The sequence below is a fragment of the Vibrio sp. D420a genome (assembly GCF_030248625.1).
Classification (GTDB): Bacteria; Pseudomonadota; Gammaproteobacteria; order Enterobacterales; family Vibrionaceae; genus Vibrio; species Vibrio fortis_A.
The window spans coordinates 1-57671 of sequence record NZ_JAHGAN010000008.1 but is presented as its reverse complement, the minus strand read 5'-3'; the positions used below and the strand labels follow the sequence as shown (position 1 = coordinate 57671).

Sequence of the window (57671 nt, the reverse complement as noted above, 5' to 3'; positions counted from 1 at the left end):
TTTGCACTTAAAACAGGTGCGTTAGGGATAATGACCGCATTAACGTACCCAGCATATGCAAAGGCCATTAAGATAAGAAAAGACTTCAACACATTCATGCCATTACCTCTTGCTTCAGTGCTGCTACATCACCGATGTAAGGGCGCTTGCACGACTTCCCATCATTAACATACTGAAACGCTTCGTTCCCTTTTCCACAGACAACGATTAAGTCTCCAGACTCGCTCATCTGCTTGGCGAGGGCTATCGCTTCTGCTCTGTCATTGACTTCAAAAACTGGCTTATCTTTGGCTTTTGAACGCAGCACTCTAAACAACTCACTTTGTAAAACGCCCATTGGATCATCAGATGTAAAAATTACGAGATCCGCATGTTCGGTACATATTGAACCGATGAGGCTTGCTTGTTGTATGCGGTCCCCTGTAACGCCTGCGACAACAATCAGTCTTTGGCTCGCTTTTTGTCTTGCTGCAGTCAATAGCGCTCTCAATCCGTCACTGTTATGAGCATAATCAACCAGCCCAATCGCCCCATTAGATAACGACAAAAATTGAGCACGTCCGTCGGGCATAACAACGTCTTGGATAGCATCAATAATTTGCTTCAGACTCCAACCTAATGAATAAAGTACACACGTGATTGCTAGTGCATTCTCAATGTTGTATTCAAAAGGCATGGGAGAGCGGACTTCTTGGCTCTCTTTTCCAATCTTCAGTCCAAAGTACATCCCACGCGCCGATGGTTCCCACTTTGTCGCGATAACATCGGCACTCGAATCATGCATTGAAAATGTCACAACCTTAGCTCGACCTGAGGCTCTTTCCATCGCAGCGGCAGCATGAGGGTCATCAAGGTTCACCACTAATGTGCCATTGGGAGCAATGCGATCGACTATTTGTAGTTTAGCCTGCACGTAATTGTCTTTAGTGCGGTGAAAATCCATGTGGTCTTCCCCGATATTGGTGATCACTCCCATCTCAAGAGAGATAAACCCAGCTCTATCTTGCGAGAGAGCATGGCTACTCATCTCCATCACATTGAATTCTGTCCCAACACTTTGCATCTGATGAAACATGTTAAGTAGCGCAACACCATCAGGCGTGGTGTTGATAGTTGGGACCGTTTTATCATTGAGTTTTGCACCTAACGTCCCTATGTATGCACTTCGATTGGTGCGATTGAGAATTTGGTTGAGGCAATGCGACACAGTCGTTTTACCATTAGTGCCGGTCACTCCAATATGGCGCATTTTACGGTGTGGGTGTTTATAGAAGGTTTTGATAAGCGCTAGAGACTGATAGTAACTTTCCGTCACCAACGTCGGTATCGGTAGCGTCATTGGCTTATTCGATACAACGGCAATAGCCCCATTTTCAATCGCTTGCTGCACGAAATCATGACCATCATGAGTTAGGCCATAGCGACAAACAAACACATCATTTGGCTCTACGTCATCACTTCTTGTCTTGAATGACTTCACTTCCAATGAAGCTAATATCTCTAATTGTTGAGAGATTAAACTGGTCGGCATCTCAAACTCCTTAATCCAAAGCAGCCTGAAGTATAGAAATGCGCAGTTAATTAATGAAATCGAATGATTCTATATTCCATATCGAATAGACTGATACACAAAGAAATTGAGGGGTATCCAATGGCACAGATTAATTGGCAACGAGTCGACTTGAATTTAATACTCACCTTTGATGCACTTTTTCGCCATCGTAGCGTTTCAAAGGCAGCGGAGGCTCTCCACCTAGGCCAGCCTGCCACCAGCTATAACTTGAAAAGACTACGTGAACTGCTCGGGGACCCATTATTTGAACGAGATGGTCATACGATGCGACCAACGGCAAGAGCACACGAGATCGAGCCTAAAGTAAGGCAGATCATGACCATCTTTAAAGAAGATATTTTGAACGTTGACGGTTTCCAACCACATCACTTCAGTGGAACCTTCAAGGTGGGATTCAGTGATTATGCTGAGCAGATCTTTGCACCTCAGCTTTTCGACAAGTTACAAAGCTTAGCACCCAATGCGAAAGTGATCTTTAAACCCGTTGATACTGGGAATTGTGTTACGGAACTCGAAGCTAGAAATGTCGATGTGTGCATTGGTGTATTTTCCGATCTACCCAGTAAGTTAAAAAGTACATTTCTATATAGAGAAAAGCACCTCTGTACTTTTGATAATCAAGTCCTACGTAGTGATTTGCCCATTTCATTAGAAACCTACTTAGAGACACCACAAATGATCGTTACGGCGAACCAAGCGCTTACTACTCGTGTAGACCAAACACTCGAAGAGCTAGGGGTTCAACGAAATGTCGTATTAGGTACAACAAGATTTTTAACCATACGAAGAATGCTGACAGGTAGAAAAACGTTAGCCGTAATGGCAGAAATGGTGGGTAGAACTGACCTAATCGATGACTCGTTAACGCTTTGCGAACCGCCTATCGATATACCTGATTTCGACGTCGAATTAGTATCACTAAGCGCTGATAGCTCGCACCCAAGAATTACATGGTTATCAGATTTGGTTAAAGAAGTCGTTACGGAAAAGGTGTCTAGGTTACGTAATTTAAGTCATAAGAGTGGAGTGCCTCTTTAATAAGAGGCACTATCATTACTAACTTAATGGTTCACTGATTAAAGTAGTTCGTAAGCGATTGAGTTTGTGAGAAATACCATTCGCTAATCGGACATCTCGAATAATACTATTATGGTCACCGTCTAAAATCGTTACATTGGTTTTTCCATACGCATCCCACTCGTATTCAGACGCCCCATGTTGATAATCGCGATCTATGAGCGTATCGCTCGCCCACCAAACATCTATGGGCGTAGACACCATTTCAAGTTGATGGTTTTGCATCAAAGAATGGCACTTCATAAATAGCTTCATTTGCAAATAATAAAGTTCTTTATTTTCAACACTCATATTGCGACCCAACTCAGTATCATGAATCACATCAGAGAAAGCATTAAAAGCTATATCATCGCGACTTGTATCAACTGCTGACTGCAGGCGCAATTCTAATTCATCTAGAAAAACAGCATGTCTGCCAAGAAGGAAGCGTCTTGCTTCATTATCTAAACATGCTAAGTAACGGTTAACATTAGGTAATGTTGGAAGTGTTAGCACTGCCCTTTGAGGGTTTGCTCTCGCGTCCACCAGCCCAAGCCACTCTACTCTTTCACCTTTCGCTTCTAGTAAACGTGTCACTGAAACCGCCAGCCAAGCACCAAATGACCAGCCCAGCAAACGTACCGCTCCCGTTTTTTGCACAGAGCGAATGACATCAACATAAAGACTAGCATAGCCATTCACAGAGTCTGGTGCATTCTCCAAATCAACAAGTTGCGGTGATTGAATACCATATACGGTCTGTTCTTTTGGGAATAAGCTAACTAGTTCTTCATAAACTTTTACATGCCCACCCGCAGGGTGAAATACAAATAATGGAGGCTGCATTGAGGAACCTTGATTCAAGCATACAAGAAGCTCTGAATGAGGTATTTGGCTCGCTAATGCTACTTGTGTATCACTGAAGACAGAAGCATTATTGCTTTCACTTTGCTCTTCGATCAATCGAGCTAGGTCACGCAGAACAGGGAATCGAAACAATTGTGTAAGGGATAGTTCAATACCTAGTTTCTTCTTCATACCAGACACAAAACGACCAGCTAACAATGAATTGCCTCCGATAGCGAAGAAATCATCATCGGCAAATACAACCGCACTATCTAGTAAGGCTTGCCACTCTTCTGCTAACCAAATTTCTGTTTCCGTTGCTGGCAATAAACCAGATGGAATGGAATCTTCTGGTTCAGGCAATGCTTTACGATCAATTTTGTTGTTTGCATTTAGTGGCATCGATTGCAAAACAACAACACGTTTCGGCACCATGTAGAAAGGCAGAGATTTACGTAATCTCTCTAAAACCTGTTCTGTATTTATGTCCTCTCCTGATGCGAGCGTTACATAACCAATTAAACATGCTTTCGCTGAGTCCGGGTAGCATAGCTTTACCGCAGACTCTTTTACTGCCGTAATTTTCGCTAGCGCAGCTTCAATGTCGCCAGCTTCGATACGATAGCCACGCAGCTTCAACTGAAAATCTTTCCTACCTACAAACTCAATCTGCCCCTTCATACCAATCCGGACAATATCACCCGTTGCATACATTCTCGCACCTTTTTGAGTACTAAACGGATCAGGGGTGAACGTTTGTGCCGTCAGGCTTGCTTGTCCAGCATAACCACGAGCTAGCCCTTGGCCACCGATGTATAACTCCCCTTCGGCTCCAACAGCGACAGGGTTTAACCAATCGTCTAATACATAGAAATTGGTGTTAGCGATAGGTAGGCCCAGCGAAGGAGACTGTGCTTGCTGTTGATCAACATTAAGCATCGATGACCAAACTGTCGTTTCAGTCGGTCCATAAACGTTCATCACTTTCGCTCCCTGTTCTACCATGTAGGACGCTAGAGGGGCTGGTAATGCCTCACCTCCAGTCAGGACAGTCAGTGCTGACCAATTAACTGACTCCTGCTCCGCAAGCATCTGCCAGGTGACTGGCGTTGCTTGCATAAATGAGATGTCTCTTTCATCTATTAACCGAGCTAATTGACTAGCATCACGGGCATCATCGTAACTCGCCACAAACACTTGCCCGCCGCTAAGCAAAGGTAGAAACATTTCTAGACCCGCGATATCGAAACCAATGGTTGTTACAGCAAGCAGTCGGTCAGATGCTTGGATTTGGGTTAACTCCAACATGCTTTGCAGGAAATTAGCAAACGCAGCGCGAGAAATCTGAACTCCTTTAGGTACGCCAGTAGAACCAGAAGTAAAAATAATATAAGCCAATTGTTCGGGGTGATTCGCTGGTCTTGTGTTCATCCAACTTGGATCATAGGTACATTGATTTAATAGCTGCTGCGGCGACTTGACACAGCCATAATGGTCAAAGTCAGTCACTGATTCATCAGCTAACATTAATGCAGGACTCGCTTGCTCTAAAATCAACGCCAAACGTTCTTTGGGTTGATTTGGATCCAGTGGAATATAAGCCGCGCCAGACCAATAAACCGCTAGCAAAGATACCAACATATCAACGCCCCGACGCTGACAAACCGCTACTTTAGACTCACAACCAATACCTGACTCACTTAAGCTTTGAGCTAGATATGTCGCGCGCTCCACAAGCTGTTGATATGTCAAAGCGCCTTCAGTATCACTAACGGCAATACGTTGTGGAGATGTGTTCGCTACTGATAAAATTTCAGTTTCTAACGTCCAGCTTTCCGACCAATTTCGCAGGCTCTGATCCACAAACTGTGATGGAAGCAAAGTAGGCTGATTCATCACATTTCCTAGCAGCTGATCACAGTTAAACACCATACTTTCAAGAACAGTCTTAAAGGTCTCTACCATTTTGATTACATGAGAATACGACAGTCTTTCGCCATCACAACCAACTCGTAAAACAAGCTCACTTCTTGGCATCACCGTAATAGATAACGGATAGCTATTACGCTCATAACCGTCTAACGGTGTAACTGTAAGATGTTCAGCAATATTGCTTCGCTCTGACATCGCCTCGTTTTCGAACACAAGCAAAGAATCAAACAACGATTGATCGCGGTTGATTTCACTTTGAGCGATAATCTCACTTAAAGGGGTGTACTCATATTCTCTTAACCTTACTCCTTGTTGATGGATATTTTGTAAAAGGGTTCCAGTATCGAGCATGGGATTTAACTCAACTCGAACCGGCAATGTATTAATGAAGATTCCCACCATTTGATGAGCTTCCGCCAGTTCAGCAGGTCGACCCGACGTCGTCATACCAAAAACAACGTCATGCTGACCGCTATGGTGCGCTAGAGTTTGTGCCCATGCAGCTTGGATAACCGCATTCAAGGTGACGCCTTTACGCTTAGCGAGTTCTTTTACGTTCTGTGTCAACTCATGAGACAAAGTATGATCTTCAAGGGTAAATTCTTCTCCACTTTGCCCGGGTACCAGTTTTAATGGTGAGTCAAAACCTTTTAACTCTTCATTCCAAAAGCGCTTACTGTGTTCTAAATCTTGCTGACCCAACCAATCTAAATATCGAGTGAATGGCGGCCTTTTCGAAGGCAAGCTCGCTACTTTTCCAATGAGATTAAGATAGCGATGAACCATATCTTTGATGATGATAGACGAACACCAAGCATCAACAATCAAGTGATGTCGGCTCCACACTAACCAATGGCGATTTTCATTTACTTTTATTAAATGCAGCCTCATTAAAGGCGGCTTGGCTAAATCAAACCCTTTCTCCCTATCTGTTTCACAAAGTTGCTTCAACTGAGCTTGTTGCCACTCCATCTCTTTTCCACACCAATCGTGTCGGGACATGGGTAAAGATGAATGAGCCGAAAACCATTGAGTTGGCGCTTTGTCACCATGATCTTCGAAAGCCGCATTCAAAATAGCTTCCGCATCAACAGTCTGCTGCCAAGCACGGACAAACGAATCAACATCAAGCTCTCCCTCAAGCTCGACGGTCGTTTGATTGAAATAGAGCGGTTCTTTTGCAGACGCACTATGTAAGAACATTCCTTGCTGTATTGGAGTCAACGGGTAATGTTTTATTTTCGTAACATTGTTCGAACGCTCTAAAGTAGCTTCGTTTTGTGACTCCGCTTTGCTTGCAACTATCGATTTCACGTTTGTTTCAAATTGTTCAAACATGTTTTTCAATTTTGGTCCGATACCAGATGGATATTGCCAAGAGACATAAAGTTGCCCTTCACGAATCTGCGCCGTCACTTCGATGAGTTGGCGTCGCAAGCTTTCAGGATGTCTTGATTTTCCAACACCGTCTGCGACCAACTGCCATTCACCATTAGTGCTCATAACTTGCCCTAGATAATTGAACACTAGTTGTGGGTGTTCAAACGCTAATTCTTGTTTGAGGTAACGTAAAACACCGTATCCAACACCATTATTAGGCACTTTTGAAAGCGTCAATGCGGCCTCTTCAAGTGATTTCTGCTCCGCAGATAAAGTGACAGGGTAGCGTGAAGTAAACCATCCTACTGTTTCAGATAAGTCAACATGCGAATCCAATAACTCACGGCCATGGCCTTCTAGTTCAATCATTACTTTAGACTTATTGAACTGATTGCAAAGCGCTTGTGACAGTGCGGATAACATAGCAACTTCACAGCCAGTCTTTCCGTGTATTGAACCAAGGCGAATAAGCGATTGAGTGACTACCTCGTCGAAGACTTGTACTGTTTTATCAGCCGTCGCAATCGTTCCATTCTTTGCCCCCGGGAGCAGTTGCCCGTCCAGTGAACGCGCTGCCATTGGTAACCAAAACTCACGAGCCCGCTTCAATACATCGGCAGAGCAATTCATCAACGCATTATGCCAATCTGACACTGATGCCGATCCTTGACCAAGTTCAATGTCCTGGCCAAGACACCTTGCTTGATACGCATGAGCCAAATCGTTTCCAATGATTCGCCATGAAACACCATCAACGACTAGGTGATGAGCCACCAGCAACAAACGAGCTCCCCCTTGTTTCAGGTTAAAAGTCACCACCTTGAACACTGGGCCGGTAACTAAATCTAGGCTTTCTTGGCAATGTTGTGTTAACGCTTCAACACTTTGTAATGTTTGGTTGTCAAAGGTGGTATAAACGCCAGCAACTTGACCACTATGACTTTGTCTTACTTCAGCGCCTTGCTTGTGTGCAAAACGGCTGGCCAGTGCAGCATGCTTCTCAATCAAAGCTTCAACCGCTGCCGACATCGCTTCATGATTAACAGCTTGTGGAAGAGCAAGCATGATTGCCTGGTTCCAATGATGAATTACGGGTTGCTCGACTTCATAAAACCAGTGCTGGATCGGCAATAAGTTGGATTGTTGAGAAGGCTCAGTCGTTTCTATCAAAGGCGTATTAATAACGGAAGACGGCAGTACCTTGGCATCAGAATTATTCGGTTCAGAGACCACCTTATGTTCATTATCAACCAACATATCTACGAGTTCGTTCAGGCGCGGCGAACTAAAGATTTGTTTAGGTGTTAACTTCAAGTCGAATTTACTCAATCGAGCAATCAATTGAAGCGCCATAATCGAGTCACCTCCCAATTCAAAGAAGTGAGCATCAGGAACAATCGACTCTAAATTAAATAACTCTTGCCATATTTGAGTTAACTGACCAAGTACTTTATTACGCTTGGAGGCATTCAATGACTCTCGCGCTTCCAAATCAAAATCAGTATGTTCTTCGGTTGAAAACTCGGTATTAGATTCAATTATTGGCTCGACTGAAGATCTCGAAACGGTCGATAAGGGCTGATTTTCACCCTTGTCAGTTGCTGACTCTTCAAGGCGCTTAGCAAGCATACGAATACTTGGAGCCTCGAAAACCATTTTAGGCGTCAGTGTCAGACCTTGCTGTTTTGCTTTTGCAATCATCTGCAACGTAATGATCGAATCACCACCTAAGGCAAAGAAGTTATCATCCACATTTACTTTCTGTTTTAGAAGCTCCTCCCATAACGTTTGAAGAGTTGCTTCTGTTATAGAGGTGGACTGAACATTCACCGCTTCAACTACCTGCGTAGCTAGTGCATTTTCCGTTTTTTTGCGCGTTGCTGTAAGCTCACTTAATTGCAGCACCGATGGCGCAGAGAAGATCTGCTTAGGCGTGAATGTAAACCCTTTACCAGCAGCTTTAGCGATAAATTGCAGGCAAATGATTGAATCGGCACCCAAGCTGAACAAGTTATCATTGGGCTGTGGCCGCTGACCCAGCAAACCTTCCCATAGTTCAGTTAATACGTGGAGGCTATCATCGTTTTCAACGTCAACCGCACTCGCTCCTCTTGAAGCGCTGCTTGAAGACTTGGATTGCTCTAACCACTGTGCGATTAGAGTACGATCAACCTTACCATTAGAATTCAGTGGTAAGGATTCAACGATCATCCAGAGCGATGGCACCATGTACTCCGGCAAAACTTCTGAGGCGCGTTGCTTAACCGCCGCCAACGAAGCTTCCTTTTCAATCACAACACAGGCCGCGAGACGCAGTCCTGAAGGCCCCGAAACTGCGGTTACGGCGCCATCAATAACAGATTCAAAACTACATAGTGTCTGTTTAACTTCATTAAGTTCTACACGATAACCACGTACTTTTATTTGGTCATCTATCCGCCCTAAGTAAATGAACTCACCATTGTCAGTTTTAGAAACTTTATCACCTGTTTTATAAGCACGAAGCAATTGCTCCTGCCCTTCGCTATCGATAACTGACACTGACGTAAAGCTCTTTGCTGTCTGTTCTGGCTTATTCAAATAACCTTTCGCGACACCTTGTCCTGCAATTAACAATTCACCTGGTATGCCTTGAGCAACAGGTAAGCCTTGTTCGTCGACGATTAGCGCAATACCGTTGCTAAGTTCAGAGCCCAACGTAATTGATGCTGCCCCATCGTCGACGACTTTAGCCATGCACCCAATTGTTGCTTCTGTTGGACCATAGTGGTTTGCAACATTGATTGTCGGTAATAATGCACGAACGTCTTGCACCAAATCAGTTGTTAATGACTCACCACCGGAAATCAACCATTGACGCGGAAGAAGACGCTCTGGTTTCTCTACAGCGAGTAACGCTTTTAAGTGTGACGGCACAATCTTCAGAACATCAATTGGGAAGCGCTCTAGATATTGTGCTAGTGCGGAAGGGTCAAAACTCAGTACATTCGGTATCAAAGCCAGCGTTCGACCCGTAACTAATGCGCCAAGTACGCAAGTCAAACCAAGATCCGCAGAAACTGTGGCTAATGTCGCCATCGTAGCGTTGGGTTCTATATCAATACGCTCAAACAATGCGTCGACATAACTGATAGCATTGCCATGAGTCACTTCGACACCTTTAGGTTGCCCTGTCGATCCCGATGTATAGATAACATAGGCCGTGTCTTTCGACTGTATTATTGCGGGAGGTAACAACGCGCCTGATTTCGCTGGTAGCGAGAGAAGAGTTCGAATATTTAACCAAATATAACGTTCACCCAACTCATCATTTTCCCAATACTCGGGGGTATCAAGTCCCAAAACACAGCATACGTTGGCATCCGCAAGCATGTAACTTACCCTCTCAGCAGGCAATTGCGGATCAATGCACAGCCACGCAGCCCCTTTCCACCAAGCTGCAAGCATCGCCACTATTTGTTCTTGCTCTCTTGGTAAGACAAGCGCAATGACACGTTTAGAGGCAGTAATATCTGGAAGATAACTTGCCAAATGTTCGGCTTGAGTTAGAAGATGTTGGTAAGTGATAGAAAGTTGTTCTCCCTTTTCATCAACCAATAAGCCAGTTGCAGAACCTGAGTTCGACATCACCCTTTCCAGTAGAGTACCAACTGGCTTAGCCATGCTCGTCTGGAGTTTAGGGAGCCCTCCTACAACCCAATCTTTAACGCGGGTTTGAAGCGTATTTGCGTCGTTGATTAATTTATCGACCGCTAATAACAACTCGTCGATCATTTTCGTAGCTATATTATGATCAACACGTTCTAAATCTAGCAGCAGGTCAAATCTCAGGTCTTTTTGAGGTACAACTCGTAAAGTGAGAGGGAAGTTATTACGCACGTGATGATCGTCTAGCGTCAACGTCAAACCATGTTGAGGTTGTTCATCGGACGCAGGTAGGTTCTCAAACACCAATAGTGTTTCAAACAAGACTTGGTCTTGCGGAACTGAAGACGCTCGTTGAATACGAGCGATTGGTGTTTGTTCAAATTCTCGCATAACTAAGTTTTTATCTTGCAACTCAGTCAGCCACTCTAAAACCGACAGATCAGAGTTCAAATCCAATCTTAGTGGCAAGGTGTTAATGAAAACGCCCAATATACGATCTGATCCTGGTAAGTCACTTGGTCGTCCTGCTGTCGTCACACCATAAACTACATCTCTCGAACCCATGTAACGAGAAAGAATACTTCCCCAGAGGCCTTGAACAAGCGTATTTAGCGTCAATGAGTTTTGCTGACAGAGTCGTTCAATTTCAGCTGTACGCGCCTTACCCAGATACTGGTGAGTAATCAGATAAGCGTCTTCTTTTGTTACGTGTTTAGGTTTTGAACCTGCGATGTAAGCAGCAGGAAGTGAGTTCGTTGATGTAAAACCCGTTAGTTGCTCACGCCAAAACTTATTTGCACCTACTTCATCTTTTAACTCTAACCATTCAATGAAGTTTCGGAATGGCACTGCAGGTTGTTTCGATATCTGCTCCCCCGATAGACGAGCAAAATACCCTTGCATCACTTCGCCTACCAGCGTATTCAGGCACCACCCGTCCATGATCAAATGATGTATGGTCCAAACCAATTGGTGATGGTTTTCACTATGTTTGATAAGAACAACACGCATCATTGGTGCTTCAGAGAACTTAATCTGGGAAATTTCACGCTGACGTAAACTTTGCAGCATCAAATCTTTATCTGCCTGAGAGATGTCCTGCCAGTCTAGTTCCTCAAATGGTAATTTAGCGGACTGAAACACAACTTGATGGGGCTCGTCAACGTCATCAGTAATCACCGCAGTTCTGAGGGCTGGATGACGTTCAACGACGTCTATCCATGATTCTTGCAATAGCTCAGAGTTAAGCGCTCCCTCACACTTAGCAATGCTTTGGCTGATGTAAGCAGCATCATGATCCAAACAATGGAAAAGCATGCCTTGTTGCACTGGGGTAAGTGGATAGACATCCTCTACCACACAATCTACATATTTTCGAACGAGGTTAACCGCTTGATCATCGCTCAAATTCGCCAGAGGGAAATCAGCTGCAACCGCACCCTTGAGGCTTGGGCTATCATCACATAGTGCATCCAACATATCGCCTAGTTGAGATACATACTCAGCCCCAAACTGGGCTATGGTTTCTGGATCAAATGAGCTGCGCGAGTACTGAAGGTTAATTTTCAGCTGATTCTTACTGATAAACGCATTTACTTCGAGTAGCCATGATAATGGGTTCTGAGTGTCACGAAACCCTGTAAGCTTTTCCGGAGCCTGTTGCATGAAACCACTGCTTTGTGCATTATCAAGCTGCCCTAAGTAGTTGAAGACGAGTTGCGGCGCCAACGCATCGCTCAAGAATGATTTAACAGCACTAAAAGGAGTATGGGATTCTGGTAATGCACTCAACTGGCGGCGTACAGTAAGCACTCTTTCTTGCCATGAACCTAATTCACTGCTGATCACCGCTGGGTAAAGTCGAGTAAACCAGCCCACTGTTTCACTGACATCACAATCAACGAGATCACGCCCGTGTCCTTCTAGACTAATGAGGTGATGCTGAGATTGAGTCCAATTTGACAGCGCCTTAGCGAGCGCTGTCAAACAAAGTTCGTCAATGCGAGCGCGCAGTGTACTTCCTGCATGTGTGATCAATCGATCGGTCTGGTCTGTCGATAGGCAAACTTGTGTGCTGCCTTGGAGACCTGCGGGGTATGGCACCTCAACTGGATCTGTTGGTAATGTGGTAGAAAGAGCCTCTCTTGATTCCGGCCTGTTTTGCCACTCATGCCACTTAATAATCCCTTCAGAGCTCGGTTTGTATTCAGCCACTTGCTCAGACCAGCGTTTGAATGGCTTAGTTTGGTATCGAGTTGGTGCCAATGATGCTTTGTTACATAACTTGATATAGTCACTTTCCAACTGAGAAAGCAATATACGCCAAGAAACACCATCAACTACAAGGTGATGCGCAACTAGCAGTAAACGGCTTTCTGACCCACCAAAGTGAATTAATGCACATCGAAACACCTCTCCTTGAGCGAGCTTAAGCTGAATCTGCTCAAATTCACTAATCTCTGAGACAGCGTGCTGTTTCTCTTCATCGGTTAGAGAGTGACGTTCATACACTGTAAACGCGATGTCTCTTTTCGCATCAGTCTCCGAAACACTTTGCACCCATTGCTTGGCATTCTCTTGGTAATTGAAGCGCGCGACTAACATTGGGTGAGCGTGTAGCAAGCGCTGTAAAGCTCGACGCAAACAGGAGACATCAACCTCTGTATAACTTGCCAGCAAGAGTGCTTGATTGAAATGATCAGGGTTCACCAACGCTTGATTTAAGTACCACTGTTGAATAGGTGCCAACGGTACTTCACCAAACACATCCCCTACATCGTAATCTTGCTGCTTATCTTGTGTTGCAACAGACGCAAGCAACTCTACGGTTTGATTACGGAATATATCTTTCGGCTCAAGTTTTAGCCCCATATCTCGAGCGCGTGCTACGACCTGTAGGCTGACAATTGAATCGCCGCCAATAGCAAAGAAATTATCGTTAATTCCGATTTGCTCAACACCGAGTAGGCTTTGCCAAATCTCAGCAAGAATCTGTTCTTTCTCTCCTCTTGGTGCCACGAAGTCGTTTCGATTCAATGCTGCTAAATTTGGCGTTGGTAGAGCTTTTCGGTCTACTTTTCCGTTCACACTCAATGGCATTGCATCCAATGAAATGAAAGCGGTAGGAATCATATATTCAGGTAAACTCTCTAGTAGATATGTTTGCCACTGTGTAAGTTCCGGTAGACTATGTTCATCTTTAGCTACGATATAAGCGACTAAGAAATCCGATAATTTCTCATCCTTACAAGCTGCGACCACAACTTCTTTCACAACAGAGTGCGCCGCTATTCTTGCCTCTATTTCACCAAGTTCGATACGTAACCCTCGGATCTTAACTTGGAAATCAGCACGCCCTACATACTCTATGCTCCCATCTTTAAGGTAACGGGCGACATCACCTGTTTTGTAAAGCCGGCTGTATTGAGCATCACCCACCGCGCCGTCTTGAGCGAATGGATTAGGGATAAACGTTTTAGCGGTGAGGTCTGGACGATTGAGATAACCACGCGCTAAGCCAATCCCACCAAGATAAAGTTCGCCACTGGCACCGATTGGAACAGGATTGAGCTCTTCATCTAGAATCCAAGTTTGAATATTCGCAATCGGGGAGCCAATTGGCACGAGATCTTTAATATGTTGTTTGCGGCAATCCCAATACGTCACATCAATAGAAGCCTCGGTCGGTCCATAAAGGTTATGGAGCTCTGCGCCCAGCACTGATAAGCATTGCTGTTGTAACTGATAAGGTAACGCCTCACCACTACAGAAAATTTGCCTTAAAGAGCGACAACAGGATGCGCGAGGGTTATCTAGGAAAACTTGCAGCATGGCCGGGACAAAGTGCAACGTCGTAACTTGGTATTTCTCTATTAGCTCAATAAGTCGTTGACTGTCTTTATGCTCTCCCGCCTCCGCCAATACGAGTGTAGCTCCTGTCATCAATGGCCAGAAAAACTCCCAAACAGAGACATCAAAACTGTACGGTGTTTTCTGAAGAACCACATCTTTACTGCCAAGACAATATTCATCCTGCATCCAGAAAATTCGGTTCATAACACCGCTGTGAGGAACAGCTACACCTTTAGGTTGACCAGTTGAACCTGAAGTATAAAGCACATAAGCCAATTGATGTGGGTGATACTCGGGAGTGTTAAATTCAATGCTTTGACCGTCAACCAAACTGAATGCGTCATCTAACGTCCATAGATCTTGTGTTAGCTCAGCTTTTTCAAAACGACTCGAAAACTCGGGAAGCACCAAGATTACCTTAGGTTTGGCATGTTCCACGATGTAATCTAAACGTTGTTGCGGGTGATCAGGATCAAGAGGTAGATACGCACAACCAGCTTTCACAGCAGCGAGAATGCTCACCACCATTTGAGGGCATCGAGTCATACAAATCGCCACTTTGTCTTCCGTTTGACACCCTTGAGCGACTAACCAGTTCGCAAGCTGATTAACCTTTTGGCCTAGCTCTTGGTAGCTCCATGACGCATTTTGATATTTGAGCGCAATATGATTTGGCGTTAACTTTTGCTGATGGGATAACGCCTCTGCCAATGTACTAGGCAAGTCATACTCTTTCGCAGTGTCATTCCAATCTTGTAGCTGAATTTGCTCTTTGTTTAATAATGAGGAGTGTAATGCTAAGGGCTGGTCACCCGCTGAAATTAGATACTCCAGCGCAGCAAGATAATGCTGTGCTAAGTCTGCGACAGTTTCTCTATCAAACAAGTCGACTCTGTACTGGAAAGACAGGCTGATACCGCTACCATCATTGTTCGCAAACAAAGATATATCAAACTTGGCGCTATACTCTGGCACAGGTAATGGTTGAAGTCTCATGTCAGCCAACTGGATCGGTTCGCTAGGCTCATTTACTAGATAATTAAACATGGTCTGAGCCAAAGGTTCATGCTCACCTTCTCTAGACGCGACCAATTCATCGACTAACTTCTCAAATGGCATCGCTGAATGTTGTTTTGCGCCTGATAGTGCTTCATTTACTTTCTTAATCCAAGACGTTGTTGTTTGCCCTTCCGACCAATGCGTTTTCACCACCATAGTGTTAACAAACAGGCCAAGCATGCTCTCTAGATCTTGATGTGCCCTTTCAGAAACTGGGCACGCGACTCGAATCTCATGCATACTTGAACGTCTTACAAGCAGCCACTGGTAAGCTGCCAATAACACGGTATTTGGCGTAACTTTATGCTTGAGACAGAACGATTTAAGAGCAGTAAAGAGTTCTGGAGTCAATTCGAAGTCATACCTCGCACCAGCGTGAGTCGTTTGTGGCGTTTTTGGCCGATCAGTTGGCAATGATAAGCAATAGTCTTCCGTACCAAGTGTTTCGCGCCAATAGGCCTTTAGTTCCTCATAATAATCGCTCTCGAATAGGGCATTTTGCCACGCAGCATAATCCAAATACTGTAATTCTGATGACTCTGTTCTTGTCTCTACGCCCCCATGTAATTTGGCCTGACACTTTTGGACAAATTGTTTGGTCAATAACTGCAATGACCAGTGGTCGATAACAATATGGTGAAAAGTTAGCACCAAGTGAGACAGATGCTCTCCAAGTTTTAATTGCGTTAGACGAAACAGTGGCGGATTAGCTAGGTCAAATGGATGAGTCATAGCAGATTGCAATGCTTCTTTATACTCATTGGATTCAAGTTTGTTGGCCGCTAATTCAACACATTCAATCTCAAACTCTTGATCCACTGATTGAGCTTCTAGCAGTTCTACCTTTGGTTTTCCTGCCACTTCCGAAAATTGAGTATGGAAAATTTCATTTTCTTTAATTAGATCAGAGAAAACTGAGCGAATTAAATCAATATCCGTTGAGCCCTCTATCGATAGCAGCGCATTGACATTGTACTGACCACTGTTTGGCTCCAACTGCTGTAAGAACCACAAACGCTTTTGAGCAGAAGACATCGGTAATACATCGGTTTCGCGATCTATCGCTTCAAGTATCGGCAACTGAGCTATCTTTTTCTGTTCAACAAGGTATTCAACAATGGCTTGTTTATTTTCCATTAACTCTTGCTTAACCTGCGTGGTTAACGCCCCCTTAGGAGCGTCAATTTTCAGTTTTTCGTTTTCCAGGCTAATTCGAATATTGCGCTGAAATAACTGCGTAATATATACAGCAATACTCATAACTCGAAGCTCTCCCATTCTTCATCTACTTCTGTTGCTGACTCGGCTTGATGCATTAACATCTCGATATAGCCAGCTTGTTGTTCCAATACAGACATTTCCAACACGTCAGTTAATCGAATACTCAACCCATACGTTTGGTTCACTCTATTGACTAGACGTGTGATCAGTAACGAATGTCCACCCAAAGAGAAAAAGTTATCGGTTTTACTGACTTCCTTGACATCGAGCAGTGCTTGCCAAATTTCTGCAAGGGTCTGCTCCGTTTCTGTCTCAGGAGCTACGAAAGCCTGTGTGTGCCATGTCGGTTCTGGCAACGATTTGCGATCCAATTTTCCATTTTGAGTAACTGGCATTTTGTCTAGCTCAGTCACGACTGCGGGGATCATGTATTCGGGTAAAGTTCCAGATAGATAATCGCGCCAAATATTAGGCTCACCGAGTTGGCCAACATAGTCTGGTTGAGGAATTATGTAAGTGGCTAAGTAATCCCCCGATGAGGCGTTCTGACGGACAATCGTCACGACTTCTTTTACACCATGATGCGCTGCGATAGAGGCGTCTATCTCGCCGAGTTCGATCCGTAAGCCACGAATTTTCACTTGGAAATCAGAACGCCCAACGTACTCAATAGCGCCGTCTTCACGATAGCGAGCAACATCGCCAGTACGGTACAAACGTGCATACTCAACATCAGACGACGCATTACAATCAGCAAAAGGATTTGGAATAAAGACCTGCTTTGTTAGGTCTTCACGGCCCAAGTAACCGCGAGCCAACCCGACGCCAGCAAGATATAGTTCCCCTTCAACGCCAACAGGTACAGGATTGAGAGAAGAATCCAAAATCCACGTTTGCATGTTCGCTATTGGATAACCTATCGGCACGACACCTTGGATATTCTGATTTCGGCAATCCCAGTAGGTGACATCGATAGAGGCTTCCGTAGGTCCGTATAAATTGTGTAATTCGGCTTGCAACGTATGCAGACATTGCTGTTGAAGTTGGTATGGCAGAGCTTCACCACTACAGATGATTCGCGATAACGCGCTACAAGCTTGAGCATTAGGGTTATCCAAAAAGCTTTGCAACATGGATGGTACGAAATGAATGGTAGTAACTTGATGCTGTTGAATAAGTGAGATCAAACGGTCAGTGTCTTTATGTTCGTTCGCTTTTGCCAACACAAGTTTGGCACCCGTCACTAGTGGCCAGAAAAACTCCCAAACGGATACATCAAAACTATAAGGTGTCTTTTGTAATACTGTATCTGCGTCTGTTAGTTTGTATTGAGCTTGCATCCAAGCTAACCGGTTGACGATTCCGGCATGTGGAATTGCCACGCCTTTAGGCTTTCCGGTCGAACCCGATGTATAAAGCACATACGCCAGATGATCGCCTTTAAGTTCTACATTAGGTGTCACATCAGGATAGGTTTGGCACAGTGAAACCGACTCGTCTAACAATATTGCACGCGCTTGCTCCTTCGCAGGTAATGCGCTTTTGCATGATTCAATCGTCAATACAACCTTTGCCTGAGCATTTTCAGCGATAAAGCCCAGACGATCGGTTGGGAGATCAGGATCAAGTGGTAAGTAAGCGCAGCCCGCCTTTAGGATACCTAATAGACTTACGACCATTTGCGGTGAACGTGTCATACAAACAGCGACCGTTTGATCAGTTTTGCATTCGTGACGGTCGAGCAAGTAATGCGCTAATTGAGAAGCTTTTTGGTTGAGCTCGTTATACGAGTATTCGCAAATTCCCTCTGACGTTTCGTAAACTAAAGCGACGCGGTCCGGTGTTCTTCTAGCTTGATCTTCAAGCCATTGAACCAGTGTTTCAGGAATTTCATCAAAGCTTGTTTCAGTTTTATTCCAAGCCCAAGGAGCGAAATGTTCTCCTCCCATGCTGATTTGACGTAGCAAACTCCCACAGCTTTGTTTGTCATCGCTGCTTTCTTGCGCTTGCGAAATCAAGACAAGCAACGACTTAAAATCAGCTAGCATGTTTTGAGCGACTGAAAAATCGATATGCTCAGGATTAATCTCAATCCTAAAGTCGAGCTGTTGATGAGGTACAACGACCAACGTTAATGGGTAGTTATTACGCTCTTTTGTTTCACGAACTGAGAGTGTGAGCTCTTCGGTGAGCGGTTGTGGCTCATTCGGATAGTTTTCGAACACTAACAAGTTATCGAACACTTCTAATTGCTGTCCGCACACCCGTTGAATGGTAGATAGAGGTAGGTGTTCGTGTTCTCGACTTTCCGCCATTTGAGATTGTAGCTTCTGTGCCAACGACACCCAACTCGTCGAAGGGTCGATGTTCGCACGTAATGGTATGGTCGTAATAAATACACCAACCATTTCATCAGCACCTAGCAAGTCATTTGGTCGACCGGAACTCGTCACCCCAAAGGCAAGGTCATTGCAACCAGTGTACCGTCGTAGCGTAAGGGCCCAGATCGCCTGACACAGGGAGTTCAATGTCAGTCTATGCTTAGCTGCAACATTTCGAAGTACTTCAGCATCGAATATAGACAAGCTATCTAATATTTGAGTTTGGGAGCGTACCACTGGGCTCGACGCTTCTTGAGTCATTGTCTTAGGTAAACGAGCCACATTCTCATAACCTGCAAAACACGTCGCCCAATACTGTTCACTTTTCTGCGCATCTCGCTTGTTAAGCCACGCGATGAAATCTCGATATGGTCGGTTTGAAATAAGTGCAGGTTGAGTGTGATTACAAATAGCTGAGTAAGCTTGCTGGACATCACGCAATATAATGCTGGTGCACCAACCATCAACAATCAGGTGATGACGAGTCCAAACTAAGCTGTGATGGTCATTACTCATTTTGACCAACTTAAATCTCATCAACCCCGCGTTAGTGAGATCAAACCCTTGCTTTAGGTCATCACTAGCTAACTGAGCTAGTTGAGCATCTAAGTTCGAACTAGAAGCATCACCTATTGCTTGTTCAGACCAATCAATAAATTGCCAGTCATTACTGATTTCTCTTGCAACAAATTGAACAGGGTCGTCTAGATGTTTCCAGACGAACCCACTACGGAGCATCGCATGCTGATCGATAACCCACTGCCATGCCAATTCGAGTGCTGTTACATTTAATGCCCCGTTTAAATCAACCAAACTTTGGTTAATGTACATACCTTCAGAATGATCTGTTAACGTATGGTAGAGCATGCCATTTTGCAAAGGCGTCACTGGGTAAATGTCAGCTATTTTTTCAATGGAATGTGGGATACTATCCACCACTTTATCAAGCTGGCTTTGTGACATGTTACACAATGGTACATCTGTCGGAGACAATGTGCTCCGAGCGTGGCAACAATGTTCAACTAATAGTGTCAGCTTTTCGACAACCATTTCAGCAACGGCCTCAATTTGAGATTTCGAGTGGACTTTGTTATTGAAGTTCCAACGCATTACTAGCTCGCCATCTGTAATCATGGCGTTTAAATCTAGCCAATGAGGGCGCGTATTATCGCCGTGGCGTTGTTTTGGAATTGTCTCTTTTGCCAACCCTAATCCTGAGTTAATCATCCCTTTATCTGTTTGGCCTAGATAATTGAACACCATCGCCGGAGTAGGTACGCGCTGTAGCTCTTTGTGTAAATACTTTAATACACCAAACCCTTGCCCATGGTTAGGTACATTACGCAGTTGGTCTTTTATTGCTAGAACGTGCTGGCGTAACGCATCTTGGGATTCTACAAATGCCGAGCTCGCCAGTAGCACTGGGTAACGACTAGTAAACCAACCCACGGTCTGTGAAAGATCAAGCGAGTCGTGGTGTCGCCCATGACTCTCAAGTTCGATTAAGAAGTCATCTTGACCTCGCCACTCCTGAATCGCTAACGACACAGCTGATAGCATCAGTTCATCAACTTTTAACTGATATGCAGATAGTGCTTTACTTGCGAGCTTATGACTAAGGTCTGCAGATAATCGCACCTCGACAACATCGGTATCCTTAATCTGGTTAAACAGAGGAGTTTCTGGATCAACACCAGGGATAGCAGTCCATTTTTCCTTTGTTTCTAAATCAACTTGCTCTAGAGCTTGCCAATAGTCTCTCGCATTGCTGAGATTCTCTTCTGGCCAGTGACTTAGCTCGCTAACCCAAGCTTCGTAAGAGCTTGAAGAAAGCTCTAGTCCATCATTCAAAGGAGCCCCTGAACACAGAGCCTGATACGCTTGCCAAATCTGTGATGCCAAAATTCGCCACGACACAGCATCAACCGCTAGGTGATGTGCTGTAAAGAGGATCCGGCCATGAGGCTGCCCCTCTATAACCAATAGATCAACACGGAGCATTGTCCCCTCGAAAATATCCAGACGTGCTTGTTGTTGCTCTAAATAATCAGGAAGATCTTGTAAAGAAAGCGTGTGTTTATCGATCGCAATTGGAGATTGGCTGAACGATTTTTGCCAGTTCTGCTTATCTTCCTCTAGGTTATAAGCCATTCCTAACTGAGGGTGATTAGCCACGACATGTCGTACAGCTTGTGTAAATGCTTCGGTCTCTAGTTCACCCTCATGCTGTAAAAGAATAGACTGGTTCCAGTGAGATGGTTGCTCTAACGCTTGTTCAAAGAACCAGTGCTGTATTGGTGCCAACGCCGGTTTACCTACTTCTAATGCACCATTTCCCTGTGTTTTGTGGTTTTGGTCATTAGACGCTGAATCTCCCTCGATTAAAGCCATTGCCAAGGCTTTTGAGGTTTGCAATGCAAACACCTGTTTCGGGCTAACTTTTACGCCCTGTTTCTTAAGTAAAGCGACCAATTGAAGGCTTAATATCGAATCCCCCCCTAACTCAAAGAAACTGTCATTTTCGGTAAGAGCAGGATTATCTAACAGTTGCTTAAACGCAGACAATATGGTGTTTAAATGCGACAACTCTGACACCAAAGAAGCGGCCTTAGGCTTAACTTGGCTTGTACTGTCATGCTCTATTAGCTGCTGAGCAATGGCTCTTGGAGTTTGTGCTTTAAAAAGCAGCTTAGGAGTCAAACTTAAACTATGCTTTTTAGCTTTTGCCACCAGTTGCAAGCTTAAAATTGAATCGCCCCCCAACTCAAAAAAACTGTCTTCAGGGCGAACTTCGACATCTAATATTTCTGTAAACAAAGCTATGAGTAGCTTTTCTGTTACTGAGTCGATTACATCACTGTCGACATGACGCGTGACAGGCTGAGCCGTCACATCACAGCAATCATGTTCCGCGCTTAAAGCGATAACTTGATCTGGGTTTGCAACAAGATCTTCGAGCAATACTAAGTAACTCTCAAGCATTTCAACAATTGTCGCTTCATCAAACAGTTCTTTACTGTATTCCATATCAAGACGCAGAGCTTGCTCTGTTTCGTTTAACCTAAGGGTTAAATCAAAGCGCGCTCGATGCCTTTCGCTAGCAACTGGACTAACAGCGACCCCACCAAGCTCAATGGTTTGGCGCGGAACATTTTGATGAACAAACAGCACTTGAAAGAGCGGCGTCCAAGGCTTTCCGCGCGGGATATTGAGTGTATCTACAACCAAATCAAAAGGGACAGCTTGGTTTTCAAACGCTTGACGAGACGTAATAGATACCTGATCAATTAACTCACGGAAACTCACACGATCTTGCAGTTGGTGACGAATCACCAACGTATTAACTAAAAAGCCAATCATTCCCTCTAGTTCAGGACGTTGACGACTCGCGACAGAGGTTCCCAAGCTAATATCAGAACCAGCTCCATACTGATTCAGCAGTAGGCTAAAACCTGCTTGCATCACCGAATATAAGGTCGTGCCCTGTTCTTTCGCTAACGCGTTTAAACCCATAAAAGTCTGCGTTGGGATCGTCAACTGAACCTCTCCACCTTCATACGTTCGCGAAATAACATCAGGTCTTTGGCGATCTAAAGGTAGCGACATACATTCAGGTGAACCGGCAAGTGTTTGCTGCCAAAATGCCAACTGCTGCTCTGCCTGTTCGCTTTCCAACCATTCCTGTTGCCATTTAGCATAGTCTGCGTACTGAAGCTCAAGCGGAACCACCTTTGGCAAAGTAGCGCCTTGGTTTGTTGCATTGAGATATTGCTGGTAATAGTTTGCTAGCTCTTTGATAAGAATGGCTTCAGACCAAGCATCAAAAGCAATGTGATGAACGACAAACACTAAACGCCAATGTTGTTCTTTCTCTTTTAACAAATAGACACGTAATGGCAACTCAGTACTTAGGTCAAAAACGGCATTCGCAACTTCTTGGCTTCTCTTGTCGATATCTTTGACATCCGATTCAACCCATAACGGCAGCTCAAAAGAGGCGTTAGGTCGTTGATTAGGCTTGAAAGTGCCTTCAATTGCGTCATCCTCAATATGATACGTCGTGCGCAACACTTCATGACGTGTAATTAAAGCATTTAAGGCGTATTTCAACGCCTCTATATCGAGTTGACCGATAAGCTGAATTTGGCTAAATAAGTTATATATAGAACTGCCTTGCTCATAATGGTCAATAAACCATAGCCGTTGCTGTGCATTTGATAAGACTTCTTTACCATTCACTCGTGGTGTAGCAACAATGGGCAGTTGCCAACTATCAATGTTTTTGTCCTTTAGCAACGCGCGAAACTGTGTTTTTTTGTCATCCGGTAATTCGGCCAAACGCAGTGCAATATTTTTGGGGTTAAGTTTCTGGTTCATGTTTTACTCAAATAAATCTAATAAGTCTGACATTGCTTCTAAGTCGTCTTGCTGAATCGTTTCCCCTTCCAGCATCTGCGAAAGCTCGGCAATTGTCGGATTGTGAAAGAGATCAGCTAAAGCAATTTGCGCTTGGAAAGTACGCTGAATACGTGCTTGTAAACGCGTGGCGGTTAGAGAATTCCCACCTAGACTAAAGAAGCTGTCTTGAGTACCGATCTGATCGTGTCCTAATAACTCTTGCCATATTTCTACCAATTGCATTTCCAACTCTGTGGTTGGTGTACAATAGTGGCTCATCCCTTGCTGGGCAGGTTCAACTAACGCTTTACGATCGACTTTGCCGTTACTATTTAGGGGCAGAGCATCCATGATCATAAGTGTACTGGGTATCATGTAAGCAGGGAGATGTTCCGCTGCTAATTGCAGTAAAGTTTCGCTCCCTAGCACCACACCATCGCGTGCCGTAACATAAGCGGCGATATAACCGTGTTGACTGTCTGCCTGCCAAACTTTAACTACCGCCTCTTTAACGCCCTTTTGAGACAAAAGAACAGACTCAATTTCGCCAAGTTCAATCCTAAAACCGCGTAGCTTAATTTGGAAATCGCTACGCCCGAGGAACTGAAGTTCTTTGTTTTCATCCACAAACACTCTGTCACCAGTGCGATACATTCTTGCGCCGAACTGGTCAGAAAAAGGGTTCGGAATAAAACTGCACGCGGTAAGGTCAGCACGCCCGAGATAGCCGCGAGCTAAGCTCTCTCCTGATATGTAAAGTTCTCCTTCAACCCCCTCTGCCACAGGATTGAGTAATTCATCGAGTACGTAAAACTGCATATTTTCAATTGGCTTACCTAAAGCAACAATCTGTCCTTGGGTATGATCAACAGTCTGACTTGATGCCCACACCGTGGCTTCTGTCGGTCCATACACGTTCGTCACCGATTTCGCTTTTTGCTTCAGTCGTTTCGCCAATGTAGTAGGGAGCGCCTCTCCACCAGCTAACACCCTCAACGATGCCCACCAAGCTGCATTCATATCCGCTAAGCTCTGCCAAGTTGCTGGTGTCGCTTGCATCACTGTGATGCTATGACGCTCCATCAGATCCGATAGGCATTGGCTATCTTTGCTCTTTTGATCACTAGCAAGTACGACTGTTGCCCCATGGATTAATGGTAAGAACAACTCCAGAACGGCGATATCAAATCCAACCGTAGTTAATGCCAACAACGTATCTTCACGCGTCAGACGTGCTACCGGAGAAATAGACTGAAGGAAATGGTTAAGTGCGCCACGTTCAATTTGCACACCTTTCGGATTGCCCGTCGAACCAGATGTAAAAATGGTATAAGCAAGTTGCTTAGAATGCTTCGCTTTAACTCTCTGCCCATCATTTACCGTTTGTTTGATATCGTCGATGTTGACACTTCGACATTTCGGCAAGACTACATCACTGATTGTTAACTGAGGTTTAGCCTGTTCGATAATGTTACCCAAACGAGCAGGAGGAAGCGTAGGGTCTAGTGGGATATAACAAAGTCCAAGTTTATAAAGACTCAGCAATGTAACTAGTAGTTCTGCTTTTCGGTTAAGGCAAACGGCTACAGGTTGATCATTATCGTAAGTCCAGTGTGAAAGTGACGCAGCTAACGCATCAACTTCTGTAACTAATTCACGATAGGTCAGCGTTCTATCCTCTGTGATCAAAGCCACAGCGTCACCACTATCACGCGACTGATGTTCAATCTCGGTTAGAAAGTCCCAGTTAGAATCACGCGCTGCAAGCGGCAAAGGCTCAGGTACAAAGACGAGTGCTTCGACCGCTTGATGTACCTCTTGAGAAAGGTTCTTAGTAAGGTTGATTAATGCGAGCTCGAATGTCGAAAGCATGCGTTCAACTAGAGTGTTTGACACGGCTTGACAGTCGTAAGTGCAATTTAATTGAAGCGACTCATTCGGGGTCACTTGTAGCATAATTGGAAAGTTACTTGTTCCAAATACTTCTAGCAGATCAAATTCAGGGGCTTTCATCTCAGCTAACGCTGGAGGAAATGGAAAATTCTGAAACACAAGAACAGTATCAAATAAGAGTTCACCAGGCTCTAAGCTTACGTTAGATTGAATGTTAGATAGAGGAACATGTTCAATGCCACGAAGTTCAACAACATCGAGCTGCATTCGCTTTGCAACGTCGATCAATTTGGCAGCGGGATCCAACTTCACGTTCACTGGCAAACTAGAAAGAAAAACGCCTGCCATTTTTTCAATTCCATCCACTTCTTGTGGTCGACCCGAGCTCGTCATCCCGAATAACACATGGTATTGGCCTAAATAACGACTAAGCGTCAATGACCACGCGACTTGCACTATTGTATTGAGAGTAAGGCCATGAGAGCGAGCTTGGCTCTCCAACTGTTGAGTAATGCGTTTTGAAATAAACTTTTGGTAGCTGTTCTGCCCCTGCTTAGGTTGTGTTGGTTTAGGTAAATGCGGTACCTGTTCGACATCAGCAAGATAAGTCCGCCACTTCTGTTCTGCGACTTCTGCATCTTGCTTCGCAATCCATTTGAAGTAATCCGCGTATCGAGGAGCAGGCGAAACTGCCTGATTTCTGTATATTGTCATTGCATCGTCAGCAATTAACGCAGAAGTCCAACCATCGACCACCAAATGATGGCGTGACCAAACCATTCGATAGACACTTTCATCAAACTTTATCAACGTGATTTTCATCAACGGTGATTCATCAAGAGCAAAACCGGTTTGTTTCTCCATGTCCACAAGTTCTTTAAACAGAGTTAATTGCTCTTGATGAGAAACATCGGTCCAATCGAGAAAATTCGTAGAGAATTGAACATTTCGACAAACAACCAAGTAAGGTTGTTCAAGCTCATTCCAAATGAAACGCCCACGATTAATATCATGACGAAGTATTGCCTCCTCCCACGCAGCCAGAAACGCAGCGCTATTTATGTGCCCGTCCAATGACATGCTCGTAACATTGAGGTAGAGCTGAGGATTTTGGTCTAATAAACAATGAAACAAGATGCCTTGTTGAGTTGGTGCTAGCGGTAAAACATCCTCTATATTCGTCGCTGGAATATGCTGGCAGATCTCATTCAGATCACGAGCCGATATCTCCGCAGTGACTTCGTCGGTCGTGATGGTTAACGGTAGACTATCTAGATCACATCGGTTCTTTTCCTTGGCTTGTGACGTCTGTACATCAACATCATTGTTCCCCAATTGAGGAAGAATAAATTGAGCCAGCTCATTCACACTCTGGTGCTGGAAAACATGTTGCGGGAGTAGCGTTAACCCTTCTTTCTTTGCTGCAGCAATAAGCTTAAGCGCCAATATCGAGTCACCACCAATGGCAAAGAAGTTATCGTCATTATTTACGTTTGATACAGATAGTGTGCTAGACCATAGCGATTTAACTACGTTTTGTGCGCTCGCTAAATTGGATACTCGAGAATCCGAGCTAATTTGGTTTTCAGTACTTTCAGTTGCTTGATGTTGCGAAGTTAAAACCTGAGTAAGCTCTTTTGCGGATTGGTGCTTGAATAACAATTGTGGCGTTAGAGCAATGCCTTGTTTTCTTGCCAAAGCAACCAATTGTAGAGCTCGAATAGAGTCTCCACCAATGGCAAAGAAACTATCTGTCGATGACACGACTTCACCCGGTACTTCAAGCACTTGTGCGAACAAATCACACCAGAATGCATTCGCGCTTGATTCTTGTTCACCGCTACTTATTTCATTTTCTTCGACTTTTTCCATTGCCAAAAACAAAGCCTTTCTGTCAACTTTGCCGTTTACAGCTCGAGGAATTGTTTCCTTAAATTGCCAAAAGTGAGGTTGCATATGAGCAGGTAATTTCTCACTAAGCTGCCTCTTAAGTTCAGCTAATGCCAATTTGTCATCTTTTCGATGCCACTCCTTGTCCAGCACCACGATCGCGGTTAAGGCCTCACGAACATTATTTTTCTCAAAGAGAACCGCAGCTTCTGCAACACCTGTTAATGCATTGATATGGCTTTCAACTTCAGCTAACTCCACTCGGTAGCCACGAATTTTTACTTGCCCATCAGCTCGACCAATAAACTGCACTCGACCATCAGGCAATCGCTTCACGCGGTCACCGGTGCTGTACATTTTTTCCTGATCGCTGAACGGGTCATCGATAAAGCTAAGCTTTGTCTTTTCTAAGTCTTTCCAATACCCCTGAGCTAATTGATTACCAGAAATATAAAGATCACCGACTGCCCCCACAGGTACGGCTTGCAGTGACTTATCCAAGATATACACCCGACAACCGTCCAAAGGCTTCCCAAGGGCGATAGGTTCTTTCGATGATAATCTACCAGCAATAACACCGACGGTGGCCTCCGTAGGGCCATAGTGATTAAAAATTCGCAATGATGGCGCTGTTTGCTCGATCTCCTCTAGCAAGCTTTGGCTAACGCCCTCACCGCCTAGGACGAGCGCATCGCGCGGTAATAACCCTTCACACTCTGAAGCCATTAATCCTTGTAAATGAGACGGCACAACTTTCAGCATATCAACGGGGTAACGATTTAGATGCTCAGACAAAGCCTCTGCATCGAGCATAAAGTCTTCCTCTAAAAGGCGTACTGCATGCCCAGCTAGCAGGCCACCCCATAGAGATGTATAACCTAGGTCTGTCGCGACACTCGCTAAACTGGCGTAAACGCTGCCTGATGGCATCTCCAAGCGTTTGTTTACTGCAATAACATAGGATGCAAGAGCACCATGGCTAACAGTTACAGCTTTAGGCTTGCCTGTGGAACCAGAGGTAAAAATCAGATACGCAAAATCTTTCGCGTCCAAGCTCTCCGGCTCAATGGACCCAGAGGGCAGTTTGGAAACATCGACCCATTCCATCTGTTCTGCTAACCAATCCGGTCTTCTACCGAAACCAATAACAACATTGACTTCTGCCTCTTCAAGCATCATTGAACTTCGTTCAGCAGGTTGTGACAGGTCCAATGGCACGTAAGCGGCACCTACATACCAAGCTGACAGCATAGCTGTTACTTGTTCGACCCCTCGAGGCAATAACACAGCGACTCTTCCCCCATGACTCACACCTTTGCCACGTAAAGCAAAAGCCAGGTTCGAAGCACTAAGACCTAACTCTTCGCCTCTAATCGATTTTTCATTATATAAGAGTGCCGGCTCACTACGCTCACGGCTTAACCAAAGAGACAAGGCTGTTGTTTTTTGAGGAGACGATTGTTCAACTGCTGGTAGCCATTGTCGGAATAGATGTTCGTTCAACTTCACTTCAGGTTTGTTTAATACCGTTTCCAAAATCTCCAAAAAGTCGTGTGAAATCGATTCGACCGTTTGCTTTCGATACAAACTAGAATTGAACCTCCAATGCAAGCGGAACGAATCTTCATACTCATATACGACAAGATTTAAATCATGCGCAGCGCCTCTTTGACCTGAACTTTCTGCGTGGTCAGTGATAGGCATGGCTAAAGAGTGGTCATGAATGCGAGCATAAGTAAACATATGAGATACTATCGCGGTCTTATCAGCTCGGCGTTCAGTTAACAGCGATTCAGTTAGCGTGGTTAAAGGTACTTTCTGATGACGAACCGTTTTACGATAGAACTCAGTGAACGTCTTTACTAGTGCCTCAAAACTTTGTGGCTCAGTGAAATTTGTTGGAATTAAAACAGGATTAACACAGTAACCAACAACACTTTTATGTCTTCGTCCGTAACGCCCCATCGTTGGAGAACCTAGTAAAAACTTAGATTGACCCGAAAGTTTATGGAAAAAGAATTGGAAGGCGCTGAATAAAACTGAATACGGAGTGGTATTCAACTGAGAAGAAAGCGTCTTAACTTTGCTAGTAATGGACTTGCTAGTATGAAAATGTATTTGCTCACCATCGAACTCTTGGACATCACCGCGTTCGAAGTCTGTTGGAAGTAGTAATGGTTCTGGAAGTGGCGTCAATGAGTCTTTCCAAAACTGCAACGATTTGGCCGCAGCTTCGGATGATAAGTAATCTTGTTGTTCTTGAGCCCAAGAACAATATTGTTCAGACGGCAATGGCTGGTCTTCACCATTCGCCAAATATAAATAGTATTCTGCCCATGTCTGCATTAACTGCTCAATCGAGTAGTAATCGCCAGCGATATGGTGAAGAGTTAAGATGAGGTAAGGTGTTGTCTCTTTTTCAAAAGTGTTAAAAACAACATTCGCACGACATACATAGCCTTTTTCAATGTCGAAAGGTTCGTCTGTTTGTTTAGCAATCCAATCATCCAACTCTGACTTAGAGAAACTCGTATAATCAACTTTCAATTTTGCCACATCAGACGTAAACAAGTTCCCATACACCCTGCTCCCTTCTTGTGCGTATCCAGTACGTAGCGAGCGGTGATGTGAAACTGTTTCAAAAAAGCTCTCTTTAAGAATAGTTAGATCAAGCGGGAGCTGTTTTTCTCCCCCTAACACCGAAGTAAAGTACATATTATACGCACTCGATGTTGGAGATAATTGGTACAAAAACCATAAAGATTTTTGATTCGATGACACCAATAGGCGCTCAAAATACTCTGGATACTTAGAAATCGTTTCAACGATGCCATCTTGGTTTGATAACAGCCATTGATACTCCGTTTGAGACAATTTTGAATCCAGCCCAGTATTTATTGGGCTGCTGTTTATTTTCAATAAATCATCGTGTGCCTCAATCTGAATGCCTTTTTCTCGCAAATTAATCAGAGGTTTTAATAAATCCATTTGAGTTGGTTTCCTAGCAGTTAGGTTCAGCCATAGCAACGACGACTTTGCGAGTTCCTGTGAAGCGAGAACGCGCGTGTGCGACTAACATGTTATCGAGCATTAAGATATCGCCAGATTCCCAAGGAAACTTCACCGTACAATCATCTAAAACACTTCGAATTTCATCTAGAACCGAATCCTCTATGGCAGTGCCGTCACCGTAGTACACATTGCGTGGTAGGTCTTTTTCATCAACAACGGAAAGAAGCGTTTCTCTTATGTGGGGCTCTAAGTTAGATACATGGAACAAGTGGGCTTGATTGAACCAAACCATTTCACCCGTTACTGGATGTTTAGCAACGGCTTGACAAATTTGACTCGTTCGCAATTCACCATCTTCTTTCCATTCAAAATCGATTTGATTTTGTAGGCAGAACTTTTCAACCTCCTTTGGATTGTCTGTTCCAAACACTTTCTCCCATGGCAGGTCTAGACCATTTCCATAGTTGCGAACATATTTAAGCTTCTTCCGTTCAAAGCGTTCGCGAATTGTAGGGGAAATCTTGTTAAAAACTTGTCTGCTATCAGCTATTGGCGTCTCACCTTCCGTTTCTGCTGGCGTAATACAGTGAAACCAGATCTTCATTGGCCAATTGAGCGTATATGCTTGCTCATTGTGTAATGGAATTGTCTGATGAGCTGGATACTCTGTCGTGGTGTACACACCTTCACCAAGATCGGTTCTTGGGGTTGATCCGAACTCATAACTAAGTAGAGGAAAACCGAAGGAACGCGCAAACTCTTGGAAAGGCTCCTCTCCAATTAAATCGAACCCTCTAAATAAAACACCCCCGGTGGTACGTAATTGTTCTTCAGCTATGGCATGTGCTTCTTGGATACAGTCAGAGAGGCTCACACCGTTGTCAGCTGTAACGACTTGGGGCAAAAAAGAATCAGATAATAATGGTTTGATATTTAAAAACTTTGGGCTAGTCACTACTGAAGTCTCACTAAATGAAATAAATATAAATACAAATGATAATGATTATTGATATTACTACTAGGAGTGTTATTATTTTATAAATTAATCAGACAATCAAGTAACATAAGTATTTAAAATGAAACAACAAAGCATTCTCTTTAACGTCGTCATAAACATTGAAGAGCAGTACTCCATCTGGCCAACCTACAAAGCAATCCCAAGCGGTTGGAAAGAAGTGGGTTTCCAAGGCGACAAGGAAAGCTGCTTACAATTCATTCAAGAAAACTGGACCGATATGCGTCCAGCCTCTCTCAAGCAATTTCAACAAGCTCTCTAACCACACTTAAAAAGAAGTATTTACAGGAAGTATTATGTTCAAAACTAAATTGGCTACTGCTGTTCAAACAGCAGTACAGCCTCGTTGTTTGACTCTAGCCCTTTTAGCTTCAACACCAGTTTTCGCTGCAACGGAAGTAAATCAAAGCTCAAACGATGAAGCGCAAGAAGTAATTCAGGTAATCGGCGTTAAGCAAAGCCTGACAACAAACGTTGCGCAATCGACTATGCGCTCCGAAGCAGATTTATCGACCGTTCCTCGATCTGTTCAAGTAATCAATACTGAAGTTATTGAACAACAAGATATTCAGAGCTTAAGTGATGCTCTTTATAACGTCAGTAACGTCGCAGAACACAACAACTACGGTGGCACACGAGATCAATTCAAAATTCGTAGTTTCGATGCGAATGTCTACGAAGACGGAACGCGTGTTTACGGACTAGCACAAGATAAAGCTGTGATAGATGATTTGGAATTCATTGAAGTAGTTAAAGGGCCAGAATCAGTACTTTACGGCAACATGAGTCCGGGTGGTCTCGTTAATTTAATTACGAAACGGCCGCAAGCAGTTGCCAACCACCAAGTTAAAGCAACTCTAGATGAACACGGAAAGCAAAAGTTCAGTATAGATTTAACTGGCCCCGCAAATGAAGATGGAACAATTCTTTATCGTCTTGTTGGTGTGTTTGATGACTCAGAAGGATGGCGCGACCATTCGGAAAGTAAACAGACGTTTATTGCACCTAGTGTTACGTGGCTAGCAACGGAAGATACGGCCATTACTTTTGCCTACAAATACAACAAAGAAGAAATGCCATTCGATCGTGGAACTTTAGCTGTTCGCAATGCTAGTAATACAGGGTGGGAGTTTCTAGATATTGATGAAAGACGCCTAGGTTCTGCGTTTTCTAACCAAGAACGTGAAACCCACAAATATTCGTTAGAGTTAGAGCACGCTATTAATTATAACTGGACGACTCGCTTTAAAGCCCGATACCAGGACCGCACATACAAAGGCGATCGCGTTCATTTCTACGCGTCGTCCGCTGCTGCTCAGACAACGATGGGCCCAGTTACTTTTTACAATGAAGATGGACCAAACCACGCTTTTGATGGCACGATAACTCGTTACATTGCAGGTAGTAATGAGTCAAGTGAAACCACTCTATACTCATGGGAGAATGTCTTTGATTTGGAGACTGGGGATTTCGGTCACCGTATCATTGCAGGTACAGACTATACATCTTATGAATCCAAAACCAAGACTATGGCTTCTTCATCATGGAGTGACCCAGACTTAGTCGCTTATTCAGCTTTCGTTCAAGGCACTACAAACCCTAATAGCGGTGTTTACAATTATTATAGCGATAATACTTCTACTGCAACGCACCCGAATGACATGTATAACGTGAATACCGATACTTTTGAATTGAAAGAGTACAGCGTATTCTTACAAGACCTTATTGAGTATCATGATTGGAACTTTGTATTAGGTGCTCGTTACGACATCTTCGACGCCGAGTCTTCAAGAACTTGGGATCCGACTCTACAACAAGGCGCGGCTGGACTAGGTGTAACGCTTCAGAACTCTAACTCCGATAGCCCGAAAGAGAAAAACCTAAGCTTGCAAGCAGGTGCGCTTTACGCGTTAAATGATCAAGTATCATTATTTGGTAACTTCACTGATTCATACCTACCAAACCAAAAATACGACACAGTCAAAAACGAGTGGGTAGACTCTCAACGAGGCACTCAGTATGAGTTTGGTGCGAAAACATCATTATTAGATTCTCGACTCAACTTAACAGCAGCTATCTTCCATATTGATCTAGATAATGTAGCTTACCAAGGTAACGTTTCAGGAAGCTATGACGTATATGAACAGCGAAGTCAAGGCTTTGAAATTGATGGCGATTTCGCCATTACTAGAAAACTAATGGCGCTATTTGCTTACGGCTACAACGATGTTGAATTCGTAAATGCACCATCTTCAGTGCACAAGCCTGTGAACGTACCCGAACATAATGCGAGCTTGTGGTTATCTTACCAAGCAACTCAAGAATGGGGTCTAGGAAGCGGAGCTCGTTACGTGGGTGATCGCGCAGGCAACCGTCGTCAAGCATATGACTACACACTACCTGCTTACACACTGTTTGATGTAGCTGCATGGTATACGCCTGACTTTGCGAATCAAGATCTTCGCTTACAATTAAACGTCAAAAACGTATTTGACGAAGAGTATTACACAGCAGGATCTGACTCAACACAAAACGCCGTGTACCTAGGCTCTCCGAGAACAGTCTCTTTAACCGCAGCATACAACTTCTAATTATGTTTGTTTAAAAAGCTGAGGGGTACAAGATGTACCCCTCTTCTATGTTGTAAGGATAGATATGTTGACACTTTATTGCTTCCCTTCTTCAGGAAGTGCCGCAAGCATGTACCATGCATGGATACAGCCATTACGCCTACACAATATCAATGTAGTTGCCCTAGAATACCCTGGCAGAGGAAGTCGATTTGGCGAACCGTTCGTCAATAGTATTCAAGCACTATGCGAAGACCTGTGTTCACAAATTGAAGAGCATTTATCAAAGAGCAGTGTATTTGCTTTCTTTGGACACAGCCTCGGTGGCCTAGTTAGTTTTGAATGTACTAGGGTAATTTTCAAGAAACACCACCGCCTACCTACCCATCTATTCGTATCTTCACGTCACTCTCCCAACAACAAAGTTGCGTCTTCGCTTTCAAACTCCTCAAGTGATTCCGAGCTCACAGCAACATTGACCAAAATAGGTGGGCTTCCAATAGATATTTTAGCGAACAGCGAGCTTATGGAATTGTTACTACCCATCATCAGATCAGATCTAAATCTGAATGAGCAGTACGAAAATGTTGACCCTACGAAAATAGCTGTACCGATCACTGCGATCTACGGTGATATAGATCCAGTGGTAGACAGAGACAAAATCCGCCAATGGAGAGAGTTCACCCAATCAGATTTCAAGTTACTTGAAATGCGAGGAGACCACTTTTATTTTCACTCAGACTTGAAGCAACTCTTGCCTTCATTAATTTCTGTATTTGAAAATAGTTCTAACTTACTCTGACTTGCCAAGTGTAATGAATCAACTTTTATAGCGTTGTTCCAAGCAACACTACATACACCCCAATCAAACTTATATGTTTGAAGCCCAAATTCTTGGTTGTTCCAAAGTATTGAACACCTCTCTTTCACCAGACACTCACTACAATCAAGCTCTTTGAGATTATCCACCAACCCAGAGCCAACAGCTTTTAATAGGGACTCTTTTGCCGTCCATAAGCAATAGAAACTTTTATGCTTATCAACCTTCAGTTCGACTCTTGCTAATTCATTAGGGTGACAGATTAGTTGAATCAACTCGTCCAAATCTTCAATTTTTTGGTAGCATTCAACATCTATACCGATTTGTAATTCACTTTGCCCCACAGCAGTCACCATTGCGACTGCTTCTTTACTATGACTCAAGTTAAATGAAATTGGTGCTGTTAAAAAGGGCTTACACTCTGGCGATTTGGTAATCACCCAATCACTTGGGAAAATATCTGGATATTCTAAACTCAGTACATGTCTTTTAAAGTTATGAGCGAATACATAACGGCGCCTATCTAATTCATAACGAAAAGATAAAGAGTGAGCTCGCTCCGCGTCATTTAAGCTAAATGGGATCGAAAACGAACTCGGTGTAACGTAGATTGCTAGATCCATATTAAGAACACATCACTTTAAACCTTCTACTCCGAACAAAATTTCTATTTTTCAAAAAGCTCGGAAGGTGGGACACCAAGCCCTTGCCATTCGAAACAGTACTTTGCAGGAGACTGACGTTTTATCTTCTTCACAAATTCGGGTAACGGCGTGCCCACTGCAATAGCACCAACAATTTGGTCATCCGTCTTCATTCCAAAAAGAGGTTTCACTTGTTCGTTCGCTAAGAACGTATACCACAGGCCGCCGTATCCCATTAGATGAAGTCCACTCATGATATTCTGTGCGGCAGCTGCTGCTGACAACTGTTGATCCCATATGGTCACTTTCTTATGGTTGGGGTCAACGTTAGTCATTACCAAAATCATCATTGGCAGGTTACTAATATACTCTGCCGATCGCTTGCCATCTTCACTAACTTGCCCATCAGGAGACTGCCGTTTGTATAGCTCTAATGCCATCTCCCCGGCTTTTTTCATATTTTCACCACGAGCAACCACGAACTTCCATGGCTTTATATTTCCATGATCAGGGGTTGTCATTACAAGATCGAAAAGTTGCTTCAACTCCTGATCAGAGGGACCTGGATAAGTCAATTTTGAAAAACTGTAGGAACGTCTATCAAGCAGTGGCTCTAATGGATTCATTTTCATTTCCTTCTAAACTTATAAATTCATTCTGTTGTGTTGTTAGCCAAGCGTCTGAAGACTCGTAACCGATTTGCTCCCCACTTGATAAAGTTAGAACCCTGTGACATAACGCTTCTATTAACGTTAAATCGTGAGTAATCAATATAAAGCTAACTTGGTGTTTGTCTTGGATCGACTTAAGAAGATGGATCATTCTTCGCCGATTTTTTTGATCGAGTGCTGTAGTGGGCTCATCTAAAATCAAAAGCTTCGGTTGCAAAATCAATGCTCGGGCTATCATCACCCGTTGTCTTTGACCACCAGAGAGTTGATGAGGATAACGTGTTAGAAAAGCGATAGGTAAGTCGACCTCTCGCATAACCTTTTCTATTCGAGAAGCCAAGCCGATTGTTTTCTGTTGCGCAATACAACCTTCTTCAAGCGTCTGCTCGATAGTCATTCTCGGATTCAAACTCGACGAGGTGTCTTGAAATACAAACTGCATTTTGTGGCGGAATGCTCTTAAATCTCTTCGACCGGCTTTTAGCCACTCCAACCCATCAAAATCGACGGTACCTCGGCTTGAGATTAACCTAAGCAAACTCTTAGCAAGAGTAGATTTCCCCGAGCCGCTTTTTCCAATTACACCGATACTTTCTCCCCTATTAAGAGAAAAAGATACATCGCGTAACAGAGAGTGAGGTGACTGCCACCACCAAGTGGCTTTGAGCTCGGTATTCAAATGATCGACGCTTAACAAGGGCTCTGAACTTGCAGGTAAAGGTTTGGTAAATTCAATTGGTCGCATTAATGAACGGGTATAATCATGCGTAGGTGACGAAAATAATTTACGAGCTGGCTGCTTTTCGACAATAGCACCTTCCTTCAAGACGGCCACCGTATCTGCAAATCGCTCAACCATATTTAGATCATGAGAGATCAAAACGATAGCCATTCGGGTACGTTGTTGAATACGCCTTATCAAACTCAAGATTTGATCACGCACTGACGGATCAAGCGCAGTCGAAGGTTCATCTGCTACAAGTAACTTTGGTTTATTCGCAATCGCAATGGCGATCAATAACCTTTGTCTTTGTCCGCCCGATAATTGATGAGGGTAACGACTGGATAGAGAAGCTGGTAATCCCACTTGTTCCAACAGAGAGACAATACTTTTTTCTATTGTCTTGCTTGTTTGGAATTGTGTTGCGCTATGAATTAACAAGGTACGTTTTAAATGCCAGTACACACTTTTTACTGGGTTTAGCGCAGACAATGGCTCCTGTGATACGAAACCAATCTCTTTACCCCGGATGTTTAACCAATCTTTCTCGGAAAACAGTCGAGTATTTTTACCATCAACCATTACCTCTCCTTCGACTAAACTCCCTTGAGGCTCGATTCCAAGCAACAGCTTAGAAAGCAATGTCTTGCCTGCTCCGCTTTCACCGACAATAGCGAGAGTTTCACCAGCCTGTACATCAAAACTCACGTTACTTAGAAGAAGAGATTTGTCGACAAGTAAGCGGACATTCTTAACGTTGAGCATGGTGATGCTCCTTAAATGGACTCAACCACTCCTGTACGGCTTCGCCAACTAATACAACAAGCGTAATAACAAATAATATTGCACCACACCCTGTCATTCCCAGCCAAGGAGCATGAAGGTTATTCTTACCCTGTGCTATTAACTCGCCCAATGATGGATAGCCGACTGGTAATCCAAAACCCAAAAAGTCGAGAGTAATCAAGGAGCCTAACGATCCTGCAAAGATAAAAGGTAAAGTACTTAACGTTGTGATCAGCGCATTAGGAAGCACATGTCGCCACATGATTCGAAAATCGGACACTCCAGCAATAAGTGCAGATTGAACGTACTCTAACTGACGTGTTTTGAGTACTTCGGCACGAATTAATTGAGCAAGGTAATGCCAACCAAAGAGAGCAAGAACCAGAGTTAATGTCACAAAGCCGGGGTTAAGTATACTTGCGACTATCATGACAACGAACATAACCGGAATAGCACCCCATATTTCAGTAAGACGTTGACCGATCAAATCAACCCATCCACCTAGATACCCCTGAACGGTACCAGTAACAAGAGCTATCACTGAGATGGCCGATGTTAAAACTAATGCAAAAGCCAAACTGATTCTCAAACCATAAATTAAGCGGGCGAAAACATCTCTTCCTTGATCATCAAGCCCTAGCCAATTTTGTTTTGAAGGCGGTGACGGGTAAGTTAAATCATAGTTAATCGTATCGTAGTGATAACGGACGAGTGGCCAAGTTACCCAACCCGACTGTTCTATCATATTAAGTACATATGGATCTTTATAATCCGCTTCTGATTCAAAATCTCCTCCAAAAGCAGTTTCAGGATAGCTCTTGAAAATTGGCACAAACCACTCACCATCGTAATGGACGAGGATCGGTTTATCGTTTACGACGCCCTCAGCAAACAAACAAATAAAAGTCAAAAGTATCAAAACCAATGCCGCACACTTACCGCGAAAAATCACACTATTCTTTTTACAATGAACAATTGATTTATCTGTAACTTGTGCAGCAGCCAAAGGCTTATTCTTCGAATCATTCATCCTGACACCTCAGAAAATGAGACCCTTGGATCGACCAAGCGGTAAAGGAGGTCACCAATTAAATTTAATATCAAACCTAATATTGTATAGACGTATAAAATACCCAACACGACAGGGTAATCGCGTTCAAGCAGTGCTTCGAACCCCAAAAGGGCGATGCCATCTAAAGAAAATACGATTTCAACCAGCAAGGTTCCTCCTATAAACACCGATAACAGATCGGACGGCAACCTAGCAACGATAACTAACAAAGTGTTCGGTAACACATGATGAATCACAGCGCGTGACTTACTTTCACCCATACAGATCGCCGTATCTACATATTGCTCGGACATTTGGTCGAGTATGGAGTTTTTCGTCAACACAGTTAAAGACGCCAATCCGCTTGCGACACACGCAAGTACTGGAAGAGCTAAATGCCAGAAATAATCTAGTATCTGCCCAGTCAAACTCAATTCATTATGATTAGATGAAACAAGTCCACGAAGCGGAAACCAGTTAAAAACGCCTCCTCCAGCAAAAAGCATCAGGAATATAATGGCAATAATGAAAGTAGGGACCGCATAAGCCAGTAGCAAAACAAAACTGGAAAATGAATCAAATACACTGCCCTGTCGACTTGCCTTAGCAACTCCTAGAGGTACAGCGATCAAGTAAGTAATAAATAATGTCCACCCACCCAATGACAAAGAAACCGTTAATTTATCTAAGATGAGTTCGCTAACAGGTAAACCATTAAAATAACTATTGCCCAGTTCAAAAAACATATAGCGTGAAACGGTGTCTTTATAGCGTTCCGATAAAGGCTTATCGAATCCATACTCCTTAGCAATTTTTTCTTGTAGCTGCTGATCTATAACATTATCCGATTGAGCACTTTCTACGCTATCAAACAGATCAACAGCTGAATTATCTACTCCTTGTAGCTTGGCTAATGCCGATTCGACTGGACCGCCAGGGAGCCACTGAAGCAATAAAAAATTCAAAGATATAACGACAAAAAGCGTAGGCACTAATAATAAGAGCCTACGGAGCACATACAAACCTAGCATAGTTATTCTTTACGACTATCCCACCAAAATTCGACTTCATAGCCATACTTAGGAGCTTGCGCTGGCTTCTGGATATAACTCTGATAGGCAACTAATTGAAAATTGCGGGCCCACAGTGGTAAATAATAATAGTTCCACTTCAACACTCTATCGAGTGCACGACCGTATGCTTGAGTTTCAGCATACGAGTGGGCATGAACAAGACCTTCTACAAGTTTATCCACCACAGGGTTACTGATACCCGTAATATTGTAACTTGCTGATACGTTAGCAAACTCAGATTTGAGTGATGAGCGCAATTCTGTATTAGGCGGAATTCGAACCTTATATTGAATCGGCGTCATATCAAATTGCCTTTGCAATAACAGTTTGAAGTACTCAGTGCCCGTTTTCACTATCACATTAGACTCGATACCTAGCCTCTTTAGGCTTTGAATGTAACCACCTATAGCGGGCTTCATAGAAGGAGAAGGCAGTAAAAATTGAATAGTCATTGCTTCACCAGACTGACCATTAATAAGTCGACCATCTTGCATAACCCAACCAGCTTCCTTCAGCAGTAGCTGTGCCTTCCTTAGATTCTGGCGGTTCCGTCCTGAGCCATCAGATTCGGGCAATGAAAATGAATCATTAATTACAGACTTTGGTACAGAGTCAGCGAACTGCTCTAAGATCTCGAGTTCATCTTTATTCGGCGTTCCATAAGATGCTAAAAAACTATTATTAAATAAACTCTTAGCTCTAATATATTGATGGTCAAAAGCTTTCGCGTTTAACCATTCAAAATCAAACGCATAAACTAAAGCTTCTCGTGTTCTAATATCTTTAAACTTGTCTAAACGAAGATTAAATGCCATTGCGGTAACAAAAGAAGGCGCCTCATAATTGATCTTATCTTTGACCACATTACCAGCATCGAATTCTGCTCCTTGATATAACTTGTTCCAACGTAAGATATCGGTTTCAGCGATATAATTTACTTGGTCAGACTTAAGAGCTTGTACTGCAGCCGTCCTATCACGGTAATACTCGACCTTAATTTTCTTAAAATTGTACTTACCTTTATTGACGGCAATGTCTTTACCCCAATAGTCATCTCTCAATTCGTAAGTAATGTTACGTCCCGGCTCTACTGAAGCTACTTTATAGGGGCCTGAACCAACAGGTATATCTAAGGAAGGCTTTGTGAAGTCATGATTTTCCCATACATGTTTTGGTAAGACCGGAAGGTTGCCCGAATTCAAAACCTGGAGCTTGCTACCTTCTTCACCAAAATCAAGCTTAACTGTATGCGAGTCGATAACTGAAACTGATTTAATCGCTTTAAATCGTGATTTGATATTACTTAACCCATGTTTTTGATAAAGATTGATTGAGTAAGCAACATCTTCAGCATCAACAGAGTGTCCGTCACTAAACTTAGCTTCTTTTCGCATGTGGTAAGTCACAGATGAATAATCATCTTCAATGACCATTTTTTCAGCTAACCATCCATAACGCACCTTAGCTTCATCTTTATCATGACCGCGTACAGTCAAGCGATCATAGATCCAGAACAATCCTCGCGGCTTTTTGCCAAGATCAATGAACTGATGTAATGAATCGAAGCTACCAATCTCCACCATAGCAAGTTCGCCTTGCTTAGGTGCATTTGGATTAGCATATTCAAAATGCTCAAAACCCAGCGGATATTTAGGTTCATCATACAGACTAATGGCGTGTGTTGTGTTATTCGCCACTGCAGGTTGCACCATTACCAACGACAACGCCAGACTAAAAATAGTCACCCGATAAGAATAATTTGGTTTAATCATTAATAAGTCACTTCCATTCGAGGTTGTTGATGATGTTCTTTATCTACGATCGATATGTTCCCAGCATCAACTCGATACACTTTATCCGCTAAATGGAAATAATGATCATCGTGTGTAATTGCAATTACCGTTTTGCCATGAGCTTGCAACTCTGGTAAAAGCTCTGTGTAAAATACACGCCTAAACGTCGGATCTTGGTCAGCTGCCCATTCATCAAGAATAATCAAGCTTCGCCCCTCTAGATATGCTAGTAGTAACGCCAAGCGTTTCCGTTGCCCTTGTGAAAGTTGTGTGGTACTAAGTTGACTTTCTTCAACCGAAACTTTGTCACGTAACGCCAGTTTGGTGAGGTAGCTCTCGACGAGCTTTCTATCAGGTCGTTTACCTTCCTCATTAATTAGATTTTTAAACAAATAGAAATCAGCAAAGACCACTGAAAAATGATTTCGATACCAATCGATATTATGTTGCTCGATACGTCGTCCCGAGAACACAATAGATCCTCTATGTGGTTGGTACAAACCTGTGATCAGTTTGGCGCATGTAGATTTGCCACAACCATTTCCACCGACCCAAAAAATAAGCTCCCCTTGCTTAATTGTTAAATCGATCGGTCCAACGGAAAAACCAGGCTCTCCGTTTTCTGTTGAATAATCATATTCAACGCCTTTTAAAGTCAATTGCTCCCAGTTTTTAAGCTGTGGGTCTAGTTGTATATTATTTTCGCGTTCTTCAGAAAGCGCTAAAGAGCGAACTTTGGCGTAAGCGACTGCACCTTGAATTAGAGCTGGTAAAGATCCAACAAAACCAGCTAAAGGTGAGCGTAAGAATAAAATCGCGAGCGCATAGCCAGTTACTTGCTCTGAGGTTCCAATTGAGAACTTAACGTGCATCAAAACAACAACTGCAATAACGAGCAAAACCGAAGTATTGACCCAACTTCCATTCAATACGTTCATGCGATCCGCTTTAGTGTCTAACACTCTAGAATGCTCAGCTGTGGGCTCCAACTGCTCTCGATAAAAAGACGAACGTCGTTCATAACTTAACTTAAGCTCATTTCTTCCACTCAACATTGCCTCGTAAGTACCATACAAGGTGTCATCATTTTCTCGAACTTTTCTTTTGTATTCGCGGGATACCAACATTAGCTTGCGCCCCAAGAAAACAGATACGATGGTCATTGCAATTGTCGCGGCAAAAAATGGAATCGATAGCCAAAACAGATAACTATATGTAAAGACAATGACCGAGATACCAAACACCACGAAAGGCAAGCTGTTAAATGCTTGACTAATTGCAGTAATATCCTTGGTGAGAGTAGCAAGTATTTTAGGCTGCCCAAGTTGTTCAACCCGTTCAACTGAAGTATTCATGAGTCGACGACTAATACTTAACCTAAGCTCATATACAACTTTATGTCCTAGTGCTGTGATCATAGATTGAGATAAAAAACTCAACCCAAACAAAAACAGGATCAGGACGAAAAAAATTGAGACTGGAAACTCGCCACCACGGCTCAATTGACTGATAGCTTCATTGATAAAAGCAATAACGGAAACACCAGCCACCGCACTCAAACCACTAAGTAAGATCGCGAAAAAAAACTGACGCTGACTGCCTTTCAATAACGATAGGATTAATTTCATGGGTAGATAACACTGCTAAGAGGCTTTATTTCTCTAACTAAGCCTTCTCTATGACTAATATTTATAAAATGAATCGCAATGATAACACTTATCAATTCTATTACCATGAATTAATTAACAAAATTTCACATTTGCATAACTCCCTGTCAAAACGCTTGTAGCGACAATGGTGCCTATTCTATTCCTTGGTAAGGAGCAACGATTAAAAGAAAGGAAGCTGAAATGCCATCACTAAGCCTAAATGGCCTAGCGATAGATGATGCCGCCTTTATATTGGTGAATAACTACAAATGCGACATAGGTATATTATGATGGTTCATCAATTATGTAAGAGTTAACTATGCATTTGGTGTCAAAATCAGTTTGCCCATCACTTTACCACTTTCAATGTCGTCATGTGCCTGTGCAGCTTGCGACAATGGCATCGTCGAGTAGATCGGTTTTACTTTACCTTCAGCGAGCATTTGATAAACGTTTTCGAGCGATACTTTGACTAAATCAAATTTGTAAAGTATGTAGCGTATATTTCTGAATAAGAGATAGTCGGTGCTTTAGAGAAATGTTTAATGGCTTCAGCTTGCAAGTTGGTCTCTCCGACGCCACCCAAGAAACCAAACACAACGATATGACCAAGTGTCGCTAACACTTCTAGATCTTGAACAGCAGTGTCACCCGCTACCGGGTTAAAGATATAATTTACTCCTTTGCCGTCGGTGATTTCCTTTACTTGTTCAACCCACTCGCCTGTTGAATTAAGCGCGTAGTCAGCGCCTAGTTTTAGAGCTTGTTCTACTTTTTCATCTTTGCGGTCTAAAGCAATAACTTTGAGCCCTGCTGCTTTTGCAAGCTGAATTAACGCAGTACCTACACCACCCGTTGAGGCGTACACTAATGCGAATTTTCCTTCTTCAGCACGAACAACATTGTGCAGCATGTGGTATGCCGTGAAATAAGTCACTGGCATCGCGCCTGCCTCATGAATGTCGACGCTGTCGTCTAGAACAATCAATTTATCTGCATCAATGGCAGTGTAATCTGCATACATTGACGCACCAATCGGCCCTAAATAAGCGACTTTTTGACCTTCTTTCAACTCAGTATTGTTGGCATCTACCACAATGCCGCTCCCCTCAACACCAGAGATAAATGGCAGTTCTGGCATCATACCTGGAGGCATATTCCCTTCACGGATAATCGTATCAATAAAGTTTACTGGCGCTGCAGCGACCTTAACCAGTACTTGGCCTTCAGCCAGCTGAGGTTTATCAGTTTCTTTGTACTCAAGTACGTTAGTGCCACCTGTTTTTTCGATGATGATTGCTTTCATGATTCTTTCTCCGTTGAAGCTAGTCGCTCTATTCGTTGTCTACGGAAGAAATATTAGTGGCAAATCCAAAATGAAAAAATCCGCAATCTGGGACATCAGAATTGCAAAAATGGGATTATGGGGTTGAGTCAGAATTTCTCTGCTTAATGTAATCGACAATGTGCTTAATTTGGCTTTGCGCGTGACGACGTCCTAAGTAGTATGCGTACATAATACGTGTACGGGGTTTAAGATCATCGACAGATAACTCAACAACACCTGCATCTTTAATCATTACGGTAGGAATCATCGCGAGATAAGTGCCTTTCATGAGCGAGTGATATGCGAGGCCTAGATCGTCAACCACAAGGTCTTGAGACGGGTCCAACATAATTTCTTGATGTTTAGGGTTGGTGAATGCCCAAGATGTCATAGGACGAGAGATAACACTGGGAAGAGATTCTAGTTGCTCTGTAGTGATCTGAGTGTCTTTAATGTTATGTCTATCAAGAAAGTCTTGAGTGGCACACAATGAATATGGAATATCCCATAACTTAAGAGCTATCGCAGATGAGTCCATCAATGGACCGACTCTAAACGCTAAGTCAATCTCGTCCTTGATAAGGTTTTGATTACTATTCGACAAAGCAATATCGAGCGTAAGTTCGGGATGTTCGCTAGCAAAATCAATCAACCAGTTACCAAGAAAGTCTATGCCAGCACGGACAGGCATTGATACCTTGAGCTTGCCTTTAAACTCTACTTCAGAATCGATAGCGAGATCGATAGAGCGCTGAATAGATGTGAACAAGGGTGAGCAATCTTGATACAGCTCCTGCCCTCGGGATGATACTTTTACTTCACGAGTCGTGCGGTGCAGTAACGTTAACCCCAAACTTGCTTCTAACGCGTCGATTCTTCGACTTACGGTACTATGGGGTAATGAAATCCGCTCTGCAGCCTTCTTCAAACTACCTGTTTCCACAACTGCACAGAAAATATTTAAGTCGTCCAATACCCGTTTCATACCCACTTCTCGTTTTATTATCCCACTTTTAGGATTGTATGGGTTTAGCTGAGAAGTGCAATCTCTACAAATGGAACACGTTAACTGCTTAGACATCCTACTTAAAGTCTATTAGACCTATAGGTGCTTTGGCTGAATAACCAAATTGAGACATATTTTTCCTTAGTGATGACGAAAACTCATCAATTTTAAGTAGTTACGGGGCAAGACTAATTTCATACGATATACTAAACATAGTTGGTTTGACGGTGTAATACCTGATAAAGGCGTGGAATGACATCGCAGTGGACCAACGATTAACCCAAACGAACTTATGCTTAGGAGGCCACGTGTCAAAGAGCTTTAACCTTGAAGATGCAGGACAAATTTTTGTGGGGGCCTTTGCTCTCGCTGTCCCTATATCATTTTCAGAGGAAGCTTGGCAGCTAGGCGAAAGTTTACCAACAGCAAACCTCGCGTTACTTTTTCTTCTGTCGTGTTTGTTCTTGTCAATTTACGCTTTCGAGAGCGTCTACCAAAGAAATATCAACGGCAGAGTCATGGAGTTTATCTCACGTATCGTGATTGCTTATATATTGACAATTATGGTCGTCGCTTTGGTGTTGCTATGCATTGATAAGCTCCCTGCGCTTGATTCTCCGTTGGTTGCTTTAAAACGAATTATCGTCATTGCTATGCCAGCGTCAATGGGAGCTATTATTGTTGACGGTTTTGATAAGGAATAAGCCTAAAGCGAGTGACTCAGAGCGTGCTCTTCAATATCGACTCAATTTCTTTCACTAACCAAGTATTGAGTGCCAGGTCTTTCGTTTGATACAGATCGTATGCGTAGATATCCATGTTGTGTTTAGGGGACTGCCCTATCGAGTCTACACTCTCAATTCCGGGCGGTAATGGCTGCGTTGAGCGAATCATCGGAAATATCGCATCGGAATGTCGAATCGCTTCAAAGTTCACTTGTGGTGAGTCTGATTTCAATACGACGTTGGGGATATGGCCAGCTCGAAGCAGAGTATCTTCTGCAGTTTCGTGGCGGCTTCGCCAATCTGGAGTTCGAACCAACACCAATGGATATTGTGCAATGTCATCAAGTGTCACTGACTCAAGTTTAGTGAGCGGATGCCCTTCACGTACACAAATGACATACTGGCTTTTTGGCATTAGTTTCTGCCTTATCTGCTTAGAGTAACTCTCAGGCCCGTAATCCAAAGCAACATGCACTTTTCTCGATAACAATCCAGACTCTACCTGCCACGTCCAGTCCATAATCTCAAACTGCGCATTGGGCGCTCGCTCACTGAGATCTCGATAAAGTTTTACTCCGATAGCGTTTGTAAGAGCATTGGTCAAACTAATGGAAATTTTTCCATCGAACTTCATTGGATCAAACCCTTCCGAAGCTCGAAACAAACCGTCGATCTGTTCAACCAATTCAGGTAGCGATTTTTCAATCTCTAAACAACGTTCAGTAGGAACCAATCCATAGCGCTCCCTCACAAACAACGGATCATCAAACGCGTCTCTAAGGCGAGCAAGTGCGTGACTTACCGCCGATTGGCTTAAGTTGAGTATTTCTGAGGCTTGACGCGTGTTTTGAGTATCAATCAGTACACGCAATACTTTAAGTAGATTGTAATCGAACGATTTCATCTTTCATTTCCATGCAGGTCATAACACCCTAGATATTAATATAGTTAATTTCTAAGATTCAACAGGTTCACTTCTGCACATATCTCAACTTTCTTAAGATACTTCCATCGCTTTAATAGACGACAGGAAAGCAGCAACGATGTTTCAAATAAAACGACTTCCTCTAACACTCCTTATGCTGACTGCATCGCCAGTTGTGCTTGCAGACAATCAGCAAAACCAAGGCACGGAAACCGTTCAAGACATGTCAGACCCATTAGCTGTCTACACACAGGTAGGTATGGGCTACACCGACAAGGGCTTAAACCTAAAGCTAGGCCAAACCTTCGATACTGGTAATGACACCACAATGGGCATGCACGTACTGGAATTAAAAGGCGGCTATGGCGACACACTAGGCATGCGTGACTACGCCGACGACAGCATTGATAGTCTTCGCCTACGCCGATTTGGCGTGGATTTGACCAATGGCCGCGGTTCACAAGTCGACTTCAACTACGACTTTGATACAGAGGCAGGTTCACTCTCTTACAGCTTTATACAAGCGATACCAGCAATTGGTCCCCTCCAACTTTACCCGCTTGCTGGAGTTGGCGCTGCATTCGCAAACAACGCACTTGGCGATAACGGTGAGGTCGTTAGCGGTTACAGCGTACCGGGCACATTTGCGATTGTAGGTACATACGGAAAATTAACGCTAACCGACAACATTTGGTTGAATTACAACCCAATGTACATGAGCACCCTATCTGGTTCTGATACCTACAAAGAGCATGCCTTTGCATATAACGACAGCATTCTCGCTCATGAATTTGCCGCCTCATATCAGATAAACCCTCGCTTAAACGTTCGATACTTTGCGCAATGGAACGAAGAATTGAGCTACCGAGATGGTTCACACATTGTCGAATTTAACTACCAGCTATAACAATTTCAAAAAGGTAAACAGTATGAAAAAAACAACACTGGCATTATCGATTGCCCTACTTTCATCGTCAGCTTTCGCTTCTGTACCTGCTAACGACGTAATCAAACAGATTGATTCATCGAACTGGACGGTCAATCCACTGGATTACGGTATGACGGCAATGGAATATCAACGCAAAGAAGGCGATATCTTTGCGTTAAACATGCTGAAGCGCGGTGAAATCAACAAGTTCATTCACTTCACTGGCATTTCTCAAGCAGCGGATACCTGGGTAGTGACACCAAATGTGGATAACATTTACTCTCTTGCTATCATTGATGTTCGCGATGGATTCACCATTGAAGTCCCAGAGATGGGCGATCGTTTTATGTCTCTTCACATCCAAGATCAAAACCACACATTCGTAGAATACACGTGGGAACCTGGTGTTTATGAGTACAAAGCAGGAGAAATCGAGACCGACTACGTATACGTGGGTATTCGCACTGGTACTGATGCAACAGCTGATGACATTGCATTCGTAACCGAGCAGCTTCAGCCAAACATGAAGATTACATCAAATTCAGCCATTCCTTACACAAGCGATACCAAAGAGTCCGATATTCTAGAATTGCGTGAAGCGCTGTTAACGGAATGGGGCAATCTGCCTGACATGTTCGATTCTGTTCAATTTGACATCAACAACGTATCTGATTGGGAAAAGTGGACTTACACGATTGCTGGTTCATGGGGTTTAAGCCCAGAATCAACAGCGATGTACGCATCATGGGCACCAGAGAACACCAAAGCAAACACCTGCTACGAAGCGACATTCGACAAAGTGCCTGCCGCTGCATTTAGCTCGCTGACCCTATACAACAATCAAAACTACTTGATGACTGATGAACACAACGTCGTAAGTACAAGTCGTCCTGATTTTAAGAGTCATGACGATGGTAGCTTCACGATTATCTTTGGTGATAGTACATGCCAAGATATTGCAGAAGCTCGCAATGTGAATTTTGCCCACACACCTGTTGATGAATGGCGCGCTCAAATCCGTGCATACCGCCCAGATGTTGAAGCGATGAAGCAATATCAGCTGCCAGAGTTGAAAGAACTGACTCTAAACTAACGCGGTCAACCACCTAATCGTTCGCCCTTGTTGATACTATATCGACAAGGGCTTTATTATTTTGAGTGAGACTATGATGATGTCCATAATGCGCTGCTTATTCTTAAGTACCGCTATTCTTATTACAGCATGTTCTACTCCACCAATATCGTATTCCAACAACGACGAGTCTGACTTAGTGGTGATCATTCACGGTTTAACTAGAAGCGGTCGCTCAATGAGTGAACTCAATCAAGGGCTTTTGGGCGCGGGTTACCAAACCTGCGTACTCGACTACTCTTCTGTTGGTGTCAGTATGAATGAGTTAATTACAGAAACTGACAAGCAGATTCATCAATGCACCGAAGAAGCAAAAGTCGTCCACCTCGTGGGCCACTCATTAGGTGGATTATTAATTCGTTATCACCTTCAAGCCAATGATGCATTAGAGCAGCAAGGAAGATTAGGCAGAGTGGTGATGATAGGGACACCTAATCACGGCAGTGAAGTCGCCGAACACTATAGCGAGAAGTTCTGGTCAGACTGGTTCGGTGAGGTACCCAAATCTCTTAAGACCAACGAAGCCGGTATTGCACAAAATCTTAATGAACCAAACTACCCTGTCGGCGTGATTGCTGGAACCAAAACCTACCGCTGGGCACGAGAGAACTTTGATAAAGCAAACGACGGTCTTGTCAGCGTAGACTCGGCGAAAATATCCACTATGGATGCGTATTGGGAAGTAAACCTGCCGCACCATCAGTTACGGTCTGACCCAAAAGTCATTCAACAAGTCATCCATTATTTGAAAACTGGGGAGTTTGAATAGGGCTAGCAAGGCTAATTTGAGAAGGCTCGTCAATGCGAGCCAACTTGAAAGGCTAGTTGACTGAGGCAAGCTGATATGTGCGGGCGATATTTTCCGAAAGATTGCTCAAGTTTGTTTCAGCTTCTGAAAGTGCATCAGATAAACTCATTGCTCTTGGTACACAAGTAAACACAGCGTCAATCCCGTGCTCATAAAGCACCTGATATCCATCATTGGTGCAACCTGCAACAGCAACCACCGGAATATCAAACTTCTTAGCAATGTTAGCAACCCCTACAGGAGCTTTGCCGTGAGCCGTTTGCTGATCAAGCTTGCCTTCACCAGTGATAACCATATGTGCGCCTTGCATCTTCGTTTCGACATCAAGCATAGTCAGTACGACATCAATACCCGGTTGTAATGTTGCATCAGTATATCCCAAAAACGCAGCACCGATTCCACCAGCGGCTCCAGATCCCTTGCTATCAATGATTGACCTCTGAGTAATTTTCTCTGTCAGTTGACCAAATTGATATAACGCCTTATCCAGCAGTAGCACATCTTCACTTGATGCTCCCTTTTGAGGCCCAAAAAACGCAGCGGCACCGGAATCTCCACACAGAGGATTATCGACATCACATGCAACTATGATCTCGCAGTGCGCTAACCTAGGATCAAACTCGGTAGTCACGATTTGATGGACGTTAAGCATTGATGCGCCACATGGTTCAATTTCTTCTCCGTCTTCATTTAAAAACTTTACGCCCAATGCGGCTAGCATACCGCTACCGCCATCGGTCGTCGCGCTGCCACCTAAACCTACAATTAGACGGCTGATTCCGGAATCTAAAGCGTGACGGATAAGTTGGCCTACACCGAAGCTTGATGTCGATTTTGTATCTCTCTCGGACGCCGGCACTAGATGCAAGCCACACGCCTCAGCAACTTCAATAACCGCCGTTCTATGATCACCGAGGAGACCATATCTCGCCTCAACTGTTTTCCCTCTTGGATCTTTTACCCTTACTTGTATCTTTTCACCACTAGTCGCATCAATCAACGCTTGCATAGTGCCTTCACCACCATCAGCAACGGGTATCGATACATACTCAGCATTTGGCCAAACCCTTTTTAGACCATTTTCAACAGCTAGGCACACCTGCTGTGCTGTTAAACTCTCTTTAAAAGAATCAGGGGCTATAACTATCTTCACTTCTATTCCCTCATGTCCTTAATAAAACTCCCAAGTCACTGACGTAACCTGGGAGCTGGAGCAGCTAAAACAGCGGTTAAGGGGGGCTGTTTTAGACTTATAACTAGACCCGATTGGCCTTCAGTTACACTAGTTCAGGCCAGTAGTCTTTATTTGCTTCGATGAGTGCATCAAGGACCAGACGAGCCTTTTTCGCATCGCCTACCGTACGATTCAATGTAAGCGCCTGTAGAGCCTTGCCGTACGAACCTTCAAACCAAGCTTCAACCGTTAAACGCTCGTAAGCAAACTGTTGTTCGATCATGCCTTTATAGAACGTTGGGATCTTACCAACACCAAACGGACGTGGACCATTAATTCCAAGCTCAGCAGTGACTTCAACCATCACATCGTCATCTAGGTTTGCAACCAAACCGTTGTTTTCAAGAATCACTACAAACTTACGCTTTTGGTTAAATGCAATTGACTCTGCTACTTCAACAATCATATCCCCGTGCGCATCGTTATGAACGACACTTGAGTTCTTTGTTGTTCCGTCTTGTACAGCCTGTTGACACTCTGCAAATACACGCTTTTCACGGCCATCCATAACTTCATTTGCACGAGTGTAGTTCGCATCTAACTTAGACAACTTGTACTCTGGGTATAGGTAGTACTGTAGGTAAGTGTTCGGCAGGTAATCAGGAAAATCACGCAACATGTCAGCCACTGCCGCATAGGTGTCTAACCAAGATTGGTCGCGCTGCTCCGCGTCTACCGGCTTAAAGCCGTTGTTAGAGATAAAGGCCTTCAGCTTCGGAGCCAAATCCTCGCCTTCTTGGTTATATAGGTGAGTAAACCAACCGAAGTGATTCAAGCCGAAGTACACAGGGTCAAACTCATCTGGGTTAACATCAAGCAGACGACCGTAAGAACGTAGTAAGTTCACTGGCTGATCACAGATGTTTAGGATTCGCTCATCTTCAGGGAAACGTTTCTTAAGCGCATCCGCAACAATCGCAGCTGGGTTGGTGTAGTTCAGAATCCAAGCTTCTGGAGCGCGTTCACGCACATCTTCAACCATTTCAATCATGTCACCAATAGAGCGCATGCCGTACGCGAAGCCACCTGGACCACATGTTTCTTGGCCAATCACACCCAGTGATAGCGGGATTTTTTCATCCTTTTCACGCATTTCGTAGCCACCCGTACGCATTTGGCAAAGTACGAAATCCATATCTTTATAAGCGACATCTTTATCTGTCGTGTACTCAAAATCTAGCTCTGGGTAATCTTCAGAAAATAGCAGTTTAGCGTACTCACCAATCGTTTCTTGACGTGATGCATGCACATCAAACATCACCAAACGTTTTAGAGGAAAAGTGTCTTTACGCTTACAAAGCGCTTTAAGTAGACCAGGAGTCCACGTAGAACCGCCACCGACTAGAACAATATTGAATGCTTTTTTCATCTTACTTCTCACTTACAAAATTAGAATAATGGGAGCCTCACCTTCGGAGGCTCAATTGCGTTTAAAATTTATTTAAATGGCTAAGGCTTGCTTTACATCGTTAGCGATGCTTTCCACCTGAGGCCCATAGATAACTTGAACATCATCATTGCTGGCACGTTTGATACCACTTGCACCGGTCGCCTTGAGTGAGTCGTCTTTGATCTTGTCCATGTCTTTAACTTTCACTCGAAGACGCGTGAAGCAGTTATCGACCAATTGGATGTTTTGAGCGCCGCCTAGACCAGCGATGATCTGCTCTGCTTGTTCTGAAGCCGTAACTTGTTGGCTTGATGTCGCTGTTTCATCTTCACGTCCCGGAGTCTTCACATTCATTCGAGTGATGATGAATCGGAAAACAAAGTAGTAAATTGGGAAGTAGCAAGCACCGACCAGAACAGCTAGCCACCAATTGGTTGCCGTACCGCCAAGAACACCAAAGACGAGTAAGTCAATCACACCACCTTGTACGTTACCGATCATGACGCCAAACAAGTGCATCAACGCGAAAGATAAACCAGTCATGAAGGCATGGAAGATAAAGAGAATCGGGCTAACAAAGATAAAGCTGAACTCTAATGGCTCTGTGATACCGGTAGTGAATGAGGCCAACGCACCAGCAATAACAAGGGCTTTCACTCGCACTTTGTGTTCTTTGCGAGCACAGTGATACATCGCTAACGCAGCGCCCGGTAGAGCAAACATCATCACAGGAATCTTACCTTGAGCTAAGAAGCGTGTAGCCTCTTTCACAACATCGTTACTAATAGATTCTGGGTGTGCTAAAGCGTAGTTAAAGATACTTAGTGCACCAACGATGCTCTCACCACCAACATTGGCGATGCCGCCGATAGGGGTAAAGCGCACGGTTTCATTAAGAATATGGTGTAAGCCAGTTGGGATAAGTAGGCGTTCCGTCGCCGCAAATAAGAATGTACCAAAGCTCCCTGCTTCACCGATAAATTGACCAATGTTGGCTATCGCAGCACCGATCGTAGGCCAAATTAGGGACATCAATACACCGATAATTGGCAATACGACAACGGTGATGATTGGTACGAATCGGCGTCCGCCAAAGAAGTTAATAGCAGTAGGCAAGACAATCGTATAAAAGCGATTATGAAGAGCAACCGTTACCAAGCCCGCCAATACACCACCTAATACACTCATGTGATAAGAGAATATCCCTAAGGTGTAGCCAAACTCAGCAGAGAACATCATTGCTTCGGTTTTACCCATTCCCTGCTCGACAAGGTGTGCAACAGAAGTGGTTGCAGGGGTTAGGCCTTGAGCCGTCAACGAATAGTTAATACCCACATGCATTGCAATAAAACCGATGATTGCAGCGAAAGCAGCCGTCGGTTTTTCTTGCTTCGCTAAACCAATCGCAGCAGCGACGGCGAAGAACAGTGGCAAGTTGCCAAACAAAGAACCCGAAACTTTGCGAATAAATCCTAAGATCAATTGCACAAACTCAAGTTGGTTAAATCCTTGACCTGTAATATTAGGGTTTTGTAGGGCAGCAGCTAGTCCAAGAAATATACCCGCAGCAGCGATGACTGAGATTGGCATCATCAACGCTTTTCCGAGATCTTGGAGCTTTGAACCGAATTGTTTCATTGTCAGATTACTCCGTATCTTTATAAGTTATGCGAGCATTAAACGATCGATAAGTATAGTTGTCTATACAACTTGTTCGTGTATGTGATTCCTATCACGAAGGTCTTTGTCAAGATAAGCAGTTAAATGCATAAACATTGGCAGTTGGTTGTATAGTTGTGTATTCAGGTATCCTGGGATAGGATGAGGTACGAATTACTGGGGGTTTCAATGATCGACAAGCAGTCTCACGTTCCAATCTATATCCAGATAGAACAAATTTTATCGAAGAAGATCGACGATGGTTCTCTAAAACCTGGCGATCCACTACCGTCTGAAACTGTGTTAGCTGAGCAATACGGTGTTTCTCGTATGACTGCACGCAAAGCCGTCGACTACTTGGTTAGACAAGGTATTGTAGAAAGACAGAGAGGTCGCGGAACGTTTATTTGCGAACAAACTCTCGATCTTAAAATGGCGTTACCCTTAGACAGTCACCTCACCTCTAGCGAAGTAGCCAATAGTCTAAATTCCTCCATCGTGAATAAACTCCTACATCTCGAGAAAGTAACAGCATCACAAAAAGTGTGCGAGACACTTGGCATTGAAGAGAATTCTCAAGTTTGGTTTATGAAACGTCTTCGTTTAGTGGGAGCTGTGCCTTTCGTATTTGAATCAACGCACATGCTTATTGATCCTTACTTTGACGATCTCACCGAAGCTCATTTGAATAGCTCCAAGTACCTTTACCTAGATTCAAAAGGCCTAAAAGTGAAAGGGAGTGAAAAGCAGATCCGAGCGGAGCTACCCGGAGAGGAGGTGAGACGACATCTAGGCTTAAAAAGAGACGACCCTGTTCTATACGCTCGCAGTGTCGCGCAACTAGAAGATGGTAAACCGTTCGAAGTTTCAGACATTTATTACAACCAAGAGCACTATACGTTCACGCTAAGTGCCAACCGATAAGTTTGTTGGTATTTGAATACGGAAACGCCCAAAGTTATTAGCTTTGGGCGTTTCTTCTAACAAACTGGTTTACGACAACCGAGCGTTAAAGTGTCATATGCAAAATCGGAAAAGGTTTTCCCATATCATCTAGTGGTGAGCGTGATACAACTTTGAGTCCCATATGCTGATAGAAACCTACCGCTTGTGGATTTTGTTCGTTCACATCAACTTGGGTCGCGCCTAAATGCTCAATAGCATACTGCAACAGCGCTTTACCGACTCCCTGCCCTCTTACTTCATTTACAATGAATAGCATCTCAATCTTTGATTCGTGAGTTCCCACGAACCCAACAATAGAGCCGCTATCATTTTTCACACATCTTAAGATAACAGCAGGAAAGGCTTGTTCCATGATGATAGGCTTAAAAAACTCAATATCTTCTTCCGTTATGAAGTCATGAGTTGCTCGGACTGAATTTTCCCAAACATTAAGCATTTCAGCGTAATTTTCAGGACGCACATTTTCAATAATCATCGCATTTCTCTTAAGTTAACGGATATCAGTGTTCAGCCGCGAACGCTAATTTTAACTGACGAGGTGTACTTGCGTCTATCAAACTAACCTCTTTATACAACAAGGTAAGTGGAAGTCGAATTAAATACCGATTCCGCAGTCAACTAACAGCATAGGAGAACCATTACCTTTGGCGTTTTGACGCTGCATTTTTTTAAAACCAATATACCTTTTAAAAAGTCGTATTTAAGTAGCGAAATCTTAATTCCTGTACTTTAATCAGTAAGATACAAGGACAGTTAGGTTAGGTTTATGAAAAAGAACGAAGTTGGTACTAAGGCGCGCAGAAGTAAACAGCCCACTAAGACTCAAATTGATGACAAACGAAATAAAGCTAAGAAAAAAAGCATCAAAATATTCTCAATTTCAAGGGTTCAAGTACCGCTGTCTAACAGTCCGATGCTAATTCTCCCATCCCTACACCTTGAGCCATCAGATGAACGAGTAAGCACAGCGGACATACTAGATACTCAATCTAAAGAAAACTCAAGCCAAGCAAGTGATTTGGGGCATCAACCGAGAAACACTGAAGATTCATCAAATCCAGAAGCTCCTTCTTCAGTCCAACCAGAAGAACATTCGCAAGTAAACTTAACTAAAGACGCTAAGAGTACTCCGCTTACTCCTTCGCACCATCTATCGCCACATAACCAAACAATGAGTCACAATTTTGAGCAACACACCACGTTACATCCGAAGAGCGTGATTCATAGTTCTCAGACGACTACAATACACCATACACCAACCAACCCGTCGACTTCGAATAATGCCCCAGCGACAGTTAGCAGTGCCACCGTAAATGTTGATGAGACTGATACCACAGTGACAACTTCAGGCACGCTAACCAGTATTGATATTGATAATCAAAACAATACTTTTACACCTGATTCGATCAAAGGCACATATGGCAATCTAACCATTGATGCCAATGGCCACTGGGTGTTTACCGCGAACAGTGCATTCAACCAACTCAACGTTGGCGACAAAGTTGAAGAGACGTTTACGGTTACGTCTGTCGATGGAACACCTTCGACGATTAAAGTGACCATCAATGGCACCAATGATGCAGCTACCGTAAGCAGCGCGACTGTCTCTGTCGATGAAACTGACTCTGCAATCACAACTTCAGGCACCCTGACCAGTACCGATGTCGATAATCCGGATAACGCCTTTACTGCTTCAACTGTGCACGGCACCAACGGTGATCTAACCATTGATGCTAATGGCCATTGGGTATTCACCGCCAACAGTGCATTCAACCAACTCAATGTCGGCGATAAAGTTGAAGAAACATTCACGGTGACGTCTGTCGATGGAACTCCATCTACCATCAAGGTCACCATTAATGGTACTAATGATGCGGCTACGGTAAGCAGTGCCACTGTGGCTGTCGATGAGACGGATAAAGCCGTAACAACATCTGGAACCTTGACCAGTACTGATGTCGATAATCCAGATAACGCCTTTACTGCTTCAACTCAGCACGGCAGCAACGGGGATTTAACCATTGATGCTAATGGTCACTGGGTATTCACTGCCAACAGTGCGTTCAACCAGCTTAATGTTGGTGATAAGGTTGAAGAAACATTCACGGTTACTTCTGTCGATGGTACACCTTCGACAATTAAAGTGACGATCAATGGTACCAATGACGCAGCTACGGTCAGCAGCGCAACTGTAGCTGTCGATGAAACTGACTCCGCAATCACAACCTCTGGCACCCTAACCGGCACTGACATTGATAATCCGGATAACGCCTTTACGCCAGATTCAATTACAGGTACCCACGGCGACCTAACCATTGACGCCAATGGTCATTGGGTTTTCACCGCCAGCAGCGCATTCAACCAACTGAATGTCGGTGACAAAGTTGAAGAGACATTCACAGTAACGTCTGTCGATGGCACTCCATCCACGATTAAAGTGACCATCAACGGTACGAATGATGCGGCTACCGTAAGCAGCGCGACTGTGGCTGTCGATGAGACCGACAAAGCGGTAACGACTTCAGGTACACTAACTAGCACCGATATCGATAACCCAGACAATAGCTTCACACCTGCTTCGATCACAGGTACGCACGGCGACCTAACCATTGATGCCAACGGTCACTGGGTCTTCAC

31 protein-coding genes (1 of these 31 running past the window's edge) are annotated in these 57671 nt (G+C 43.7%); 10 read left to right on the top strand and 21 right to left on the bottom strand.

The window, feature by feature from the left end; all coding sequences use genetic code 11:
* Positions 1-98, bottom strand: the beginning of a protein-coding gene (locus KI743_RS08190; protein ID WP_285465907.1) for a D-alanyl-D-alanine carboxypeptidase family protein. It extends 1087 nt beyond the left edge of the window; 98 of the gene's 1185 nt are visible here — the first part of the coding sequence; its start codon is at positions 96-98; the stop codon falls past the left edge of the window.
* Positions 95-1531 (bottom strand): Mur ligase family protein, encoded by a 1437-nt coding sequence (locus KI743_RS08185; protein WP_285465906.1) that lies wholly within the window; start codon positions 1529-1531, stop codon positions 95-97. The genes KI743_RS08190 and KI743_RS08185 overlap by 4 nt, the downstream gene beginning before the upstream one ends.
* 120 nt (positions 1532-1651) lie before the next feature.
* Between KI743_RS08185 and KI743_RS08180 the strand changes: the two genes are divergently transcribed.
* Entirely contained in the window at positions 1652-2611 is a 960-nt protein-coding gene (locus KI743_RS08180) for a LysR substrate-binding domain-containing protein (protein WP_285465905.1), read from the top strand.
* A gap of 18 nt (positions 2612-2629) precedes the next feature.
* Here the strand turns inward: KI743_RS08180 and KI743_RS08175 are convergent, their stop codons facing one another.
* From KI743_RS08175 to KI743_RS08160, 4 genes are read right to left on the bottom strand one after another with little or no spacing between them, the layout of a single operon-like run.
* Entirely contained in the window at positions 2630-16606 is a 13977-nt protein-coding gene (locus KI743_RS08175) for a non-ribosomal peptide synthetase (protein WP_285465904.1), read from the bottom strand.
* A complete protein-coding gene (locus KI743_RS08170) occupies positions 16603-23325 on the bottom strand; it encodes a non-ribosomal peptide synthetase (protein WP_285465903.1) in 6723 nt (2240 codons plus the stop codon). Before KI743_RS08170 ends, KI743_RS08175 begins: the two co-directional genes overlap by 4 nt.
* Before the next feature lie 3 nt (positions 23326-23328).
* Complete coding sequence (locus KI743_RS08165) at positions 23329-30117, bottom strand: non-ribosomal peptide synthetase (protein WP_285465902.1); 6789 nt, start codon at positions 30115-30117, stop codon at positions 23329-23331.
* Between the two features lie 13 nt (positions 30118-30130).
* Positions 30131-31045 carry a TauD/TfdA family dioxygenase gene (locus tag KI743_RS08160; RefSeq protein WP_285465901.1) on the bottom strand — a complete coding sequence of 305 codons (915 nt, stop codon included), beginning with the start codon at positions 31043-31045 and terminating at the stop codon, positions 30131-30133.
* Between the two features lie 172 nt (positions 31046-31217).
* Between KI743_RS08160 and KI743_RS08155 the strand changes: the two genes are divergently transcribed.
* From KI743_RS08155 to KI743_RS24635, 3 genes are all read left to right on the top strand, one after another.
* Positions 31218-31418, top strand: a complete 201-nt coding sequence (locus tag KI743_RS08155; RefSeq protein ID WP_150897557.1) for an MbtH family NRPS accessory protein — start codon at positions 31218-31220, stop codon at positions 31416-31418.
* Between the two features lie 34 nt (positions 31419-31452).
* A complete protein-coding gene (locus KI743_RS08150) occupies positions 31453-33747 on the top strand; it encodes a TonB-dependent siderophore receptor (protein WP_285465900.1) in 2295 nt (764 codons plus the stop codon).
* 64 nt (positions 33748-33811) lie between these two features.
* Positions 33812-34528: a thioesterase II family protein gene (locus KI743_RS24635; protein ID WP_373417824.1), complete on the top strand. Its 717-nt coding sequence runs from the start codon at positions 33812-33814 to the stop codon at positions 34526-34528.
* Here the strand turns inward: KI743_RS24635 and KI743_RS08145 are convergent.
* From KI743_RS08145 to KI743_RS08100, 10 genes are all read right to left on the bottom strand, one after another.
* Positions 34459-35169 carry a 4'-phosphopantetheinyl transferase superfamily protein gene (locus tag KI743_RS08145; protein ID WP_285465899.1) on the bottom strand — a complete coding sequence of 237 codons (711 nt, stop codon included), beginning with the start codon at positions 35167-35169 and terminating at the stop codon, positions 34459-34461. The two genes, KI743_RS24635 and KI743_RS08145, sit on opposite strands and share 70 nt — an antisense overlap.
* 44 nt (positions 35170-35213) lie before the next feature.
* Positions 35214-35816: a nitroreductase gene (locus tag KI743_RS08140; RefSeq protein ID WP_285465898.1), complete on the bottom strand. Its 603-nt coding sequence runs from the start codon at positions 35814-35816 to the stop codon at positions 35214-35216.
* The gene (locus KI743_RS08135; RefSeq protein WP_285465897.1) at positions 35791-37347 is read right to left on the bottom strand and encodes an ABC transporter ATP-binding protein; all 1557 of its coding nucleotides are present in this window, start codon (positions 37345-37347) and stop codon (positions 35791-35793) included. The genes KI743_RS08140 and KI743_RS08135 overlap by 26 nt, the downstream gene beginning before the upstream one ends.
* Positions 37334-38398, bottom strand: coding sequence for an ABC transporter permease (locus KI743_RS08130; RefSeq protein ID WP_285465896.1), 1065 nt, complete (start codon positions 38396-38398; stop codon positions 37334-37336). The genes KI743_RS08135 and KI743_RS08130 overlap by 14 nt, the downstream gene beginning before the upstream one ends.
* The gene (locus KI743_RS08125; RefSeq protein ID WP_285465895.1) at positions 38395-39450 is read right to left on the bottom strand and encodes an ABC transporter permease subunit; all 1056 of its coding nucleotides are present in this window, start codon (positions 39448-39450) and stop codon (positions 38395-38397) included. The genes KI743_RS08130 and KI743_RS08125 overlap by 4 nt, the downstream gene beginning before the upstream one ends.
* 2 nt (positions 39451-39452) lie before the next feature.
* Entirely contained in the window at positions 39453-41264 is a 1812-nt protein-coding gene (locus KI743_RS08120; RefSeq protein WP_285465894.1) for an extracellular solute-binding protein, read from the bottom strand.
* Positions 41264-42913: a cyclic peptide export ABC transporter gene (locus KI743_RS08115; protein WP_285465893.1), complete on the bottom strand. Its 1650-nt coding sequence runs from the start codon at positions 42911-42913 to the stop codon at positions 41264-41266. The genes KI743_RS08120 and KI743_RS08115 overlap by 1 nt, the downstream gene beginning before the upstream one ends.
* Positions 42914-43251: 338 nt before the next feature.
* Positions 43252-43377, bottom strand: a complete 126-nt coding sequence (locus KI743_RS08110) for a zinc-binding dehydrogenase (RefSeq protein WP_285465892.1) — start codon at positions 43375-43377, stop codon at positions 43252-43254.
* A 29-nt stretch (positions 43378-43406) separates the two neighbouring features.
* A complete protein-coding gene (locus KI743_RS08105; RefSeq protein WP_285465891.1) occupies positions 43407-44240 on the bottom strand; it encodes a zinc-binding dehydrogenase in 834 nt (277 codons plus the stop codon).
* A gap of 115 nt (positions 44241-44355) precedes the next feature.
* Positions 44356-45246 carry a LysR family transcriptional regulator gene (locus tag KI743_RS08100; RefSeq protein ID WP_285465890.1) on the bottom strand — a complete coding sequence of 297 codons (891 nt, stop codon included), beginning with the start codon at positions 45244-45246 and terminating at the stop codon, positions 44356-44358.
* 329 nt (positions 45247-45575) lie between these two features.
* On the opposite strand from KI743_RS08100, the gene KI743_RS08095 reads away from it, so the two are divergent.
* On the top strand, positions 45576-45971 hold the full coding sequence (locus KI743_RS08095; protein ID WP_285465889.1) for a DUF2391 family protein: 396 nt from the start codon (positions 45576-45578) through the stop codon (positions 45969-45971).
* A gap of 16 nt (positions 45972-45987) precedes the next feature.
* Here KI743_RS08095 and KI743_RS08090 read toward each other — a convergent pair whose 3' ends face one another.
* Positions 45988-46896 carry a LysR family transcriptional regulator gene (locus tag KI743_RS08090; protein WP_285465888.1) on the bottom strand — a complete coding sequence of 303 codons (909 nt, stop codon included), beginning with the start codon at positions 46894-46896 and terminating at the stop codon, positions 45988-45990.
* Between the two features lie 139 nt (positions 46897-47035).
* On the opposite strand from KI743_RS08090, the gene KI743_RS08085 reads away from it, so the two are divergent.
* From KI743_RS08085 to KI743_RS08075, 3 genes are all read left to right on the top strand, one after another.
* On the top strand, positions 47036-47824 hold the full coding sequence (locus tag KI743_RS08085) for a hypothetical protein (protein WP_285465887.1): 789 nt from the start codon (positions 47036-47038) through the stop codon (positions 47822-47824).
* 22 nt (positions 47825-47846) lie between these two features.
* Positions 47847-48938: a DUF1254 domain-containing protein gene (locus KI743_RS08080; protein WP_285465886.1), complete on the top strand. Its 1092-nt coding sequence runs from the start codon at positions 47847-47849 to the stop codon at positions 48936-48938.
* Between the two features lie 73 nt (positions 48939-49011).
* A complete protein-coding gene (locus tag KI743_RS08075) occupies positions 49012-49746 on the top strand; it encodes an alpha/beta fold hydrolase (RefSeq protein WP_285465885.1) in 735 nt (244 codons plus the stop codon).
* 52 nt (positions 49747-49798) lie between these two features.
* Here the strand turns inward: KI743_RS08075 and KI743_RS08070 are convergent, their stop codons facing one another.
* The 3 genes from KI743_RS08070 to KI743_RS08060 form a co-directional block, all read right to left on the bottom strand.
* Complete coding sequence (locus KI743_RS08070; RefSeq protein WP_285465884.1) at positions 49799-50938, bottom strand: glycerate kinase; 1140 nt, start codon at positions 50936-50938, stop codon at positions 49799-49801.
* 124 nt (positions 50939-51062) lie between these two features.
* The gene (locus KI743_RS08065; protein WP_152471033.1) at positions 51063-52388 is read right to left on the bottom strand and encodes a 6-phospho-alpha-glucosidase; all 1326 of its coding nucleotides are present in this window, start codon (positions 52386-52388) and stop codon (positions 51063-51065) included.
* A gap of 72 nt (positions 52389-52460) precedes the next feature.
* Positions 52461-54047, bottom strand: coding sequence for a PTS transporter subunit EIIC (locus KI743_RS08060; RefSeq protein WP_285465883.1), 1587 nt, complete (start codon positions 54045-54047; stop codon positions 52461-52463).
* 210 nt (positions 54048-54257) lie between these two features.
* On the opposite strand from KI743_RS08060, the gene KI743_RS08055 reads away from it, so the two are divergent.
* The gene (locus tag KI743_RS08055) at positions 54258-54992 is read left to right on the top strand and encodes a GntR family transcriptional regulator (RefSeq protein ID WP_150873255.1); all 735 of its coding nucleotides are present in this window, start codon (positions 54258-54260) and stop codon (positions 54990-54992) included.
* 85 nt (positions 54993-55077) lie between these two features.
* Here the strand turns inward: KI743_RS08055 and KI743_RS08050 are convergent, their stop codons facing one another.
* Complete coding sequence (locus tag KI743_RS08050) at positions 55078-55509, bottom strand: GNAT family N-acetyltransferase (RefSeq protein ID WP_285465882.1); 432 nt, start codon at positions 55507-55509, stop codon at positions 55078-55080.
* Positions 55510-55800: 291 nt separating this feature from the next.
* On the opposite strand from KI743_RS08050, the gene KI743_RS08045 reads away from it, so the two are divergent.
* The coding region (locus KI743_RS08045) for a VCBS domain-containing protein (protein WP_285465881.1) at positions 55801-57671 on the top strand (1871 nt) is incomplete at its 3' end.

What these genes read in the sequence shown, in the direction of transcription:
- KI743_RS08185 (WP_285465906.1), bottom strand. Translation starts at nt 1,531, where the DNA reads ATGCCGACCAGTTTAATCTCTCAACAATTAGAGATATTAGCTTCATTG.
- KI743_RS08180 (WP_285465905.1), top strand. Translation starts at nt 1,652, where the DNA reads ATGGCACAGATTAATTGGCAACGAGTCGACTTGAATTTAATACTCACC.
- KI743_RS08175 (WP_285465904.1), bottom strand. Translation starts at nt 16,606, where the DNA reads ATGAGTATTGCTGTATATATTACGCAGTTATTTCAGCGCAATATTCGA.
- KI743_RS08170 (WP_285465903.1), bottom strand. Translation starts at nt 23,325, where the DNA reads ATGAACCAGAAACTTAACCCCAAAAATATTGCACTGCGTTTGGCCGAA.
- KI743_RS08165 (WP_285465902.1), bottom strand. Translation starts at nt 30,117, where the DNA reads ATGGATTTATTAAAACCTCTGATTAATTTGCGAGAAAAAGGCATTCAG.
- KI743_RS08155 (WP_150897557.1), top strand. Translation starts at nt 31,218, where the DNA reads ATGAAACAACAAAGCATTCTCTTTAACGTCGTCATAAACATTGAAGAG.
- KI743_RS08150 (WP_285465900.1), top strand. Translation starts at nt 31,453, where the DNA reads ATGTTCAAAACTAAATTGGCTACTGCTGTTCAAACAGCAGTACAGCCT.
- KI743_RS24635 (WP_373417824.1), top strand. Translation starts at nt 33,812, where the DNA reads ATGTTGACACTTTATTGCTTCCCTTCTTCAGGAAGTGCCGCAAGCATG.
- KI743_RS08145 (WP_285465899.1), bottom strand. Translation starts at nt 35,169, where the DNA reads ATGGATCTAGCAATCTACGTTACACCGAGTTCGTTTTCGATCCCATTT.
- KI743_RS08140 (WP_285465898.1), bottom strand. Translation starts at nt 35,816, where the DNA reads ATGAATCCATTAGAGCCACTGCTTGATAGACGTTCCTACAGTTTTTCA.
- KI743_RS08135 (WP_285465897.1), bottom strand. Translation starts at nt 37,347, where the DNA reads ATGCTCAACGTTAAGAATGTCCGCTTACTTGTCGACAAATCTCTTCTT.
- KI743_RS08130 (WP_285465896.1), bottom strand. Translation starts at nt 38,398, where the DNA reads ATGAATGATTCGAAGAATAAGCCTTTGGCTGCTGCACAAGTTACAGAT.
- KI743_RS08125 (WP_285465895.1), bottom strand. Translation starts at nt 39,450, where the DNA reads ATGCTAGGTTTGTATGTGCTCCGTAGGCTCTTATTATTAGTGCCTACG.
- KI743_RS08120 (WP_285465894.1), bottom strand. Translation starts at nt 41,264, where the DNA reads ATGATTAAACCAAATTATTCTTATCGGGTGACTATTTTTAGTCTGGCG.
- KI743_RS08115 (WP_285465893.1), bottom strand. Translation starts at nt 42,913, where the DNA reads ATGAAATTAATCCTATCGTTATTGAAAGGCAGTCAGCGTCAGTTTTTT.
- KI743_RS08110 (WP_285465892.1), bottom strand. Translation starts at nt 43,377, where the DNA reads ATGCTCGCTGAAGGTAAAGTAAAACCGATCTACTCGACGATGCCATTG.
- KI743_RS08105 (WP_285465891.1), bottom strand. Translation starts at nt 44,240, where the DNA reads ATGAAAGCAATCATCATCGAAAAAACAGGTGGCACTAACGTACTTGAG.
- KI743_RS08100 (WP_285465890.1), bottom strand. Translation starts at nt 45,246, where the DNA reads ATGAAACGGGTATTGGACGACTTAAATATTTTCTGTGCAGTTGTGGAA.
- KI743_RS08090 (WP_285465888.1), bottom strand. Translation starts at nt 46,896, where the DNA reads ATGAAATCGTTCGATTACAATCTACTTAAAGTATTGCGTGTACTGATT.
- KI743_RS08085 (WP_285465887.1), top strand. Translation starts at nt 47,036, where the DNA reads ATGTTTCAAATAAAACGACTTCCTCTAACACTCCTTATGCTGACTGCA.
- KI743_RS08080 (WP_285465886.1), top strand. Translation starts at nt 47,847, where the DNA reads ATGAAAAAAACAACACTGGCATTATCGATTGCCCTACTTTCATCGTCA.
- KI743_RS08075 (WP_285465885.1), top strand. Translation starts at nt 49,012, where the DNA reads ATGATGATGTCCATAATGCGCTGCTTATTCTTAAGTACCGCTATTCTT.
- KI743_RS08065 (WP_152471033.1), bottom strand. Translation starts at nt 52,388, where the DNA reads ATGAAAAAAGCATTCAATATTGTTCTAGTCGGTGGCGGTTCTACGTGG.
- KI743_RS08060 (WP_285465883.1), bottom strand. Translation starts at nt 54,047, where the DNA reads ATGAAACAATTCGGTTCAAAGCTCCAAGATCTCGGAAAAGCGTTGATG.
- KI743_RS08055 (WP_150873255.1), top strand. Translation starts at nt 54,258, where the DNA reads ATGATCGACAAGCAGTCTCACGTTCCAATCTATATCCAGATAGAACAA.
- KI743_RS08050 (WP_285465882.1), bottom strand. Translation starts at nt 55,509, where the DNA reads ATGATTATTGAAAATGTGCGTCCTGAAAATTACGCTGAAATGCTTAAT.